This is a genomic window from uncultured Tenacibaculum sp. (genome assembly GCF_947494125.1).
Taxonomy (GTDB): domain Bacteria; phylum Bacteroidota; class Bacteroidia; order Flavobacteriales; family Flavobacteriaceae; genus Polaribacter.
Window position 1 is genome coordinate 1 of the sequence record NZ_CANLTU010000005.1, and the last position, 57671, is coordinate 57671.

The window sequence follows — 57671 nt, forward strand, 5'->3', positions numbered from 1 at the left end:
TCATTCGTAATCGTTGGTACTCCACAGTTATCTGTTCCAGTTGGCGCAGTTCCTAAACTTACTCCACTTGCAGTACAAGTTCCTGCATCTACATTTACTGTAACTGCTGATGGACAAGCACTGATCGTTGGATTGATATTGTCTACAACTGTTACTGTTTGTGTACAAGTTGCTGTGTTTCCTGCTCCATCGGTTGATGTCCAAGTTACCGTAGTAGCTCCGATTGGGAACGTTGCTGGTGCATCATTCGTAATCGTTGGTACTCCACAGTTATCTGTTCCAGTTGGCGCAGTTCCTAAACTTACTCCACTTGCAGTACAAGTTCCTGCATCTACATTTACTGTAACTGCTGATGGACAAGCACTGATCGTTGGATTAGTCGTATCAACTTCTGTAACAGTTACAGTAGCTGTGTTATCTACTGTACATGGATTTGTAGCTGACTGCCTATACGTATAAACTAAGCCTACATTACTCCAAGTTCCTCCTCCAGCTGGGCTTCCTCCTAATGCTGCAAATAATTGAGCATTTGTTGGGGTATCCCCAGGACACACTTCTAAAGTTCCATTTGTACCTGCGCTTGGTGGTAAAGCCTGAACTGTTATTGCTATATTATCTTGTTCTAAACAACTATTATTTATAGTAGTTACTTCTACTCGATAACTATTTCCTGACAATCCTGTTGTTGCATTTGTTATTGTTAATGAGGCTGTACTTGTTCCACTATAAGGTGCTGAATTTGATAATGGTGTTGTACTCGCTCCTAAATACCAACTATAAATATAATCTGCAGCAGGAATAGCACTTGCTCCATTTCTTAATCCTACAGGTGCTGCTGTTAATGTAATATTACTTCCTTCACATACTGAAGCTGGGCTAGGTGTTATTGGTATACTAGAAATAACATCTCCAATTGTTACTGCTGTCGCAGTAGCTTGTGGACTTCCAGCATTTGTTGGAACTCCATTAGCATTAACACATCCTGAAGAAGCACAAAGTCTTCCTGAAGTTAAATCAGCAGCTACAAAACTCCCTGCTGCTTCTATAGCATCAAAACAACCATCTGCGTCTGAATCTACTTCAAAAGGGTTTGTTTCTCCATCTGAATCTGAATCTAAAACGGTATAATTTAAATTAGCACCAAATGTATCATTTGTTTCTATTGCATTAAATAATCCATTTGCTCCTCCTCCTGTACTAGCTCCATCGATTCTACCATCATTATTCGCATCTGAAACGCCTCCAATAGCTAACACTCCTGACTCAACTATGTCATATATTCCATCGTTATCTGAATCTAAATCTAACTCATTACTAATTCCATCTCCATCTGTATCACAAATATTACTTGCTAATAAACTTCCTTGCAATTCTTCTGGTCCTGGGCCAGTTTGATTTATAATTATGAAAGTATTATTTGCTAAAGGTGTCCAAGTAATCGTATTAAATGGTGTCCCATCTTGAGCTACCATTGTTTCTAACGTTGTCGATGTTGTAGTTCGAGAACCTAGTAATGTAATTACTCCTGATTCATCAATTGTTAATCTTAAACGCGGTAAACCATTAACGTTTGGATCCCATGGACTTGTTATAAATGCATTATCTGATTGAAAGCGAAAATAAACCTCTCCTCCACCTAGTGCTCCATTTTCAAATTCTAATATAGATGGATGTACTGGTGTTCCATTAACAGTCATTTGAAAAGAGTTATCTAACTCTGTTAAATCTAACCTAGCAAAACCTGTGTCTGTATGATTTACTGTTACTTGACGATCACCTCCTGCATTGGTAGAAGGTAATAGTGCCGTTGTTGCATTTGTACAATATTCTTCTGTATCTGTGATACCATCGTTATCATCATCTAAATCACATTCATTATTAATTCCATCACCATCAGGATCATTAGCAGTAGGAGTTCCTACTATTGCTCCAGCTGTACATGGGTCTACAACAACGGTAGCTTGACATAAATTTAATGTAAATGTATTTAATACACCTAAATCACCACCTGCAGTATCTCTAATATACAAAGACCAAGTTCCTGATGAATTCTTACCATCTAAAGTTGACAAATCCCCTTCTGGCTGATAAGATCCTGATAAATTCACATTTCCGCCTGGAGCAGCAGAAGCTGCTTCGTCATCAAAAGTAACATTTGAATAATTACTACCACTACCTCCTACACCTGTAAATAACTCTACAAATGTCCCGTCAGGATGCCGCAAAAACATATCAATATCTGAATTCCATGTGTGCGTTATATCAACTAATACATTAACATCTGTTAAAGTAAAACTATCAGCAATAGCTTGATTTACTATAGTATAAGTAAAATTTGCATCTGGAATATTTGTAGATGGGTTAACCGTATAATCAGTACAAGTTTGACCAAACGTACTTCCTGAGAATAAGAATAATAAAAACACAAAAAACAGGGAACTATTTTTTAGGGTGTCGGGGTAATTTTTCCTCATATTATTATATATATAATCTTAACCCAAATTTTATTTGGGCTTTTTTAATTTTCTTATAAAATGTTTGAGAATATAAAAATCCCCAATACTAACAATATCAATACATTAAAATATTAATATTCATAGTTTGGGGGGACAACTGTAAGTAGTGCAAAGATAATTATAAATACTACTTTTCAAATTTTTAGACACTTTTTTTTACAAAAAGTCACTGCATAGAAAAATTAAATAAGACCAACAAGTGTTATAAATAAAACAAATACCAAACTCTCATTTTAAAACTATTTAAACGGTTATTTTTTCTAAATATAGGGGTTTTTATGCAGAAACCAAAAAAAACTCTTAAAAAGCTCCATCTAACCTTTTATACTTTTTTTTATTTTCTCTATTGCAAAATCTACTTCTTCAATTGTTGTTAGCTTACTAAACGAAAATCTGATTGATGTATTTTCCGATTCTTTTTCTGACAAAAATGCACTTAGTACATGAGAACCTTTATTTGCTCCACTCTGACATGCGCTTCCTCCTGAAACAGCAACCCCTGCTAAATCTAAATTAAATAACAACATTTTTTCTTTCACAGGAAAGCGTACATTTAATATTGTATAACTACTTTTTTCTATATCTAATGACTCTCCATTAAACTCAACATTTACAAAATGTTCTTTTAATTTATTTATCAAATATTTTTTTACCTCTTCTATAGACTTTTTATCTTTTAGCATATTTTCACAAGAAATCTCCAATGCTTTTTCCATTCCTAAAATCGCATGTACATTTTCTGTACTAGATCTTACTCCTTTTTCTTGTTCTCCTCCATACAATATTGGCTGTAATGGAATTCCTTTTTTCACATACACAAAACCAACTCCTTTTGGTCCATGAAATTTATGTGCACTTGCTGCTATAAAATCTATGGGTGTATTTTTTAAATCTATTTTATAATGCCCTATTGCTTGCACTGTATCTGAATGAAAATATGCTTTATATTCCTTACACAAAGACACCACCTTATTTATTGGCAATAAATTACCTATTTCATTATTTACATACATTAAACTCACCAAAGTTTTCTCCTTTGACTCTTTCAACACTTCTTCTAAATCCCCTAAACACACATTTCCTTTCTTATCTACCTTCACATATTCTACTAGAATATTGTATGTTCTTTTCAAATAATCAATTGTACGTATAACTGCATGATGCTCTATTTTAGATGTTACAATTTTTGTTACACCAATATTTAGCACCGCATTATACAACACTAAATTATCTGCCTCCGTACCTCCTGCTGTAAAAAAAATTTCACTTGCCGAGACATTAAACTGTTTTGCTATATTCTTTCTCGCTGTCTCCACCCCTGCTTTCGCCTTTCTACCAAACTGATGTGTTGACGATGGATTCCCAAAATTATCTATCATTGATTGTCGCATTACTTCAACAACCTCTGGCAACATTGGTGTTGTTGCTGCATTATCTAAATAAACATTTTTCATTTTACAAAATTACATTTAATTTACATTCTGATATATATAAATCTCTGTTGCTCCTTGTCCATATTTTTGATAAGACGCCTCATAATACCTTACATTATAATTATTCAACAAATACTCCAATTCACTTTTTAAAACTCCTTCTCCTACTCCATGAATCAGCACTAATTTTGATATTCCTTTTGAAACACAATATTCAACTTTCTGTTTTGCTAACTGAATTTGCTTATACAAAATATCATACTTATCCATTCCTCTTACAGACTTCACTATTTTCTCTATATGTAAATCAACCTCCATAACTACTTCGTTTTTATCCTTTATAAAAATTGATTTTTTCTGTTTATTTTTCTGACTAACTTTCTCCCTTAATAATGGATTGTTTATATCTATATATTTGCTCAGTTCGTTTTGCTCCACATTAATCTTCACCAATTCCGACGCTAAAAAAGCATACTCCATCCCCTCTATATCTTTAATAATAAATTGCTCTTCCTCCTTCTTTATTATTACCCCTCTAATATCGGCATCCAAAACCGCTACTTTATTACCTATTTCTAAACACATTCTTAACCTTTACTTAATTCTCTTAAAGAGATTTACAGTGTATTTTTGCACATAATTATACTTTACAAAAGAACTGTAAATAAATGATAAAGACTAAAAATATTAGTACAAAAACTTTTTTTGAAGAGGCGAGAAAAGAGACTATTATTAGTAATGAACGCATAAACTTATTAAACAACATTGTTCATACTATTATTGAAGAATACAAGGATAGAGAAAAAATTAACTTGAACTTCATTTGTACTCATAACTCAAGAAGAAGTCAACTAGCACAAGTTTGGAGTTTTTATGCTACAGAATATTTTAACTTAAATAACATTTTTACCTATTCTGGCGGAACTAAAACCACCGCCTTTCATAGAAATACCGTAAAGTGCTTACAAAAAACTGGTTTCGACTTTAATATCATTGATTTTTCTCACCAAAACCCTCGTTATTTAATCTCTTTTAAAGGAACTAAAAAATCTATTTTAGGCTTTTCAAAATCTTATGATAACCCAAGTAACAGTTTTCCATATATAGCTATTACCACTTGTGATAGCGCCGACGAAAAATGCCCTTTTATTCCTGATGCTATTGCCCGTTACCACTTACCTTTCTCTGATCCTAAAATTTCTGACAACACTAATTTAGCGGATGAAGCTTATTTAAATTCTAGCCAACAAATTGCTGGAGAAATATTCTACATCTTTGAAATGATTAAAAATCAGCTATAATTTAAACTTCTGTATTTTTATCGTAAGGTATACTTTTTAATACATGATTTATTACATTAACTCGTGCTATTGTTTTTCTATTAGCCCGAATTACTTTCCATGGCGATATTTTCGTATTAGTCTTTGAAAACATTGCTCTTTTATACTCTGTATAATCATCCCACAATTCCTGAGCTTTTTTATCTACTGGCGTCATTTTCCATTGCTTCAATGGGTTATTCTTTATATCCTTAAAGCGCTTTGCTTGTTCTTTTTTATTAATTGACATATATATTTTCACCAACCTAATACCCGATTCCAAAATCATTCTTTCAAAATCATTTACTTGATTCATAAAAACCCGATATTCCTCTTGTGTACAAAAACCATTTACTGGTTCTACCACTGCTCTATTATACCAACTTCTATCAAAAAAAACTATTTCTCCTGCCTTTGGAAATTGCTCTACATAACGCTGAAAATACCATTGAGTTTTTTCATCTTCATTAGGTTTTGGTAACGCAACTATTCGCATATGCCTAGGATTAATTCGCTCTGTAATCCTACGTATTGCACCTCCTTTTCCTGCTGCATCCCTTCCTTCAAAAATAACAATAATACGTTCATTATTATTAATCCCCCACGTTTGCAATCGGATTAATTCTACTTGTAATTTTTTTAATTTACGTTCATAATCTACATAACGTAATGCACGCTCTAAATTAAAAGGCTTAGACAAAACTGCCTTTAAACCTCTATTTGTATTTAATTTATTTACATCTTTTTGCGTTAATTTTTCCATATTTAATCTAAATGATTTGCTGAGCGATAATAACGCATTACTATATTAGGATCTGGATTTGATACTGTTTTTACCCCCTCTACTTCTTCATAATTAAATTGAGATAACACATGTCGCATACACTCAACTCTTGCTTTCTTTTTATTATTAGTTTTCACTACTATCCAAGGACTATATGTTGTATGTGTTTTACTAAACATTTCGTTCTTATAAAATGTGTATTTATCCCACAGTTCTTGCCCTTTTTTATCTACCGGACTAAACTTCCATCGCTTTAAAGGATTATCATTTCTAGCATCAAACCTTCGCAACTGTTCATCTTTAGATATTGACAACCAGAATTTTATAATTGTTACACCATCTTCATATAACATATGCTCAAATTCCGGAACCTGCACTAAAAATGTTTTATACTGCTCTTTTGTACAGAACCCCATAACCGGCTCAACAACTGCTCTATTATACCAACTACGATCAAAAAAAACAATCTCTCCTGGGTTTGGCAACTCTTTAATATATCGTTGAAAATACCATTGTCCTTTCTCTACTTCTGTAGGCTTATTTAATGCCACCAAACGCATTGACCTAGGATTTAAATGTTCCATAAAACGCCGAATACTACCTCCTTTTCCCGCAGCATCTCTTCCTTCAAAAATAACAGCCACTCGCTTATTATTTTTTGCTACCCATTGTTGCAATTTCACTAATTCAACCTGAAGTTTCTTTAATTCTTTCTCATATTCTAATTTAATTTCTACTTTCTCAATTGAAATTTTTTTCTTCTTAATTATAGTCAACAATTCTTCATTTGTTGAGATGTTTTCAAAATCAGTAATTGTAAGTTTTGGCTTTTCTTTCATTAAAAAACATGTTATAATTAGCAATAATTTAACCCCTATTTTGCTAAAATAAAACGATATTCGCAGTTATGAAAAATTTTATCTTCTTTTTATCAATCTTATTTTCTTTGAATTTTTATTCCCAACGAAAATATTCTAAAGAATTTAGCTTTTTAAACGACAACGATCTTTTTATTTCTACTCATCAAGATAGATATTATACTAATGGAATACTTTTAACTTACAGATATCTTAGTAATGATGAAAACAAAAACTTAGAAAAGAAAATATATGATATTCAATTAGGTCATCATATGTATACTCCTTTTAAAGCTACTGTTAACTCTCATGGGGATCATGATCGTCCTTTTGCGGGTTATTTATTTGGTAACTTTGGAATTAATCGTTTTTATAAAAACGAATCTATTATAAAAACTTCTCTACAAATTGGAGTTTTAGGTCCTTCCGCTTTTAGCAAGGAACTTCAAGATTTTATTCATGACATCTATGGATACAAAAAAGCTATTGGATGGAAATATCAAATTACTGATGCTTTTGCTTTAAACCTCTCTGGAAAATATATAAAACATCTAATAAGAAATAGCTCTAACAATTTAGATATTAACTGGGTAAATAAAGTTAGAATTGGGACTATTTACACTGATTTTTCAACTGGTTTTTTATTTCGTATCGGTCTTAAACCTCTTCAAAAAAACACAAACTCTATTGCTTTTAACGCCAACTTAAACAATAATAAGACTAACTTTAATAATGAAATCGAGTCTTTTTTATACATAAAACCAATACTTAGCTATATTGCTTATGATGCTACTATTCAAGGCAGCTTTTTAAACAACAGTAGTCCAATTACTTTTGAACTAGAACCTTTTAAATTTTCTTCTGAAATAGGAATTCGTTTTACAGCCAATCGTTTTAACTTTGGCTATGCAATTCATTATCACACAAAAAAATTAAAAAGTCTTAGAGTTCCAAACTCTAATTTTTATGGTTCAATACAATTAAATTATCAATTTAATTAATCATTTTTAACAATTAAAAAAATACTTTTTAAAATCATCAAATTAAGATATATTTGTAAATCTAATAAATAGAAACTATACTAAATGAAATTTATCGTATCTAGCTCTCAATTATTAAAACAACTACAAGTTTTAGGAGGAGTTATAAATAGCAATAACACATTACCTATTTTAGACAACTTCCTTTTTGAACTAACTGAAAATGAACTTAAAGTATCTTCATCAGATCTTGAAACGACAATGACTTCTGTTGTTGAAGTTGAAAGTACTGATTCTGGTGCTATTGCAATTAATGCTCGTTTATTACTAGATACTTTAAAAACGTTTCCTGAACAGCCTCTTACTTTTAAGGCTGAAAGTGATAGTACTATTGAAATTATTTCTGAACAAGGTAAATATGACATGGCTTACTTTAGTGGTGAAGAATTTCCTAAAGCTGTTGAATTACCTTCTCCTAGCAGTACTGAAATACCTTCACATATTTTAGCCACAGCTATTTCAAAAACAATATTTGCAGCTGGTAACGATGATTTAAGACCTGTAATGAGCGGTGTCTTTTTTCAATTTAACTCTAAAGAGTTAACTTTTGTTGCTACTGATGCACATAAATTAGTAAAATATACTCGTACTGATGTTACTGCAGATAAATCTGCTGAATTCATCATGCCAAAAAAACCTTTAAATTTATTAAAAGGAATTTTAGGAGGATCTGACAATAATGTTGTTATTGAATACAATGAAACTAATGCTAAATTCACTTTTGAAAATGCTGTTTTAGTTTGTCGATTAATAGATGGTAAATACCCTAATTATGAAGCTGTAATACCTAAAGAAAACCCAAACAAACTTACTGTTGATAGAGCTTCTTTTTTAAACTCTGTTCGTCGTGTTTCTATTTTCTCTAGTAAAACAACACATCAAATTCGATTAAAAATGGCAGGAACTGAATTAAATATTTCTGCTGAAGATTTAGACTACTCTAATAAAGCTGACGAACGTTTGAATTGCGATTACCAAGGAGATGACATGCAAATTGGATTTAACTCTCGTTTTTTAAGCGAAATGTTAAATAATTTAAATTCTAACGACGTTTTAATTGAAATGAGTTTACCAAATAGGGCTGGTATTTTAACTCCTATTGACGGTACAGAAGAGGGAGAATTAGTTACCATGCTAGTGATGCCTGTAATGCTTAACGGATAATAAAATTATATACATATATTAAAGCTACAAATTGACTTTTGTAGCTTTTTCTTTTTTACCCCCACAAAGTCAAGCAATTACATTTGTTAACATCTTTCCCTTTTAAAAATGATAAATAATTGTAAATTTACCTCTTTCAAACTTTTTAAATTATAATGGGTAGAATAATAGCAATTGCAAATCAAAAAGGTGGAGTAGGTAAAACTACTACCACAGTAAACTTAGCAGCATCATTAGGTGTTTTAGAAAATAAAGTATTATTAATTGATGCAGATCCCCAAGCAAATGCTACTTCTGGCTTAGGCTTAGATGTTGAAAGTATTGAACTAGGTACTTATCAAGTTTTAGAACATACCACATCTGTAAAAGATACTATTTTAAAAACTGATTCTCCTAATGTGGATTTAATTCCTGCTCATATTGACTTAGTGGCTATTGAAATAGAATTAGTTGATAAGCAAGAGAGAGAATACATGCTTAAAAAAGCTTTACAAGAGATTAAGGATGACTATGATTATATTTTAATAGACTGTGCTCCTTCATTAGGTTTAATTACTTTAAACTCTTTAGTTGCTTCAGATTCTGTAATTATCCCTATTCAATGTGAATATTTTGCTTTAGAAGGATTAGGTAAATTATTAAACACTATAAAAAGTGTTCAAAAAATACACAACCCTGATTTAGATATTGAAGGTTTATTATTAACGATGTTTGATTCTCGCTTAAGACTATCTAATCAAGTAGTTGAAGAAGTAAAAAAACACTTTAGCTCTATGGTTTTTGAAACAATAGTGCATCGAAATATTCGTTTAAGTGAAGCACCTAGTTATGGTGAAAGTATAATTTCATACGATGCTACGAGTAAAGGTGCTGTAAATTACTTAAATTTGGCGAACGAAATTATAAATAAAAACGCATAATTATTGTAAATGGCAAAAGCAACAAAAAAACAGGCTTTAGGTAGAGGTTTATCAGCCTTATTAAAAGAAACTGCAGAAGTAAATTCAGCAGAAGATAAAAATGCAGATAAACTTGTAGGTACTATTGTTGAATTAGATATTAATTCGATAGATGTAAATCCATATCAACCTAGGACTTATTTTGATGAAGAAGCTTTACAAGAATTAGCCAATTCAATTAAAGAACTAGGTGTTATACAACCCATTACTGTTCGTAAATTATCTGGCAATCAGTTTCAACTAGTTTCTGGAGAACGTCGTTTTAGAGCTTCTAAATTAATAGGTAATAAAACAGTTCCTGCATATATTCGTTTAGCTAACGATCAAGAAATGCTAGAAATGGCATTAGTTGAAAATATTCAACGTAAAAACCTTGATCCTATAGAAGTTGCTCTTTCTTATCAACGTTTAATTGATGAAATTAAATTAACCCAAGAACAATTAAGTACTCGTGTAGGTAAAAAACGATCTACTGTTACCAATTATTTACGTTTATTAAAACTGGATCCTATTATCCAAACAGGAATGCGTGATGGTTTTATATCTATGGGACATGGTCGTGCGCTTATAAATGTTGACAGTAATTCTGATCAGTTAAATATTTATGAGAAAATAGTTCGTGAAAAATTATCTGTTCGCCAAACTGAAGAATTAGTTAAAAACTTAAAAGCTGGCACAGTTGCGAAAGCGTCTAAAAAGAAAGCTTTACCTAATTTTGTTGCGGATAGTGTAAAAGATATTAGCGACTATTTTGGTCATAAAATTGACGTTAGCGTTAACAATCGTGGAAAAGGAAAGATTTCTATTCCTTTTCATTCTGAAGAAGATTTTAATCGTATTAAAAACCTTTTAAAGTAATTGAATATTCGACTTATCATATTCGTTTTTTTTAGTCTTTCTTTTAGTCAGATTTCATTTGCTCAAAAAGATTCTACATTAATTAGGGCCAAACAATTACAATTAGGAAGTGACAAATACAATCCTCTTTCTCCATCTAAAGCTGCTTTTTATTCAGCTATTTTCCCTGGAGGAGGACAAATTTATAATAAAAAATACTGGAAAGCTCCTATTGTTTGGGCTGCCATAGGTAGTAGTATTTACTTTTACATTGATAACAGCAATGGGTATGATCGATTTAGAACGGCTTTTAAATTGCGATCTCAAGGCTTACCTGATGAATTCAATGGTTTAAACGGAAACCCAAACATTTCAACTGCTGGATTAGAAAATGCACAAAAAACATTAAGTAAAAATCGAGATTTATCTCTTTTAACTGGTGTCTTATTATACGTATTACAAATTGTAGAAGCTAGTGTTAATGCACATTTACTACAATTTGATACTGATGATAGCTTATCTATAAATCCGATGATTAAATCTGACCCAATGCTTATTGAAGCCCCAAAGGTTGGTTTAACTTTAAAATATTCTTTTTAAAATGAAAATTGCCTTACTTGGTTATGGTAGAATGGGTAAAGAGATTGAAAAAATTGCTTTACAAAGAGGTCATAAAATTATAATTAAAACTTCTGGTAAAGAAGATTATAATATTTCTGATGCCGACGTAGCCATTGATTTTAGTATACCTTCTTCTGCTTATAGTAATATAAGTAATTGTATTAACAACAATGTTCCTGTTATTTCAGGTACAACCGGGTGGTTAGATAAATACAACTCTATTATTGAGTTATGTAATGAAAAAAAAGGAGCTTTTATTTATGCTTCTAATTTTAGTTTAGGTGTTAATGTTTTTTTTGAATTAAACAAACAACTTTCTAAAATGATGAATGCATTAAATCAATATAATGTTTCTATTGAAGAAATTCATCATACAAAAAAATTAGATGCTCCTAGTGGAACTGCGATTACTTTAGCCGATGGAATTATTGAAAACTCTAACAAAACTGCTTGGGTACTAGATGAAAAAACTTCAGAAAACAACATTGCTATTTCTGCTATAAGGACTCCTGAAGTTCCTGGAACTCATACAGTAACATATAATTCTGAAATTGATACCATTGACATTAAACATACCGCACATAATAGACAAGGATTTGCCTTAGGTGCTGTTGTAGCTGCTGAATGGTTAGTTAATAAAACTGGAGTTTACACCATGAGAGATGTGTTAAACTTAGGTTAATTACGTAACAAACACAGAAAAAAGACACAAATATTATTGAATTTTACTCCTATTTAAAGGATACCAAAATATATACATTATGACATTTACTGAATGGTTTATATTCTTCTTAATACTTCAAGTAATTCACTTTTTAGGAACTTGGAAGCTGTATGTAAGAGCTGGAAGAAAAGCATGGCAAGCTGCTATACCTGTTTATAATGCAGTTATTTTAATGCAGATAATAAATCGCCCAAAATGGTGGGTAATTCTATTATTCTTCCCTATTGTAAATTTATTAATGTTTCCTATAATTTGGGTAGAAACCTGTAGAAGTTTTGGTTTTAATGATAGAAAAGACACCATTTTAGCTATCGTAACTTTAGGTTTGTATATTTACTATATTAATTATGCTACTGAAGCGAAATACATCGAGAATAGAAGTTTAGAACCTAGATCTGCTCTAGGTGAATGGGTAAGCTCTATTGCTTTTGCAATTATTGCTGCGACCTTAGTTCATACCTATTTTATGCAGCCATATACTATTCCAACCTCTTCTTTAGAAAAAACGTTACTGGTTGGAGATTATTTATTTGTTAGTAAGTTTCATTATGGAGCCCGTGTACCAAATACTGTTGTTGCTGCACCTATGGCCCATGATACAATTCCAGTTCTAGGTAAAAAATCTTTTTTATCTGACGATAAAAATAAAGATGGATTTTTAAACAAACTTTCATTACCATACATGCGTTTACCTGGTTTTCAGAAAATTAAACGTAATGACATTGTTGTATTTAGCTGGCCTGCTGATACATTAGCTTTAATGTGGGGAGATAGATCTGGAAAGGCAACGTATAAACCTATAGATAAACGAACCAATTATGTTAAAAGAGCTACTGGTATTGCAGGAGATACTTTAGAAGTTAGAGATGGTTATGTATTTATTAATGGCAAAAAAACTATATTACCAGAAAGAGCTAAACCTCAATGGTATTTTAAAGTAGACACAAATGGCGAAGAGTTACCTTTAAGTCTTATAAAAGAATACAATAAAAATGGAGAGGGTAAAATGTCTAATGATCGTGCATTTTATTACTTCAACTTAACTGATAAAGAAGCTGCTTCTCTATCTAAAAACCCACTAATAAAAAAGGTTACTAAAGACATGCACCCAAAGGGTTTCTACAACAAATCTGTTTTCCCCCACAGTCCAAAATATGCTTGGTCCTCTGATAACTTTGGACCTATTTACATCCCTAAAGAAGGAGCTACCGTTGATTTAAATGAAAATACAATTCCTTTCTACGAGCAAATTATTAGAAGATATGAAAATAATGATTTAACTATTTTTGGTAATGATATTTACATTAATGGCAAAAAGGCAAAAACATATACTTTTAAGCAAGATTATTATTGGATGATGGGAGACAATCGTCAAAACTCATTAGACGCTAGAAACTGGGGGTATGTACCTATAGATCATGTTGTAGGTAAACCTGTAATGATTTGGTTAAGCTGGGATCCTAGTATTTCTATTTTAGATTTTGGAGCTAAAATAAAATCAATCCGCTGGGACAGAATGTTTACAACAGTTGGTGGTAATGGTAAGCCTACCTCTTATTTATGGTTGGTTATTCTTTTAATTGCTGGCTATACAGGGTATAGTTTTAGAAAAGGCAAAAAGAAAGCTTAATGTCACTATTTATACCAACATATTTTGCTCCTATTTCACAATATGCAGCAATTTATCAATCGAATTCGGTTATTTTTGAAATTGAAGACAATTATCAAAAACAAACTTACCGTAATCGTTGTTATATATATGGAGCTAACGGTAAATTAGCATTAAATATTCCTGTAAAACATAAAACTAAAGAAGGTAGAAAAAAAACGAAAGATACTATAGTTGAAAATGATTTTCCTTGGCAACAACAGCATTTTAAATCATTACAATCTGCCTATAGAACTTCTCCTTTTTTCGAGTTTTTTGAAGATGATTTATCTAAAATATTTAACACTAAATACACTTTTTTACAAGATGTAAACATTGATAGTCATTTATTTGTTACTGATGCTTTACAAATGAATACTTCATTTTCAAAAACAGAGAATTATGAAATAACGCCTAATGTTATTGATCATAGAAATCTAGCTCTGGCTAAAAAAGGTATTGAAATAGAATTGGATTCATATGTACAGATGTTTGATGATAAATATGGCTTTATACCTAACTTATCTATCTTAGATTTACTTTTTATGGAGGGGCCTAATGCTATTAGTTTTTTAGAAAAAATTAATGTAAATTTGAGATAACTCAAACTAATACATTCTTTTATGTCTTTTTTCAGAAGCTTTGTTTTTAACTTTTATGATAAAGTTTCAGAGAGTTCTTTTGATAAGTTTAATCAATTAATGTTTGCAAAAAAGTTTTCTAAAGACCATAAACTTGTCAACTTAAATCAAACTCCTACTAATTTTTATATTTTAAAATCTGGTGTTGTTAGGTCTTTTTTAATAGACGAAAAAGGGAAAGAATACACTAAAACCATATTTGTCCCTATAACAACCACTGGAAATTTAGGTGCTTTAATTACTAACAAACCTTCAGATTTAATTTATCAATGCCTTACAGATTGTGAAGTTTTAGAATGTAATTATAAATCTTTTTATAATTTATCTTTAAAACACCACGATCTTTCAATATTTCATTATAAAGTATTAGAACACATATATATTAGAGAGGAAGGAAAAATTCTAGAACTTTCTATGCTTGATGCTTCTCAGAGGTATGAAAATTTAAAAAAAAGACTTCCAAATATTGATAATTTAATTAATCAATATCATATTGCTTCTTATCTTAATATCACTCCTGTTCAGTTAAGTAGAATTAAAAAGAATAGTTATAAATAAGATTTTATTAACATATGTTAATGTACAACTCTAAAACACCACATATATTTGTAGTGTAATTAACAAGTTACAATTTTGAAAAAAAATTCCCCTAATTAAGTTTTTTTTCAGCAATCAGACTTATCCCCTTATATAAGTCTGATTTTTTGCGTCTATCCTTTTTATATCTCATAATTTTCATTAAATTTATCTTCTCTCGATAGAGATAACTTGTTAATTTATATATTTATGAAAAGTGATATTGAGCATTTTCTCTATCAGTTTGCCGATTTACCCAGTAATATTATTTCTATTTTTGAAAATCTGGTTTCGTATTCCGAACTTAATCCATTAGATTTTTTAATAAAAACTAATGAATATCCTACTGACTTTTTTATTATTAAAACTGGCATTGTTAGATCTTTTCTTCAAACAGAAAACGGTAAAGAAGCTACCAGAGCTCTTTTTACTCCCGGACAAGCAACTGGTGGTGCATCTGCTATGATGAAAAATTGTCCTTCTGAATTAAATTACCAAGCTTTAACCAAAGTAACTGGCTATAAAGGTAGTTTTTTTAAACTCAAAGAGCTAACCTTAAGGCACCATGAATTAAGCATTTTTTATATTAAAATTTTGGAAGATGCATATTTAAAAGCAGAAAACATTATTCTAGATATCTCTATGCATACAGCTAAAGAAAGGTATTTAATTTTAAGAAAACGAATTCCAGATATTGATAATTTAATTGCTCAAAAACATATTGCCTCTTACCTTAATATATCTCCCGTACAATTAAGTCGAATAAAAAAAACATTATAAACTGCAATTTATAAACATATGTTAATCAACATATTAAAAACACCTATTATCTTTGCACATGAAATAACCCCTTATTTCATTTCCCTTAATAAAGACTTATTCCCTTGTGAATACAGTCTTTTTTTATTTTATATATCTTTTTACTAAATTATTTATTTGCTCTGATATATTTAACTTAACAACAATAACAATATAAAGCCCTATTATTAAAAGACTCTTTAAAATAATATTGATTATAGGATCTATTGGAAAATTTAAAATAGAAAATTCTGGAACTGAAAAATTCCAAAAATAAAACATAACAAACATCACTATAATTATTAATAACATTTGCAACGTTTTATTTGTGTAAGGAAACATATTTAGCTTCTTATTTACAAACCATAACTTAAAAACATTAAAAGTTAAAATAGTTATTAATGTTGCCAATGCTAAACCTTCTGTACCCATTCCTATATATCTATAAAAATAGATATTTAAATAATACACCAAAAAAGCCATACCTATACCTATTGGCATTGTTATTCTATAAAATTTAGAATTTGTAATAATGGCTCCATTACTTCCTAAAGACATTAAGAATAATTTTGCTATTGAGATTAATAACACTACTAATATCCCTCCTTCTGCATAATTTTTATTAGGCATAATTCTAAACAATTCTTCTACATTACAATTTACCAACACAAAAAATAACCCGCCAATTAACAATAAGTTTATTGAACTTTTTTGGTATAAACTTTTTGTCTCATTATCATTGTTTTCATTTATAGACTTAGATGTTAATGGCTGCAAAATTTGCCCCATAGCTCTACTTGGTGCTTCAATAAAAGTCCCTATAAATAAAGCAACACCGTAATATGCTGCTGTAGCAAAACCATCTTTCCCTGGTATCATTACTTTATCAATATCCAACACAATTGCTCCCGCACTTCCTGCTAAAACTATATAAAAAGTATATCGTAAAACCTCTTTAAAGTTATAAGGGAAGGATAACGTTATTTTTGGCATATATAATTTAAAAGCATATACCATCATTAATAAAGTTCTTAATATATATGCTAAAGCCATATAATACAAAAACTCTTGCTTTGTTATTACTTCAAAATTTACAGCAAATAACAAAATCATTATAGCAACTCTATTGTATAACTCTTTTAACAGATTTCCAAAAACTGATTGCATTTGTACTTTTGCCCAAGAATAAAAAACTTCAAAATAAGCACAAGCTACAGCTATAATATATATATAAATAGTATAACTTTCTATAATCAAGTTGCCTTCAACATTACTTCTTGAGATAAAATCCATAATTTGATTATGAAAAAAATCCCAACAAAAACCTATAGGAAATGCTACTAATAACGGAAGAAAAAGAATAGAACTTAAGAAACTATCTTTTTCTTTTTTAGTCTTGTATCCTGAAAAAAACTTAATAATAGTAAAATGTACTCCTAATGCTACTATTGGCAACAATAAGTTAGATGCTGCAAATACATACATCGCTAAGCCATAATATTCGTCTTTTAAAAATCTTGAATATAAAACTATAGTGTTTATCCCTCCTATTAAAAAACCTAAATAGATAATAAGAGTGTTCTTAAATGATTGTCTAAATACAATTCCCAATTTATTCTTGAATTAGTTTTTTTATTGACTGATATATTTTTTCTCCAACATCGTTTCCATATAAATTTTCTTGAAAATCTTTTTTTTCTTTTAAAAACTCATTGAATGATTTTATCATTTTATTATAATTGGTTCCGGTTATCTTTGCATAACCACTACTAACCAATTCTATCCATTCTGTCTCTTTTCTAGCTATTATACAGTATTTTTTATTGAAAAATGCTTCTTTTTGAAGCCCTCCACTATCCGTAATTACTAAACTACAGTTTTTTAACAATTCTAACATATCAAAATAACCTACAGGTTCTATAAGAGTTATATTAGGCTTTAAACCGTAAAGATCTAATTTCTTTTTAGTTCTTGGATGCAAAGGTAATACTACTTGTTTTGATTTGTTTATTTCTTCCAAAGCCGAGAATACTTCTTTTAATTTCTCTTTATCATCTGTATTTTCTTGACGATGAATTGTTGCTAAAACAAACTCATTTCTCTGTAATTTTAAATCGCTAATAATAGTCGATTTTCCTTCTGAGAATTTACCATAAAACTCTACTGCATCTTTCATGATATCTCCATGTTGTTCTATTTCAATTGGTAAATTATCAAATCCTTCTTTCTTTAAATTTAGAATAGCGGTATTTGTAGGACAACTTAACAAATTTGAAATTCTATCTGTAATTATTCTATTTACTTCTTCAGGCATTTGCATATTAAAAGAACGTAATCCTGCTTCAACATGAACAACTTGGATATTCATTTTTTTCGCTGCTAAAGCTCCAGCAACAGTAGAATTGGTATCTCCATATACTATTACTACTTCTGGCTGCTCGACCTCTAATACCTCTTCTATTTTCTCTAGCATCTGCCCAGTCATAGCTCCATGACTTAATCCGTTAATATTTAAATTATATTTAGGCTTAGGAATTTGCATTTCATTGAAAAAAACGGCGCTCATATTAGTGTCAAAATGTTGACCTGTATGCACTATTATTTCTTCAAAATCATTGTGCTTCTTTATTACTCTACTTAACACTGCCCCTTTTACAAACTGAGGTCGTGCTCCTAATATGGTTACTATTTTTTTCAAGAGCTTACTACTTCTTTTAGTATTTCAGATAATTGCTTGGTTAATTCCTTTCGATGATATTGCTCTATTTCTTTTGATGATACTTCTAGGTTACCGTCTTTGTATTTGTTATACATATTTTTAATTACCCTTTTCATTTTATTTTTATCATCAAAATTAATGATAAAGCCAGCGTTTGTTTTCTCTAAAATTTCCGCTAAATCCCCATCTTCTGGACCAATTGCTAAGATAGGACGTTTTGCTTGCAAATATTCGAAAATTTTTCCTGTTATAATTCCTTTAGCACTTGGCACTTTATTTATTGCTAATAATAATACTTGAGAATTCCTTTGGTGTTTTTTCACTTCATTATGGGCTACATAATCTATTCTTGTAATATTTTTGAAGTCTTTCTTTTTTAATTCTTCTATTACTTCATTGGCTAATTTCCCTATTAACTTTATCTCTAAATTGTTTCGAAACCCTTTAATTTCTTCTGACAATTCAGATAATGCTTCCCATAAAATTTTAGGATTTCTATCTGAATTCATCAACCCGATATGAGTTATTGAGAGTTTCTTATCTAAATTAACTTCTTTTATTCCATCAAACTCTGTATCATATCCGTTTGTCACTACATGAATATTTTTTGAATAGTCTTCGTAGTTTTTTTTCATTGTTTTACCTATTACCAAACTAGCGTCTGCTTTTTTTAAAACCTCTTTCTCCAGTTTAAAATGCCTTCTTTTCGATGTTTTTGTTAATGGTAATTGATGAAAGTAATCGATATCTGTCCATGGATCTCTAAAATCTGCTACCCATTTTATATTTAGTTCTTTCTTTAACTGCAATCCTATTAAATGTAAGCTATGAGGTGGCCCCGTAGTTATAATTACATCTATATGATTTTCTTTTAAATAACTTTTTATTTTTTTAACTGAAGGTTTTACCCAATATTTCCTTGCATCTGGAATAAAATAATTGGCTCTTATATATTGCATTATCTTTCCGAAAAAAGTAGGGTTTGGATTTAGAAAACCTGCACTTGTTTTAGTACTTTTTTTCTTTAGACGTGATAACACATCATTAGGTTCCCATATATTTTTCTTTAGAACTTCTATATCATTTGGCACATCTTTTTCTAAAGATCTATCTATAATCGGGTAATTTGCATTATCTACTGTATACACTAGTGGTTCTATATCAAAATCTCGTAAATACTTTACAAACTTCAACCAACGTTGTACTCCAGAACCTCCAGACGGCACCCAATAATATGTTATAATTAGTACTTTCAAATTATAAAGTATTATACAGGTTTATTAACTCTTTAGATGTTTTATCCCAAGTAAATTCATTTCTAACAAAATTCTCTCCATTTTCCCCTAGCTTATTTCTTAACATTTCATTTTTATAAAGCTCAAGAACTTTACTTTCAAAATCTTCTACATTCTTTTCTGAATGTACTAAACCTGCATTTATTTTTTCTACTAAGTTCTTCTGAGCGGTAGCATTACTTACCAACAAAGGCTTACCTAAACTCATATATTGAAATAATTTATTTGCATAAGTAGTATCATGATGAATGTTTCTATGCAAAGGAGATAAACAAATATCACTATCTTTAATGTAATTTAAAAATGTCGATTCTTTCTGCCAACCTTCAAACTTCACATATTTATCTACTTTTAAACTTGTTACTTCTTCTTTTAAATTGCTCGGTATTTTACCTACTATTACTAGCTTTACATTTTTAATATTCTCTACTAATTTAGGGATACTTCTAATTACAGTTTTTAATCCTCTTCTTTCACCAGTATCTCCAATATATAATAGAATAAAATCTTTTTTAGTATTTCTCTCTATAACTAAACCTTTATTATCGTTATAAAAAGATGCTCTAACTGTATTTGGTACTACTCCAATAGCATCTGATTTTATTTTTGTTCTTTCTATTATTTCTTTTTTAGCATCTTCTGTTACAACAATAATTTTATCAGCTTTTTTAATAAATGCTTCTTCTTTTTGCTTCCACTTTTTTGGTAAAATAATAATATTGGACGGAAACTTTTTTAAGTGAGGATAAAACTTCATAATTTCAGGTCTATTTTCATGTAGATCTAAAATAACGGGTAATCTTGTTTTTTTGTTTTCTTTAAAAACTGCTTCTGCAATTACCATATCGTGAATATGAATTGCTTCAATTTTAAATTCCTTCAAAAAGCTACTTATCTTTTTTTGCATTAAGATAGTATAAAAAGGCACTGTATAAACTAATGCTGATAATTTATATTCTAGTTTATTACTTTTATATCTCTTTACTTTTATTTGGTTAATTTCTTCTTCTTTCTCTTCTTTAGTATATGTTAGACAAAATAAAAAAACCTCATGCCCTTTCTTTATTAATTCAATTGCTTCATTTTCCACTCTTGGATCTGGAGGAAATATTTTATCTAAAATCATTCCTATTCTCACAGCTCTTCCTTTTTTTCTGCATAAACAGCATAATAACGAGGTGTAAATTTTCTTAAAATTGGTCGGAACCCTATTTTATTAATTGGACTTGTCCATTTTTTTGTGTCTATAATTTTCCAATTTGATTTTTCTAATAACCAATCATATTGCCAATCCTCAAACTCATGATAGTGTCTATCCCACATATCAGTAGTACTTCTATATGCACTTGCAAACCATAATTTTAAAGGTACTGTTGTTATTATTTTTTGAGCTTCTATTTCTCGTAATACATTAAAAGGAGCTAATAAATGTTCAAAAATTTCAAAAGCCGTTACAACATCTACTTTATATTCTTTTACTATCTCAGGTAATAAATCCAAATCTTCTCCATTTGTATTATACACCGTATAACCATGTTCTTCCATTATTTCTGAAAAAGGGTTACGTACACCTAAATCTAAAATAATTGCAGGTGAAGGAACATGTTTTTTTAAAAATTCTAAGGTATGGTTATATCTTTTCTCTGGTAGTTTAGAGTACATAAATAATAATTTATAACAAATGTATTATTATTTTGCTTTTTAGAATAGTAATCTTATTGAATAATAGATTTTAAACCAACTTATTTCTACAAAAGAAAAAAAGCGGAGGTTTACCTCCGCTTTTTTTCTTTTTCACAACAACTTTCTCATAGCAACTCCCACCTATTCTTACGTATCTATTTAGTATTATAAATAGAAACGTGAACAAACATATCATTCTTTTCTAAGTCTAAAAAATGTTATAACACACCTTTTATAAAAAGCATTATCTTTGAGTTTATTTTATGTGCTTTTCATAAAAAGTATTATTAGATCGTATACTAAGAATGACTAAAAATATTTTCTTTTTCATCTTCGTTTTTCTTTTTTTTTCTAAAAAAGTAACCTCTCAAACTAAACGCCTAGATTCTATTAATTTAGAAAAAATTAACTTTTTCAAAAACACAAATACCGATAGCCTATTTTTTTATTGTAATAAATTAGAAAAGTCAAATAATATTTGTAAAAAGCTAGAGGCACAAACTGGTAGATCATATGGCTACTATAGAGAAAAAAAATATGTAGAAGCTGAAAAAATTGCTGCAAAAGTTATTTATAAAGTAGATTCAATAAATAAACTTTTAAATAAGACTTGTCTTTTAAATAGAAAAATAACTGCTTTGAATAGATTATTTTGGATTAAGAAAAATCAAGAAAAATATGAAGAAGCATATACCATCCTTATTAAACAAGAAAACCTGACAATTAACCACCCTGTAAAAGATCAATTAAATTATAGAAATAAATTAGGTTTAAAACTTAGCAAAGCTGTTATAAAAAACAAGCTAGGCATGCATCATGAAGCTAAAGTTCTTTTATTAAATTCAATTTCTGAAATTAAAAACCCTTTTCTTAAAAATCTTCAAAAAGATAATTTTTTTATTCAATGGCAAGCCAATTTATACAACAGCCTTGGTAACACTTACATTTCATTAAATAATAAAGCTCTCAATACAAATAGTATATTATTAGATTCAGCTGCATACTATTATAATAAAGCTTATAAAGCTTCAAAATTATTAACACCAATACATAAAGATTCTGAGATATTCTACAACTTTAGGAAAACTGATGTTTTAATGGCTAAAAAGCAATATAAAGAAGCTATTAAATTAATCAATAATTATAAAAACATTTGTAACGGGTACAACTATAAACATCGTGAGTTTTTTCAAAAATCTATTTGTTTTCATAACCTTAATGTTTCAGACTCTGCTATATTTTATGCTTCTAAAATAATAAAAGATAAAAAGTACTGTAAAACCAGTAGGCTGATTACTATGTATGATATTCTATCAAACCAGTACAATAAAATTCAGAAAATTGATAGTGCATATAAATATTCTAAGTTAAATCTTAAGCAGTATAATTTAGCTAGAGAAAACAAGGATAAAGCCTTCAATTTATTTTACAATAATAGCTTTAATAAAGCCAAACAATTAAATATAGAATTAAAGAAGACTGAAGCCAACAAACAACTTAAATTAATTATTTATTTTTTTATTTTGCTCTTAACAATTACTGCTCTAATTTTCTTTTTATTTAGAAAAGAAAAAAGGAAAAAAGAAAAATTAATAACTAAAATCAACAATCAAAAACCTTTTGAAACAGAAAAAAAAGAATATAATATTGATGAAGTTCTTGAGTGTAAAATTTTAGATAAAATAAAAGATATCAATACAAATTTAGAGTTTCTAAGTTCTAATTTTTCAGTATCTACTATTTCTGAGAGTTTAAATACTAACTCAACTTACGTTTCTTTTATTTTCAACAAACATCATCAAGAATCATTTAAGCAATATTTCACTAGGCTTAAGATAGATTATATTATTGAAAAACTTAAAAACGATAAAAAATACAGAAAGTATTCTATACAAGGTTTAGCTCAGGAAGTAGGATACACAAATGCTTCAGCTTTTTCAAGAGCTTTTAAAAAACAAACAGGAATCACTCCATCTTCCTTTTTAAAAACTCTTGAATAATAAAATAATATTTATTTCTTTTTTTGCTTAAAAGCAAACCATCCTATAGGAATAAACAATAATAGTGCGTAAGAAAATAATGTTATTACATTTCCTATCTCTATTACTGTTGGCTCATATTTAAAAGTTATTTCATGCTTTCCTTTTGGAATTTCCATACCTCTAAGTACATAATCCACTCTATAATAAGGTACTTTTTCCTCATCTAAATAAGCATTCCAACCGTCTTCATAAAAAATTTCTGAAAACACCGCAAATCTATTTCCTGTTGTATTTGTTTCGTAAATTAATTCTGTTACATTATTTTTAACTAAATTTATTGAAGAAATAGAGTCCTTCGTAAATTTTAAAGATGGTAATTTTCCTTTTAAGCCTTTTGTATTTAAAATAGCTTCTTCTTTAGTATTTAAACTATCTAAAGCTTTTATTTCTTTATTTGCTGTATCAACAATTTTTATTTCTTCTACAAACCAAGCATTTCCATTTGCTTCAGGATTCTCTTGAAACTTATCTTCTCCTACAATAAGGTATTTAGCATTTAACATGTTTAACACTTCCATGTTATTTTTTGCTATTTGATAATCAAATAATTCTTGATACCTTTTCATTTTAGCCGCATGATACCCTCCTATTGAGTTATGAAAGTATGAAGTTCTACCGTCTTGCATTGGGTTTACACTAAAATTAGCTACACGATAATAATCTTTATCTTTCAAAATCTCTTTATCAGCTTGCGTTGGTGAAAATGGTTTCAATACTCTTCTTGCTGATGTAAAATCTTCTTTATTTACATAATTAATATCTACCGATACTAAATCAAAAACGATAAGCCCTCCCAAAACAATTAAGACTGGAAGTTGTTGTAATTTTCCTTTTAGATAAAACAATAATAATCCTCCAGAAACTAAAACTAAAAGAAACGATCGAATACTATCATTAAATAACATAGCTTTTCTATCTGAAATTAAAGCATCTACTAATTCTGGTAACTGCTGATACTGACTATCTCTTAATCCTTCAAAAGCAAATAGACTTGATCCGAATAATGCAAATACTAATGTGATCCCTCCAATTATATAAAAAGCTTTTTTTATTGCTGCTCCTTTCTCTTCTGATGAAATTTTAGTTGAAAAGAAGTCTCTTAAAGCTATAACACCTAATAATGGAATACATAACTCCGCTATTACCTGAATAGATGAAACTGCTCTAAACTTATTATAAAGAGGTACATAATCAATAAAGAAATTGGTTATCATCGGGAAATTTTTCCCCCAGCTTAAAACAATTGAAAATATAGTCGCTGAAACTAACCAATATTTCAATCTTCCTTTTACTAAGAAAACTCCTAAAAAGAATAAAAAGAATAAAATAGCTCCAATATAGGCTGGAGCCTCAACAATAGGCTGTTTTCCCCAATAAGTTAATACTTGACTTGAATAATCTTTTGCTACACTTTTCCCTGCATTTTGTTCTAAAACTTGATAAAAATTTGAATCCTCACCTAACTTTTCAATAGTACCTCCTCCCATAAAACGAGGGATCAATAAATTAAACGTCTCACCTATTCCATAACTATATTCAGTAATATACGCTTTATCTAATCCTGTAGATTTTTCTTTAGGAGTACCATCAACATTTATAGTCAACTCAGATTTTCCTCTTGTACTAAAATCTCCATACTGTTTCATTGCCAATAGTCTAGTAGAATTTACACCTAAACCAATAAACATTGCCGCCAGTAATACCATTGCTTGTTTTGCAAAAACAGTCAATGCTTTTGCTTTAAAAGCTTCAATAAATTCAACAATGGCTAATATTAATAAACAAAAACCTAGATAATAAGTCATTTGAGGATGATTTGTATATACTTCTAAAGCCATAGCTAAAGCAGTAATTACAAAACCTACTAAATATCTCTTTTGAAAAATATATAATACTCCAGCTATTACCAATGGCATATAACCAATAGCATGTGCCTTTGCATTATGTCCTGCTCCAAAAATAATTATCAAGTATGTAGAAAACCCAAAGGACAAACTACCTAGTATAGCTAACTTCCAATTAACTTTTAGCGCATTTAACAATAAGAAAAAACCTAAAAAATATAAAAACAAATAATCAGCAGGCCTAGGTAAAAAACGAATAGCTTTATCAATATATCTAACAAAGTCATTTGGATAATATGCACTAACTTGATAAGCTGGCATTCCACTAAATGCGTTACCTAGCCAATAAGGCTCTTCATTATTTTCAGCTCTGTAATCTTTAACCTGTTTGGACATGCCAATAAACTGAGTAATATCACTCTGTTTAATTTGTTTCCCACTTAAAACCGGATTAAAATATAACAACGATATAATAGCAAAAGCAGCAATTGCAATTGCATAAGTCAATACTTTTTTAAATTTCATAGTTAATCTATTTCTTCAAAATCAACATATTCCCCAACAGAATTATTGCTTTGATTACTATTTTGAGGTTTTTTGTCTATAATAGTCTTTCCTTCTTCAACATCTCTCTTTTGTTGTTGACTTTGATATTGCTGTTCTGCTTTCTTCTGTACCTTATCTACAGCTTTTTTAATTAAATAAGGAGCAAATAGTTTTACCACAAACTTTACAGCATAATATGCTACAAGGATTATTAATAAAGTTCTTAAAAAATTCATAGGTCCTGCTTCATTTATATGTGTCATCTTTTCTTTTAAATAAAAAAATCTATCAAAAATAACAATTTGAAGCAAAAGGAAGCGTTAAGAGTTTACAAAACTTATATTATACGGTAATTCGTATTTTTACGTATGTTTGTATAATTTCTATAATTTGGATTTATAACATGATTAAGAAACTTTTTTTGTTTTTTGCTTTTTGCTCAACTTTTATTGTAAATGCACAATATACGACTGTTATAAACTCTAACCGACCTGGTTATTCAGAGAGTCCATACAGTGTTGGTTCTGGCGTATATCAATTTGAAACAAGTTTATTTTTTAGAAATATAAATGCTACTCCTACTTTTAGTAATCCACAAGCCTTGGGTTTAGATTTATTATTTAGAACTAGTTTTTTTTCTGAAAAATTAGAATTTAATCTTAACACAACACTACAAAGAGATAAAATTGCATTTAAAAATGTTTTTGAATCTTCATATAATCAAACAGGTTTAAGTAATTTAACTTTGGGAGCTAAATATTTAGTCTATACTCCTAAATACGATGACAAAAAGAAAGAAATTAGAAGTTGGAAAGCCAGACATTCTTTTGATTGGAAAAGATGGATTCCACATGTAGGTGTATATGCAGGTTTAAACTTTGGTAGTGTATTAACAGATTTTCATGAAAGAGGAGGAATTAGTCCAAAAGTTGGAGTTTTACTTCAAAATGAATTTTCAGACAAACTGCGTGTAATCAGTAATCTGTATTACGATTATATTGGTAGCGATTTCTCTGAGTTCTCTTATATTATTACCGGAACTTATAATTTTAATGATTATTGGTCTGGTTTTGCAGAATTACAAGGAACTTTTGAAAAGTATGAAAAGAAAAGTAATCTTGGTTTTGGTGCAGCTTATTTATATAGTGAGAATCTACAACTGAATGCTACCGCTAGAGTATTACGACAACAAGATGAAGTAGGTTTTTATACTGGTATTGGTGTTTCTTATAGAATAAATAGACATCAGGATGAATTTGTTGAGATGGATGAATTTGGAAACAAAATTGTAGATCAAGAAGAAACTAAATACGATGAAAACAAGGGTTTCTTTGGACGTTTATTTAGTAAAGTTAAAAAGCTATTTAAAGGAAAAGATAAACAAACAATAGTTATAGATGATGGTGAGAAAAAAGAAGAAATAACTATTGAAAAGCCAAAAAGACAACGTCAAAAATCTTTAGTTGATATTATAGCTAAAGAAGATAAAAAACTAAAAAAGAAAACAACAAAAGCGGAAAAGAAAGCTGCAAAAAAAGCTAAAAAGAAAGCCGAAAAAGACGCTAAGAATAAAGTAAAAGAACGTTTAAAACTTGAAAAAAATATAAAAAAGGAAAAAGAAAAAGAAGCAAAACGTAAGGAAAAAGAACGCTTAAAATTAGAAAAAGAGATTAAAAAATTAGAAGACGATTTAAAAAAGGAAGAAGAAAAAGAAAAGAAGAAGGACAAATAAAAATGATACATTTGCTGTATGATTGAAATTAAAGAAATAAATACCAAAAAGGAAATGAAACAATTTGTTAAATTTCCTTTTTCTCTTTATAAAGACAATAAATACTGGGTTCCTCCAATTATTAAAGATGAATTAGCAAATTTTGACAAAGATAAAAATCCAGTTTTTGAACATGCTAATGCACGTTTTTTTATAGCTTTAAAAAATGATGAAATAGTAGGACGAATTGCTGCTATTATTAATACATATGAAGTTGAAAAACAGCATATAAAAAAAATGCGCTTTGGTTGGTTTGATGTTATTGATGATGTTAATGTAACTAAGTCTTTAATTGAAAAAGTTAAAGAAATAGGTTACCAAAATAATTTAGAATATATAGAAGGTCCAGTTGGCTTTAATAATTTAGATAAAACGGGAGTGCTTATTGAAGGTTTCGATCATATAGGTACAATGATTACATGGTATAATCACCCATATTATGCAAAACATTTAGAACAATTAGGTTTAAAAAAAGAAAAAGAATATTTAGAGAATAAATTTCTTTTCAAAAATGTTGATGCTGTAAAATATGGAAAAGCAAGTAATCTAATTCAAAAAAGATATGGGTTAAGGCCATTAGATTTCACTTCAACTAAAAAAATTATGCCATATGTTGATGAGATGTTCGATTTATTTGGCAAAACATATTCTAAACTATCAACCTATGTTCCTATTTCTGATGCGCAAATAAAACATTTTAAAGAAAAATATATAAGTTTTATTAATCCAGAATATATAAAATTTGTAGTAGACAAAAACGAAAAACTAGTTGCTTTTGCCATTGTAATGCCATCTTTTTCTAATGCATTGCAAAAAGCAAAAGGAAAACTTTTTCCTTTCGGTCTTTTTCATTTGTTAAATGCTAGACGAAATTCAAAAGATGTAACTTTTTATTTAATTGGTGTCGATCCCGAATACCAAAACAAAGGAGTAATTGCCATAATTTTCAAACAATATGCAGATACTTTTGCTAAAAGAAATATCGAAAATTGTATAAGGACTCCAGAATTAGAAGATAACACGGCAATTCATCAGATATGGAAAGGATTTAATCCATCTATACACAAAAGAAGAAGAACTTATAAGCTTGATTTATAATGCAACTATTTTTTAACCCAAATATTACAACCGAAACCAAACAAATTACTTTTGAAAAAGAAGAAAGTAGGCATATTGTTCGTGTTCTAAGAAAAAAAGAAGGAGATATTTTACATATCACCAATGGTAATGGCTTCCTTTTTTTTGCAGAAATATTAATTCCGAATGATAAAAAATGTCTAGCTACAATTGTAAAAAAGGAAGAAAAAGATAACAACAGGGATTATTACTTACACGTAGCTATAGCCCCTACTAAAAATAATGATCGATTAGAATGGTTTTTAGAAAAAGCTACTGAGATTGGTATTGATGAAATCACTCCAATAATTTGTGACAATTCAGAACGAAAAGTAGTAAAAACTGAAAGATTATCTAAAATAATTCAATCAGCAATGAAACAGTCTTTACAATTTACACTTCCAAAACTTAATGCCCCTATAAAATTTTCAGATTTCATAAAACAAGATTTCCTTGAACAAACCTTCATTGCTCATTGTGAGGAAAATACAGAGAAATTATTTTTAAAAAACATAGTAAAGCCAGCTTCAAAGTATACTCTTTTAATTGGACCTGAAGGAGACTTTTCTACTACAGAAATTAACAGCTGTTTAAATAAAAATATTATTCCTATTTCACTAGGAAAAAACAGGTTACGTACAGAAACTGCTGGTTTAAATGTGGTACAGAATATAGCTTTTATTCATCAATAGTTCATTTTTCGTATATTTAGGATTTAAATAAATATACTACTATTGAATACTGCTGATTTTTTCAACTTTTTTCTACTTATTAGTGCATTACATGGTTTTGCCTTTAGCATTATTCTTTTTTGTTCAAAAAACGGAAGAGAAAAAAGTATGCTATATCTAAATTTACTAATATTAGCAATCTCTTTAAACAACTTTCAATCTTGGATTTTAGAAAAAAACTTGTTTCAACATAAATTTGCTTTAGACTACATACAAATACCTTGGCATTTTTTAGCGATGCCATTTCTTTACATGTTTTTAATTAACTATTTAAATTTAGCTGAAAAATCATATAAATTTTTAAAAATTATAATCCCATTATTTATAGTTATAATAATAACACAAGTTAGTTTTGTATATAATCATAGTAACTCTCCATCCCAAAATAATGTAGATTTTATTTACGAACGATACACTTCTTTTGAAGAAATATTTAGTTTACTAGTATCACTAAGTATTTTTATTTATTCTTTTTACATCTTGTATAAAAAAGAAAAACTATTTCCTAAAATATTATCTTTTGACAACCTTAAATGGATACATACATTTTTTAAACTAACAACAGTTGGTTATACTTTATGGATACTTGCCCTAATTATAAAAGTTAAAATGAATTTCTCTGGATTCATTTTTTCATATTATCCTCTTAGAATTTACACCACTGTATTAATTTATTGGTTAGGTTATCAAGGATTAAGGCAAATACGAATTTTAAAAGAGCGTAAGCAAATTAGAGAATCTTTATCTATTCATATAAATGGCAACATTGATGTTAATACAATTAACTTAAATAATATTGAAGATGATACCTCTTCTGAAAAACATAAAGAACAGTTTTTAAAAATAGATGATTTTATAAAAAAGAGTAAAAAATATTTATTATCAAAATACACCTTACAAAACCTTTCTAAAGACACTGAATTAGGCTCAAGTACTCTTTCTTTAATAATTAATAACATAGCAGGAAAATCTTTTACAGATTACCTTAATGAAATGAGAGTAGACCAAGCCAAAGCACTTTTATTAGACTTAGATTATTCTAATTATACAATTACATCTATTGGATTAGAATCAGGTTTTAACTCAAAATCGACTTTTTATACTGTTTTTAAAAAACATACTGGATATACACCTGTTGAATTTAAAAATATTACGGTCGCCATTAACTAATCCGCAACTTTTTATAAAAAAGGGGTTCGGAAACATCCAATTCGGACGTTTTCGAACCCCTTTCTCATTAATACAAACTAAATTTGTACTTAAGAAATTTGAAGTCTAAAGTTGAAAATTTTGAAGGGGTTTTCCGTTTTAAATTAAAATTTCAAAAAATATTTGCTGAGATATATTCTCAGTAATGAAAAAGAAAAGGATTATCCTAAAAACACCAATATGACTATTGGTGTTTTTTATTGCTTTTCTAATACTTAAAAAAAAATAAACCACTAATAATAAGATAGTTACTTTTTATAAAAAAAGGGTTCTAAAACATCCAACTTGGATGTTTTAGAACCCTACTAATTTAATAGATATATATATTTGACACTTGAAGTTATAAATCTATTAAAAATAATAAGGGGATTTTTAATTTAAAATAACTTCATTAAGGGGAAAAAGAAAACACCAATAGTCTTATTGGTGTTTTTTATTGTTCTTTTATTATATTGCTCTTCATTATATAAACTATTGAATGAAAAAGATTATAACTCTTCTATTTTTAATAAACTGTTCAGTTATTTTTTCACAACAAGTGGCAATTTTAAAGTATCAAGGTGGTGGAGATTGGTATGCAAACCCTACTGCATTACCTAATCTAATTGAATTTTCTAATTTATATACACATACATCTATTAATAAGAACATACAAACTGTAACGCTGGAAGACGAAACTGTAAACAACTACCCTATTATATTTTTAACTGGACATGGTAATGTTTTTTTCTCTAGTGAAGATTCTAAAAACCTCAAAAACTATTTAATTTCTGGTGGTTTTTTACATATTTCTGATAATTATGGTTTAAATAAATATATAAGGAAAGAACTAAAAAAAGTTTTTCCTTCATTAAAGCTTCAAGAAATTCCAAAGAACCATCCTATATACCACCAAACATTTTCTTTTCCTAAAGGATTGCCTAAAATTCATGAACATGATAAAAAACCAGCTCAAGGTTTTGGTCTTTTTTACAAAGGTCGTTTAATTGTATTTTATGATTATGAAAGTGATTTAAGTGATGGCTGGGAAGATGCTTCTGTGCACAATAATCCTAAACAAACAAGAGAAAGAGCTTTAAAAATGGGATCTAATATCATAGAATATGCCTTTAAAAACTAATGATTTACAAATAGACAGTATTAAAATAAACTTTGATACTGACGCTTTATGGATGCTTAATATAGCTTTGGCAATTATAATGTTTGGAATTGCTTTAGATATAAAAATAATAGATTTTAAAAGGCTACTAAAGAATCCTAAAATTGTTTTAGTTGGCTTACTCTCTCAATTTATTTTACTACCCTTTTTAACTTTTATTGCTATTTATATTATAAAACCATATCCAAGTTTTGCTTTAGGAATGATATTGATTGCCGCATGCCCAGGTGGGAATGTATCTAACTTTTTTAGTAAAATGGCAAAAGGAAACACAGCTTTATCTGTTAGTTTAACTGCTTTTGCTACTTTATTGTGTTTAATTATGACGCCTCTTAATTTACAGCTATGGGGAAGTTTATACGAACCTACCAATACTATTTTAAAAAGTGTTTCATTAAATCCATTTGAATTATTTAAACTTGTATTATTAATACTTGGTATTCCAATTATTTTAGGAATGTTAGTAAATCATTTCCATTCGGAAATGGCTAAAAAAATTAACAAAATACTTCGACCTTTTTCTGTTATTTTTTTCCTCTTACTAATTATCATAGCTCTTTATGATAATGCTGATATTTTTAAAAACTATATTCATTTAGTACTATTTTTAGTAATTTTTCATAATGTATTTGCGTTTATTATTGGGTATGTTACTGCAAAATCATTTAAACTTAATAATAAAGACACTAAAACTATTTCAATGGAAACAGGTATTCAAAATAGTGGATTGGGCTTACTTTTAGTATTTAGTTTTTTTGAAGGCTTAGGAGGTATAGCGCTATTGGCTGCTTTTTGGGGTGTATGGGATATTTTTTCAGGAATGGCTTTAGCAACATATTGGGGACGAAAAAACAATAATTAATGAGGTTTATAATTTACTATTTTTTTAAAGTTTTTGTTAAAACTGGTTTGTTCTTTTACTCAAAAAAGATAAAGGTTTCTGGAAAAAATAATATTCCAAAAGAAGGTGCTGTTTTATTTACGTCCAACCATCCTAATGGCTTAATTGATCCTTTAATTATAGCTACTCATATAAAAAGAAAAACACATTTTTTAGTACAAGCTGGTGTATTTAAAAATAAATCTGTGGCTAACTTTTTTGATTTATTAGGAATGATGCCTATTTATCGAATTAGAGATGGAATTAAACAACTTTCTAAAAATGAAGAAATTTTTAATAAATGCCAAAAATTATTAAAAAATAATAAAACCTTACTTATTTTCCCAGAAGGAAGTCATGATAGAAAAAGAACTATTAGACCACTAAGTAAAGGGTTTACTAGAATAATTTTTGGAACTCTAAATAATTACCCTGATACCAAAATCTTTATAGTTCCAGTTGGAATTACATATCAAAACTCTTCAAAATATCCTTCTAAAGTAGCTGTAAATTTTGGAGAACCTATTTTATCTAATGATTTTTATAACAAGGATAACCTTAATAATTCTATAAAAATTTTAAAAGAAAAAATTAGTACACAATTAGAAAATTTAATTGTTCATATTAGAGACGATGAATATTATGCTTCAACTCTAGAAAAACTTAATAAAGCTCAAGTTGATTTTACTGAAGTTAAAAAGGTGAATAACATCCTTAAAATTCAAGAGTTCCCTAATAAAAAACAATTTTCTAAAAACCACAAAAACCCTTTATTCTACTTAGTAATTCTTAACAGTTTACTTCCTTATCTTTTATGGAAAAAGCTGAGTAAAAAAGTTAATGAAATTGAGTTTATTGATACGTTTCGTTTTGGTATTAATATGATCTTATTTCCTCTTTTTTATATATTTCAAACTTCGATTATTTATTTACTATTTAATAAAAAAATCGCTTTAAGCTATTTTATCTTTTCTTTTTTATTGGTTTTACTTTTCACAAAAACATCAGTTAATAAGACAGAGTCTTCTATTTAAGTACAATATTACCTATTCAATTCCTTTATAAATATTTTTATAAAAGATATTAATATCCGTTATAAAAATAATACTATCTTTGTCAAAAACTATTTCATATGTTTTCTAAATCTTGTGAATATGCAATGAGAGCTGTAATTTATATTGCCAAACAAACTTTGCTAGGTAATAAAACTGGTGTTAAAGAAATTGCACAAGCAACCAATTCACCAGAAGCTTTTACTGCTAAAATTTTGCAAAAACTGACAAAGAATAATATTATAACCTCAATAAAAGGTCCATATGGGGGGTTTTTAATAGAAGAAAATAAAGCTCAAACCACTAAGCTTAGTGAAATTGTAAAAATTATTGATGGTAATGAAATATACACTGGTTGTGGCTTAGGTTTAAGAGAATGCAATTCAAAAAACCCGTGTCCAATACATCATAAGTTTATTGATATTAGAAAAAATTTAAAAATAATGTTAGAAACAACCACTGTATATGATTTAATCAAATCTGAAACTGGTGAAGATAGAATCTTACAATTGAAAAGATAGAAACACTCAAATACAAAACCAAAGAGGAGCATTCTCCTCTTCTTTTTTAAAACTATAAAGGACAAAAATATCCTCTATGAAAATTTACAATACTAGAAAATTTACGACAATACAAATTGCTTGTATTTTTATATGGATAGGTTTTATAGCTTCTATTAGCTTTATGGAAGCTTGGTTAAAATTTAAAGCCAATGGAGTTACAACTCAAATTGGTTTATCTATTGGTCGATTAATTTTTAAAGCTTTAAACACAGTAGAATTAAGTTTAGCCATTATAATTCTGGTAACGCTATTACTTAATAAAAATAGTAATTTATTAAAAAAACTATTACTCCCTTTCGTTATACTGGTTATACAAACTTTTTACTTACTGCCTGTCTTAGACGAAAGAGCTATAAAAATTATAGCAAATATTTCTGTAGAAAAAAGCTACAACCACATACTCTATGTTTTATTAGAGCTACTTAAAATAATCACACTCTTATTAACTGGAATACAAATAATACATAAAAATGAATATAAATGCTAACACATTAATTTCAGACATTGTGTCTGAAAACTACAAGATAGCAGAAATCTTTAAATTCTATAATATTGATTTTTGTTGCAATGGAAACCGAAGCTTAAAAGAGGTCTCAGAAAAAAAACAATTAGACCTTACTAAACTAATTCTTAACATCAACAAAACACATATAAATAATTCTTTAGGTGAAGATTACCAAGATTGGGAATTAGATTTTTTAAGTGACTATATTTATCAAAAACATCATACATATATAGAAAAAAGAAGTCCTGAAATACTTGCTTACCTTAATAAAATTTGTTCAGTTCATGGTAAAAAGCATCCTGAACTTATTGAAATAGCCCATCTTTTTAAAGGAGCTGTTGAAGATTTAACAATTCATATGAAAAAAGAGGAACTGATTCTCTTTCCATATATAAAAAAACTGGCTAAAGCTCATAGGTCAGAAGAAGAGTTAAATACTCCTTCTTTCAATACAATAAGCAATCCTATAAATATTATGCATGATGATCATGATAACGAAGGTGAGCGATTTCGAAAAATTTCTAAACTAACAAATAATTATACACTACCTGAAGATGCATGTAATACCTACAAAATAACTTTTTCATTATTAAAAGACTTTGAAGAAGATTTACACAAACATATTCACCTCGAAAACAACATCCTTTTTAAAAGAGCAATAGCTCTTGAAAACAAATTAAACAATAAGAACTAATGAAAAAAATTTGGACAATATTTATACTTGTAGTTGCATCTTCTTTTGCTGCTCTTATATGGGTAGGTACAGAAATTTACCAAACACAACCTCCCATTCCTGAAAAAGTAATTGTAAAAAATACAAACACGATCGTATATACTAAATCAGATATACAAATAGGCCAAAATGTATGGGAATCAATTGGAGGAATGGAAGTTGGTTCTATTTGGGGTCATGGTAGTTATGTAGCTCCAGATTGGAGTGCAGATTGGATACATAGAGAAGCTGAATTTTTATTAGATTTTTGGGCTAAAAAAGATTTTGATTCAACTTATAAAAATCTTGACGTAGAAAAGCAAGGTGCTTTAAAAGCTCGATTGGTTAAAGAGATAAAAACAAACACTTATGACAAAAGCACAGAAACTTTTTACATTTCTCAAGATCGATTAGCTGCCATTAAAAATAATATTTCTCACTACACTTCTATCTTTTCTGAAGGGTATGAAAAATATGCCATTCAAAAAGGCGCTTTAACTGATACAGAAAAACTTGAACAACTTAATGCTTTTTTATTTTGGACTTCATGGGCTGCAAGTACTAATAGGCCTAACAAAGACTATACCTATACTTCAAATTGGCCACATGAACCTTTAATTGATAATACTATTACTGCCGATTCACAAATTTGGTCTGGTTTTTCGGTTATTCTTCTTTTATTGTTCATTGGTATTCTTGCGTACTATTATATTAGAAATCACGAGAAAGGTGAAGCTGTTAAAAGCCCTGATAAGGATCCACTTATTAATATGCCTTTATTTAAATCGCAAAAAGCTGTTTTAAAATACTTCTTTGTAGTTTCTCTTTTAATTGCTTTACAAGTAGTTCTTGGAATAATTACTGTACATTATACCGTAGAAGGTCAAGCCTTTTTTGGTTTTGAATTATCACAGTTTCTTCCATACTCAATTACAAGAACTTGGCATACACAATTGGCTGTTTTTTGGATTGCTATTACTTGGTTAGCAACTGGACTTTTTTTAGCCCCTATGATAAGTGGAAAAGAAATGAAATATCAAGTTTTTGGAATTAACTTCTTATTTATTGCTGCTCTGATTATTGTTCTAGGCTCTATGCTTGGTGAATGGCTTGGAGTACATCAGTTTTTAGAATTATCAACTAACTTTTTCTTTGGACATCAAGGTTATGAGTACATGGATTTAGGTAGATTTTGGCAACTATTTTTAGCAGTTGGCTTAATTTTATGGATGTTTATGGTAGGAAGACATATTCTTTATGGTATTAAGAAGAAGAATGATGACAAACATTTACTAACCATTCTACTTATTGCTGTTATTGCCATAGGCATGTTTTTCTTTTCTGGTTTAATGTATGGTGAAAACAGTAGTTTACCTGTTATTAATTATTGGAGATGGTGGCTCGTACATTTATGGGTAGAAGGTTTCTTTGAGGTTTTTGCCACTGTTACTATTGCTTACTTATTTTCACGAATGAAAATAATTTCAGTAAAAACAGCTGGTAAAACTTCAATTGCCTCTGCTACTATATTTTTAGCTGGTGGTATTATTGGTACATTACATCATTTATATTATTCTGGAACCCCAGTACAAGCTATTGCCTTAGGTGCAACATTTAGTGCCTTAGAAGTAGTACCTCTAACATTAATGGGATTTGAAATTAGAGAAAATTGGAATTTATTAAAAGAGAACGATTGGATTCAAAGATATAAATGGCCAATCTTTTTCTTTATTGCTGTCGCTTTTTGGAACATGGTTGGAGCTGGAGTATTTGGATTTTTAATTAACCCTCCTATTGCATTATATTATATTCAAGGATTAAATACAACTTCTGTACATGCACATACAGCATTATTTGGTGTATATGGAATGCTTGGAATGGGCTTTATTATTACTTGTTTACGTTTATACTCTAAACGTTTATGGAATGAAAAACTTATTAAAAATGCATTTTGGTTACTAAATATAGGCTTAGTTTTAATGGTCGTATTGAGCTTACTTCCTTTAGGAATTATACAAGCCTACACTTCTATTACTAAAGGATATTCTTATGCTAGAGATGCTGAACTTTTATACTCTCCCACTGTGCAAACTATTAAATGGATGCGTGTTATCGGTGATATAGTTTTCTCTGTAGGAATTGGCTATTTCTGCTGGTTTGTAATTAAAGAGACAGTATACTTAATTAAAAAAACAAATTAACCTCTTAACTTTAAGGAGAACTTAAAAAAAGCTGTTTGTTTAAAAACAAGCAGCTTTTTAAATTTATTTATTTTTCTGAATTTCGTGTTAAAAAATTCTTCCATAATAATTCAAATCTACCAAAACTCCTTCGGTAGTTCTATAATCACATTTAAGCGTTCCTTCTTGCTCAAATCCACAACGTAATGCTAAGCTTATACTTCTTTTATTTTCTGCGGAAATTCGACAAAACAACTTTTTAAATTGATGCTCATTTACTAAGTTTTCTAAAATATATTTAAAACTTCCTGTTATAATCCCTTTTCCTTCGTAACTCACATCAATAAAAGCTCCTAATTCGGCTTTAGGGACATCCCAATCTATATTTTTAAAATCTATAAATCCTATTGCTTTATTAATTGTTTCATCAATTATTAAATAAGGAAAATAAACTTTTTCTTTTACTCTTTCATCTACTCTTTTACAATACTCAATAGAATCTTCTATTGTTTTTGTATACTTTACTGTACCTGCAAAAAAATCTTCTAGCCTATTTTTATTCTTATTTATAAGTTCAAAAAATAAAGAGCTCTCTTTTGTCGTTAATAATTTTATTTTGTAACCTTCCATTATCTTACTAATTTAACTTTTGTAAAATAACAATATCTTAAAAACATACACATTGATTCAAATCAATGTTTTCTTTGCTCTCGATAATGTTTCTGGAGTCATTCTTAAATAAGATGCGATGTATTTATTAGGAATCTCTTGAAATAATTCTGGCTTTCTTTTTAAAACTTTTTGGTACCTTTTTATAGGTGAAGATATTAATAAGTCTTTTTCTCTTTCTGCCTGATGAACAATTATTTCTTCCAAAACTTTATACCACAACTTCTGGTATTCTTCATGATAAGAAATAAACTTCAAGAATTCTTTTTTAGACACATAGCTTACCTCCGTTTTTTTTAAGGCTTCTATTTCTAATTCAGAATTTTTATTGGAAAAAAAAGAATCTAGTGCAGTTATTATAGATTCTTTATAGCCAAAATAAAGCGTGTGTTCTTCAAGCTCTTCTTTAAAGAAAACTCGTACACTACCTTTTTCTATAAAATAAATATTAGTATTTACACTATTTGCTTTTTTTAAGAATTCCTCTCGTTTTAATATTCTTTTTCGAGTAACAATTCCTTCCTTTTTTATATAAGCTCGTAACATTTTATAAGCTTCCATTTTTAATGGATTATTGCATTCTGAATGTCTTCTTGAATTTTAGTTCTCATATTACTTTTAACCAATCCAGAGTTTCGCATTGTTGGATATACTCTATTAGATAAAAACACATATAATATTCCAGATTCTGGATCGGCCCAAGTATAGGTTCCAGTAAACCCACTATGTCCAAAACTTTTTTCTGAAACACAACCGCAAGTTGGTTTTTCTTCTGGTCGTATTTGAGGTTTATCAAAACCTAGACCTCTACGTACCTTCTTATCGGCATAATATCTTTTATTAAATTTATCAAGCGTTTCTGGCTCTAAATATTTCTTACCTCCATACTCTCCTTTTTGCAAATACATTTGCATAATCTTGGCTACATCATTTGCATTTGCAAATAAACCTGCATGACCTCCTACTCCGCCTAACATAGCTGCTCCCATATCGTGAACATAACCATGTACTAACTGGTTTCTATAATATGAATCTTTCTCTGTAGGAACTATTTCTGATTTGCTAAATTTTCTAAGTGGTAAATAAGTCATTCTATTAGCTCCTAAAGATTGATAAAACTCCTCATCAACCAATTTATTCAAAGGTCTTTTATATTTTTTTTCAAGAATTTCTTTAAAAATATAATACCCTAAATCGCTATACTTATATCCAACTCTTTCTCTTTGATCTACCTCAACTATATGCTTATATATAGTATCTCTATAATCTCTACTTAAGTATAAATTCTTAGCTACTTTTATGTTATATTTTTTTGATCTTTTTTTCCTGTAATACTTAAATGAATTCTTCCCTGTTTTTTCATCTTTTGTATTCATATAAAAAGGAATCCAAGATTTCAAACGGCTATAATGCGATAAGATTTCTTTTAACATTAAAGTATCCTTATTCGACTTATTATACCTAGGTAATACATCTCCTAAACTTGAATACAAACTTATTTTCCTATCTTCTTCTGCTTTCATTATCATAGGCAAAGAAGCTAAAATTTTTGTTAATGATGCAAGATCATAAATATCAGTTTTTTTTACTTTTCTTCTTTTTAAACCTGTATGATATCCAAAGCTTTTATTATAAAAAACCTTACCGTTTCTCGCTATTAACACCTGCCCTCCTGGCGCCATTTTTTTTTGTAAAATAGTATCAATTCTTTTATCTATTATTGATAATTTTTCTGATGACACTCCTGCTTCTTCTGGAATAGTATACTCAAAAACACTTAACCTTTTTACTAAAGCCCCTTCTCCTTCTTTAAAATCATTATTGATTGAAACTGGTAATTTTCCTTTTAAATCAAAAGCTCCAAAAAGTGCTTGTGCCGAAAGCTCTTGAGCCAACTTACTATTTTGATACGATATTACAACCCCTTCTATATTTGTAAATGATTTTACCTTTAACAAACTATACGGGCTCGCAAATACATCTAAAATTACTGTTTTTGTTCTCGCTATTTCTTGCAACCAAACTAATTCTTTGTTAGAAAACTTGTAACTCTTCCAAGGGTGTTTATTTGATTTATGAAAACCTATTATTACTAAGTTATACTTTCTTAATTTTTGTTTCAAAACACTTAAATGCTTGTCAGAAACTATATCTATTTTTGTATAGTTCTTAAGCATTTTAGAAAAATACTTCCCTTTAGCGTCTCCTAATGAAACATAGGCTATCTTTTTATCTTTTAAGTTTTGAATTGGTAATACTTCTTGCTCGTTTTTTACAACTGTTATCGAATTCTTTATTAACTTTCTATGTAAAACTTCATCCGCTATAGAGTTTAATTCTTTATTTATATTTTCTGTTGAAATTGGCTGATACTTGTTTAACCCTACTAAATATTTCGCTTTTAGTATTTTTCTTACAGAAAAATTTAATCGTTCTTCTGTTAAATTACCTTTTTCAATAGCTTCTTTTAATAACTTTACTGATCCTGGTACGTCTTGTGGTATTAATAATAAATCGTTTCCTGCAAGTATTGCTGCTAAATCAATCTCTGCTGGTGTTGAATAATTAGCAGCTCCTTTCATATTCAATCCATCAGTAATAACCAATCCTTGAAATCCTAATTTATTTTGCAATAAATTGGTTACTACATTTTTTGATAATGATGTTGGTAACTTGGCATTTGGTTCTAATGATGGAATACTTAAATGTGCTGTCATTACACTAGCTACTCCAGCTTTAAATATTTTACGAAAAGGATATAATTCTATTGAGTCTATTCGTTGTTCATTAAAATTAATCGTTGGTAATGTATGATGTGAATCTGTTGCTGTATCTCCATGACCAGGAAAATGTTTTGCATTCGCTAAAACTCCTACACTTTGCATTCCTTTTGTAAATGCTATTGCTTTTTCAGCTACATTTTCTTTACTTTCTCCAAAAGAGCGATTTCCTATTATTGGATTGTTTGGATTTGTGTTAACATCTACCACAGGCGCAAAATTCATGTGAATTCCTACTCGCTTACAGTGTTCTCCTATCCTTTTTCCTGTTTCCTCTAATAGTTCTTGGTTTTTTATTGCTCCTAAAGTCATGTTCCAAGGAAAACGATAGGTGTTTTTAAGACGCATATCTAATCCCCATTCCCCATCAAAACCAATCATTAATGGAACCTTAGATATTTCTTGATATTTATTATTTAAAGCTACTTGTTTTTCTGGCGTTCCCTGCATAAAAATTAAATTACCTACATGATATTTCTGTATCATATTTGTAATAAACTTCTCATGCTTTTTGTCTTTATTAGAATAAGCTTGTACCATAAACAATTGCCCAATTTTTTCATCTACAGACATTGATTTCATAATACTATCTACCCAAATATTTTGGGCTGCTACATCTTTTGCTAATAACGGATCTATTTGTTGTGCATTTATTAGCTGAACAAAAACAAACGTTAAAAAAACTAGTCCTTTTCTCATCATATATATCTTCTCTTTCTAAATGGAAATCAATTGTTATACCAAAAATCGTTTGTGCCAGCTTTTATCTGCTGTTACTTCCCATTTAGTTTCAAAATCTTCTTTTGTGCTTACCATATTATTAAAAACTACAGTTTCAGAAGTTATTTTTTGTTCTTTAACAAATTGTTGAAACTCTGGTAACTTAACAACATTTATATTATCTCCGCTCTTAAAAGTCACATTCATTTTATTCATTAAATCAACTTTCAATTCTTTTTCCAATTCTTGCACAAAACGTACTGAAGCATCTATAGAACATCCTGAAACATTATTAAAACCTTCATCCACAGCAAATACTAAAAATTGATTATATTTTATTGTAAAAGATCCTTTTAAATCATCTCCATGACGTGTCCAGTTATCAATAAAAAGTATTGCTTTTGCACAAATATATTCTATCTCTTCTACTGTAAATTCTCTATCTGCTTGATAAATCCAAACTCTTGAGTTGTCTGGTAAATTATTGTATTCTGTAAACATTTTTATTACTTTTTATAATCTCTAAATTAAAAAACTATTAAATTTAAATCTCTTAAACAGATGTTAAAGATTACCTTAAATTAAATTTTTGTTGTAATGCCTGTAATTTCTCTTCATCTGTCATCTTCTTTTTAGGCTTAGCCATACGCTCTTTTACCTCTCTTAAAACCTTTTTAGTATATAATGGAAAATCTGCATTCTGTATCCAAGCATTGTATCCTGGGTTTTCTTTAAATACCTCTTCTACCGTTCGTCCTTTATATTTACCAAAAGAAAAAATTTCCTGTTCTTTATCGTTCATTAAAACGAACCCTGCAAAATCGGCTCTTTTCCCATGTGTTGAATATTCACTTAATGCATCTACTGTATTTTCAATATCATCGTACTTATCTAATTGTGCTAATAAAATTTCATAAGTAGCATTTGTATCTGCTTCTGCTCCGTGCGCACCTACTAATTCTTTTCCACAGTAAAATTGGTACCCTGCGCTTAGTGTTCTTTGCTCTTTCTTATGAAAAATTACCTGCACATCTATTGCTTTACGATTCTTCATGTCAAAATCAATTCCAGCACGCATTAATTCTTCTGCTAAAAGAGGTATATCAAATCGATTAGAATTAAAACCTGCTAAGTCGCAACCATCAATCATTTCATTTATACTTGCTGCTAATTCTTTAAAAGTAGGTTCATTTGCCACCTTTTCATTTGTAATTCCATGAATTTCTGATGACTCCTCTGGTATTTCTACTTCTGGGTTTACCAACCACGTTTTACTTTCTTTATTTCCGTTTGGAAACACTTTTAATATTGATATTTCAACAACCCTATCTTTTGCTATATTGATTCCTGTTGTTTCTAAATCGAAAAATATAATTGGTTTTGTTAAATTTAATTCCATCTATTTTTTGGAGGATTATTCGTTATTTAATTGAGCTTTAAACTCGTCTATTTTATCTAAATCTTTTTGAGCTAAAGCAGGTTCTTTAAAACCATATTTCTTTAACTCTTCACTAATTGTTTTTGCTACAATATACCTTGCTGTCGGCTTATCATCGGCAGGAACTACGTACCAAGGTGCATAAAATGTTGATGTTCTTTTCAATAAATCCTCATAACACTCTTGATATTTACCCCATAACTTACGTTCTTTTAAATCTCCTGATGAGAATTTCCAGTTTTTTTCCGGAATATTTAAACGACGTAATAATCTGTTTTTTTGCTCTTCTTTTGATACATTTAAAAAGAATTTTAAAATAATTGTTCCATTCTCTGAAATATGCTTTTCAAATTGATTAATACGATCCATTCTAGAATGGTAAAAATCATCATTTAAATCATCTATACTTTTTACTGTTGGAATATTTTCTCCAAAAACATATTCTGGATGTACTCTTGTTACTAATACATTTTCATAATGGGTTCTATTAAAAACTCCTATTTTACCTTTAGCTGGTAATGCAATATAATGACGCCATAAAAAATCATGTTTTAATTCTAACTCTGTTGGCACTTTAAAACTATGCACCATTACTCCACGCGCATTTACATCTTTAAATACCTCTCGTATTAAACTATCTTTTCCAGATGTATCCATTCCTTGCAAGCAAATTAACATACTATATTTACCTTCTGCATACATCGTATCTTGTAATCCGCTTATTTCTTTTCTTATTTTTTTAAGTTTTTTTTTCGCGTTCTCTTCTACTTCTTTCGTTTCAAAATCACTTAATATTACTTCTTCAGAAAACTTATACATATCTGTATTCATACACAATGCTAATTTATACGATAAAAGTACAAAAAATATCCCCTTTTATCATTGATTTTTTCTTGGTTATTATCATTTTTTACAATGATTTACTTGACTTAATTTTATTAAAATTTGTGAGCTTTATCACATTATAAAATAAACAAACATGAATAAAACTGTAATTATACAAGGTAGCTCAAAAAGTAATGGTAACACAAATACAATTATTAATTATTTAAATAAAAATAATGATTTTGATATAATAGATTTAAAAACTAAAAATATTGGCTCTTTTGAATATGACTTTAGCAACGCTAATGATGATTTTATTCCTTTAATGGAAACTGTTATTGAAAAATACGATACTATTATATTTGCTACTCCTGTGTATTGGTATTCTATGAGTAGTACTTTAAAGACTTTTTTCGATAGGTTATCTGATCTTTTACATTATAAAAAAGAATTAGGAAGAAAATTACGTGGTAAAAACATGGCTATGATTAGCAACTCTGGTACTAACGATTTAAAAAATGGTTTTACCATGCCTTTTATTGAAAGTGCTAATTATTTAAGTATGAATTATCTTGGAGACACCCATGGTTGGTTTACCGAAAATGGTGAAGAAATTGATTCTAATGCTAAAGAAAATATTGACGTATTTAGGAAATTATTCTAAAGAAAAAGCCTCTCATTATTTATGAAAGGCTTTTTTTTATTCTACCGGAATACAGAGATCAACTGTCCATTTTTTTTCAGGATGCTCGGAACCATTATTATAATATATTTCAAAAGGATCTTGATCTGCTTTTTTATAACCATGCTCACTCATCCAAACAAAACTACTCTCCCACGCAGTTTGAAATTCCGCTGCTGTAAGCTCTAATCTAGACACAACACATTTTACTACTGGTAACGTTTTTAAATTCACTTCACCTTCTGTTGTTACATTTTGATTCAAAACCATACATGCACTCTGCCTTATTTGATCTGGAGATGTAATTTTAGGACTATCATGATAAATTGTTACCATCCTTAAATCTGGTTGACTCATTAATCCTTTTGGACCTGCCCATTTCATTAACTGATCATATGCATTCCCTATTAAATCCATATTCCCTTTATGACTCACATATGCTAACTGCATTTTTGGCATAACTTTCACTTCTGTTTGTGCATTCATTTTTAACCAATTTAAATTTTCATTTATGTTACAAATGTATTGCTCAAACCTAGTTTCTATTTGTCCATTCTTGCTTTCAATTTTACAAATCTTGCTATATTTTTCTGAACTTTCTTTCTTAAATTCCGCAGGACTCATCCCGTAAAAATTTTTAAATGCTCGAGAAAATGATGACAAGCTAGAGAAACCTACTTTTTCAGAAATTTCCGTTATTGTTTTTTCTTTTTGCTTCAATAGAAAAAATGCTGCTTTTTCAATTCTTTTTCTAACTATAAAATCATTTAGAGTTTCATTTGTTACAATTTTAAATAATCGATGAAAGTGATATGGAGAAAAATGAGCTTCTTGTGCCACCCTTTCTAGCAATAGCTTTTTTTCTAAATTCGACTCTACATAATCTATAGCCTTTCCTATCCTAATTATTATCTTGTTTGAAAATTTCAAAACACTCTTCATTTATCTTATAATTTTAATCTAGACCTCATCAACTGTTTTCTTTTGAAGTATGTAAAAAACAAAACCACTAATAAAATATAAAACTACATCAATAACATCTGCAGTATATCTAGAGTGAACTTTAGGCAAAATAAACTCATACAATACTGCATACATAACACATATATAGAAAATTATCCAAATTGGAATTATATAATTTTTATCGTTTTTACTCCACTTCAATACAAACAAACTAATTGTCAAAACAATTGGCATTATTAAAAAATCATTAACGTAAAACTGTACAAACTTTGGCATTTGAAGATTATATCTGCTTGCAAAATAAATTATCGTTCCTACAATTAATGAAAACACAAAATAAATATGAAGTCCCTTTTTCACCTTACCCAGCTGCTACCATTGCTATAAACCAAGCTAACATAGCGCCTATCGCACTCACTACTAAAAATGCCGAGTATAAAACCCAACCTACTATTTTATATAAAAAAAATGGATGCTTTTTTAAACGCTCTGCTAAATTTGGATTTTCTATCTCCAACTTTGCTTCTTCAATTCGTTTTTTCTTCTCTTCTTCCTCCTTAATTTCTTTTTTCTTCCTAAATGAAATTAATTCTCCGCAATTTTTACAGTAATCAGAATTTTCAGTAAAAACCCCACAATTACCACACTTTATATTTTTTGATACTTTATACATTTTCTTTTACAAATGAATATTTGTTTTGCTTTTTATATGGGCGTATAATCAGACGTGTTTCTCTATCAAAACGAATGTAATTATAAATCCAATTCATAAATACTATTACCTTATTCCTAAATCCTATTAAAGAGAAAAGATGCACAAACATCCAAACAAACCAAGCAAATACTCCTTGAAATCTCCATTTTGGCAGATCTACTACAGCTTTATTACGCCCTATAGTTGCCATAGACCCTTTATCGTTATACTTAAAAGGTTTGAGTTTTTTTCCTTTTCGTTTTGCTAAAATATTCTTCCCTAACAACTTTCCTTGCTGAATTGCTGGCTGCGCCATCATTGGGTGTCCTTTCCCATATTTTTCTGTTTGCATACACGCTACATCACCTACTGCATACACATTTTCATATCCTACTACCCTATTATATTCATCAACTTTAAATCGATTAGCTCTTTCAATTAAGCAATCTTGCTCTAAACCATCAATAGCATCCCCTTTAACTCCTGCAGCCCAAATAACAGTTTCAGCTTTAAAATTATCATGCCCATTCGTTGTTACTATTTTACCATCATAATCTAAAACTCGTAAATCTTTCCAAACATCTACACCTAATTTGATTAAAAAATCCTCTGACTTTTTCGATGCTTTATCACTCATTCCCTTTAATAGCTCACCAGAACTTTGAATAAGGTTTATTTTCATTTGCCGAATATCTAAATCTGGATAATCTTTAGGTAAAATGCCTTTCTTCATTTCCGCTAACGCACCAGCTAATTCGACACCGGTTGGTCCACCTCCAACAATTACAAAATTCATTAAAGCTCTTCTTTTTTCTAAATCTGTTTCCAACAGGGCTTCTTCAAAATTCTCTAATACCAAGCTACGGATATTTAATGCTTGTGGAACTGATTTCATTTCCATAGCATACTTTTCAATATTGGTATTTCCAAAAAAATTAGTGGTAGATCCTGTAGCTATAATTAGCTCATCATATTCTAAACTACCTATAGTGGTTTCAATCGCATTTAAACTTGCATCTACATTGGTAACTTCTGCCAATCGGAAATAAAAATTTTCAACATCATTAAATCGCTTTCGCAAAGGAAAAGCAATACTATCAGGTTCTAAACCTCCCGTTGCTACTTGATATAATAATGGTTGAAATGTATGGTAGTTATGTTTATCTATTAAAACTACTTGAAGTTCTTGATCTTCTAATCTTCTAGCTGCTGCTAATCCTGCAAATCCTCCTCCTATAATTACTACTCGAGGAAAACTGGTTTGTGGTATGTTCATTTAGATTTATTAAAGTTAAAATCTAAACACAAATTTACTGATTTTTAATCAAATTCTTTTTTCATTTCTTGCTTTAATAGTTGCAAAGGTTTATTTGAGTTTATTAAATTTAATATTAACTTTTTCCGCAATACGCTAATTTCAGCATTAAAATATTTTGCCCACTTGTACTCCTTAAATAATGTTTGAATTTGTTTTAAACGTTTATTAGCTAATTCGGATGTCATTAAAAAAACTTCATCTTCTGGTTTAATTTTAATTCTTTGAATTTTTACTTGTTTGCTTTCAAAGTTTACCATTAAGTAAAACACCTTATCAACATCATTTAAAGGATAAAAATCCTCCCAATTTGCATAACCTACATTATAATTTTGATTTTTATAATTCTCAATTCCTTTTATTTTCCATCTACAATTTGCAACTCTCCCCCAATGATTTGAATAACGATAAACTCCTTCAGATGTATAATAATATAAACTCCCTGATTTACTTTGATAGTGTGTTGACTTACCTTTAAAAAAGTCTATATTCTGTTTTTTAAACTCGCAATAGGTATGTTTAAAAAAATTGTGCTTTTGATATACTTTCAACTATAATCTATTTTTAAGTTTTGTAAATTCTTGTTCTAAAAACATTAATTTCTCTTCTAACACATCATTAAACTCAGGCAACCTCTTAAAAAAAGCATAACGAATACGCCATAATTCTTTTACATCTGACAAAGCATAACTCTTATCTTCTATATTTTTATGATCCGCCCTCAAAACAACTTCTCTATCCGTTATATACAACCTTCTTAAAATAAGTTCATCTTTTACCAAAACCAAAACCAACACTCCATTCGTTAATTTACCTATTATATTTTTAGGCACAAATTCTCCAACAACAACATCTTTAGGAAATAATCCTTTATCATGATTTGTCATTTCTAAATTCGTGACAGTATACCCTCTAAATTTTTTTTCAGGATTTATTGGCAATTTCAAAACCGTTAAATCATTTACAAAAGCCTTTTTATTATAATACTTCACATAATCACTTATCTTTTTCTCTGTAATACATGGTACAGACGCAAACACTTCCTTATCCACCGAGTCAGCTTCTAATGTAATATCGTCTTTAAACTGTAATAATTTATTTACAGTCAACTCAGAAGTCAATAAATCATCTACCTTAATACTAAAATGATTAGCAATTCTTATTAACGTTTCTATTTTTGGCTCACTCCTCTCCTCCTCGTAAGCCCCTAAAGTAGCACGTTTCAGGTCAAAAACCTCAGCAAAAACCTGCTGACTCAACCCCTTAACCCCTCTTATTTTTTTTATATTTTTTCCAAAAAACGACATATTTTGCTAATTTTATTTGCAATTTAAATTATTTTTTATATCTTTACACTAACAATATTAGCTAATACTTTTGATATTTGCTATTTTTTTTAGTCAAAATCAAAGAAAAAAAAGAAAAACTAACTTAATTTTAACAATTATGATACTATTTACTATTTGCATCACCACACTTGTTTTCAAATCTTTTTTGTAATATTACATCGCTAAAAAAGAAAAGAAAACTAATTAAAAACTACTAATCTCATTGCTAATGAACAATTACTATTTAAAAACTAAGAATTTTTTACAAGAACTTAATGTTAACATCATTAAGGAAGACGAAACTGACGGGATTTTTGTTATTGAAAAAGAAAGCTTTGGTATAAAAAACCTAATTATTGGAGTTGCATACCCTATCATTATTATCGAGCAATTTATCTTTAAAGTTAACCAACCTAACGAAGAGATATTCAAAAATCTTTTGAAAAAGAATAGAGACATGGTTCACGGCGCCTTTGTTTTAGACGACAGCTATGAGCGCGTAATTTTTAGAGACACATTACAATTAGAAAACTTAGACTTAAACGAATTAGAAGCGAGTTTAAACTCTTTAAGCTTATTATTAAGCGAGTATTCTGAACAAATTATTACATATTCAAAATATTAAAAAATATCATTATGAACATTTTTAGAAGATTATTTAACATAGGAAAAGCTGAAGCTCATTCTGCTATTGATAAAATGGAAGATCCTATTAAATTGACGGAACAAGGAATAAGAGACATGAAACAAGACTTAGACAAAAGTCTTGAAGCATTGGCTCAAGTAAAAGCAATGGCTATTAGAGCTAACAACGACAAAGAGCAATACAGTTCTAAAGCAGAAGATTATCAAAACAAAGCCATGCTTATTTTGAAAAAAGCTCAAAATGGTGATTTAGACATCAACGAAGCTGATCGTTTAGCTAAAGAAGCTTTAATTAAAAAAGAAGAAGCTACTAATCACATTACTAGAGCTACTGAAGAAGCTGAACGATTTAACAAATCTGTAGCTCAATTAGAAAAGAATGTTTCTGAAATAAAATCTAACATTAGCAAGTGGGACAATGAGCTTAAAACTTTAAAAGCTAGAGTTAAAGTAAGCAATGCTACCAAAAACCTCAACAAGCAAATGGCAGAGATAGACAGCTCAAGTACCGTTTCTATGTTAGAACGCATGAAAGAAAAGGTACAGCAAGAGGAAGCTTTAGCAGAAGCTTATGGAGATATTGCTAACGAATCTAAAAGTATTGATGATGAACTAGATGCTATTGTTGATACGACAGAAGCTAGCGCTATGAGCGATTTAGAAAAACTTAAAAAACAATTAGGAATGGATAAGAGTGACGACACTAACAATTCTTAAAACTAAATAAATGTAAAAAAAATTAAATGGAAGAGCTATTAAACAATGCGTTTTCACCTGTTAATGCGACATTAAGTATCTTACTAATCATTCTTTCTTTGTATTGGGTTTTAACAATACTTACAGGAATAGATTTAGATTTTTTTGATGTAGATTTTGACGTAGATTCAGATGTAGATATTGATGCTGATATTGATAGCAAAATAGATGTAGACATACCAGACAACACTGCTACAGAAGGTTCTGAAGGTTTTTTCATAAAATTCTTAAAATATTTCGGATTTGATGAACTTCCTTTCATGTTCTTAATTTCAATAATTATTGTTGTTATGTGGTTTACATCTATAAACCTAAACCATTATTTAAACTTTCCAACTATAATTGGATTCATTTTACTAATCCCAATATTTTTCTTGAGTCTTTTTGTTGCTAAATTCTTAACAAAACCTCTTGTGAGAATTTACAGAATGATTAACCACAAAGGAGAAAAAGTTATCGATTTTTTAGGTAGAGAAGGTAAAATTACAGCTACAGTAAGTGGTGATAAAATTGGTCAACTTGAAATTATAGTAAAAGGAGACCCCATAAAGATTTATGTGAAATCTAATTCAGGTGAAGCTATAAAAACTGGAGAAAATGCAGTTGTTATTGACGAATCAAAAGATCTCAAATATTATATTATTAAAAAACTAGAAACAATCAATTAAAAAACTAAACTTATGTTAGAAAATTCTTCAATAGTAATCATAGCCTTTATAGCTATTGTTTCACTTGGATTATTATTTTGGATTATATCCATGTATAAAAAAATAGTTCAAGGAAAAGTACTAGTTAGAACAGGGTTTGGAGGAACCAAAGTTTTCTTTAACGCTGGTATGGTAATACCTGTACTTCATAAACAAGAAATTATGGACATATCTGTTAAAAAACTTGAAGTTGAACGTATTGGAGGTGATGGATTAATATGTAAAGACAATATGAGAGCCGATATCAAAGTGGCTTTCTTTGTAAGAGTTAACAAATCTGTTGCAGACATTATTAATGTAGCACAAACTATTGGATGTGAAAGAGCATCAGCAAAAGAAACTTTAGATAATTTATTTGAAGCTAAATTTTCAGAAGCTTTAAAAACTGTAGGTAAGCAATTTCAATTTATAGAATTATATGAAGCTCGTCGAGAGTTTAGAGAAGCTATCATGGATATTATTGGCACCGATTTAAATGGATATGCCTTAGATGATTGTGCTATTGATTATCTAGAACAAACTCCTGTTTCTTTCTTAAAAGCTGATAATATTTTAGATGCTGAAGGGATTAAAAAAATTACTGAATTAACTGCTGCGCAAAACATTAAGTCTAACTTAATTATGCGTGATGAGCAAAAAGTAATTCGCAAACAAGACGTTGAAGCACGTGAAGCTATTCTAGAATTAGACAAACAATTAGCAGAAAAAGAAGAACAGCAAAAAAGAGAAATTGCTAATATAAAATCTCGTGAAGAGGCTGAAATTTTAAAAGTTGCAGAAGAAGAACGTTTAAAATCAGAATCAGCTCGTATAATTACAGAAGAAAAAGTACAAGTTGCTGAGGAAAACATGCAGCGTCAAATTATTGTTGCTGCCAAGAACAAACAACGTACTGATGTCGTAGAAACAGAACGTGTTGAAAAAGACCGAATGTTAGAAGCAACAGAACGTGAAAGAATTGTTACACTTGCTCAAATAGAGAAAGAAAAAGTAGTTGAAGTTGAAAAGAAAAATATTCAAGATGTAATTCGCGATCGCGTAATGCTAGAGAAAGGCGTTGTAGAAGAACAAGAGAGTATGAAAGACATTCAAGCTTTTAAAACTGCTGATCGTGATAAACAAGTAAAAATTACAGTTGCTGAAGGAGAAGCGGAAGAATCTTTAATTAAAACAATTAAAGCTGCCGAAGCACAAAAAGAAGCTGCAAAACAAAAAGCAGAAGAAATTAATATTGAAGCGCAAGCTCAGAAAGAAGCAAGTATTAAAGAAGCAGATGCTCGTAAAACATTAGCAGAAGCTACAGCTAAAGAAGAAGCTACTATTGGAATGTCTGAAGCACAAGTAATGCATGCAAAAGCGGATGCACATGAACGCCAAGGAGTTGTAGAAGCTTTAATTATAGAGAAAAAAGCAAAAGCCGAAGCAGCAGGTATTGAAGCGAAAGCATCAGCAATTAAAGAAGAAGGTTTAGCTGAAGCAGAAGTAATTAAAGAAAAAGCTCTAGCAGATGCAGCTGGTATTGAAGAAAAAGCTGAAGCAATGAAAAAACTAGACGGAGTTGGAAAAGAACACGAAGAGTTCAAATTACGTTTAGATAAAGAATTACAAGTTGACTTAGCAGAAATCACAATTCAAAAAGATATTGCAGATGCACAAGCTCAAGTAATTGGAGATGCCTTAAGAGCTGCTAATATTGATATTGTTGGTGGAGAAACAATGTTCTTCGATCAAATTATTGGACAAATAACAAAATCTAAAGGAATTGACAGATTAGTTAAACATAGTGACAACATTCAAGATGTAAAAGACGCTATTTTAGGAAGTGATGACGTTAAAGGGAATTTATTAGAAAAAGTTAAAGGATTTGCTACTAAATATGGAATTTCATCTGAAGACATTAAGAACTTAACCATTGCTAATTTATTAATGGATTTAAGAGCTAAATCTGATGATTCTGACGAGAAGACATTATTTGGCAATTTATTTAACCTAGCTAAAGGACTTGGTTTATCTGATAAAAAACTAGGATAACCCACAAAATAAAAGAGTCTATAATTTAATATTATAGGCTCTTTATTTCTATTCTCTTCTCATTCCTGAAACAATTTATTTCGTATTTCAATAAAATAGTTGTTTCAAGTTTCAATTAATTCTGACTTATTAAAACGCATGGAAAACCAAAATACAAACCAACAACTAGATGGCGGTACTTATGAAATAATTCAAAATAGATTACTGAAACAAAAAACAGATCTACAAGAAAGACTTCATAAATTAAACGATGCTAGAAAACACGTTTTTGGAACTGTAGAAACAAAACTAATTGCTAATGATCGCATCAATACAGAAAACAACTGTATAGCACGAGATATTGTTTCCTTAGGTAATATTGCAATATTTGGTTATAATGTACACTTTGGTCTTCGTACCGAAATTAAATTATCCGATGTTTTCAGTATATATGAATTTAAAGATAATCACTTTCAGCCACTATCTTTAGATCTTTTAAAGAATGTTGTTTTCTTAACTGATTTCACGAATCTTTACAAATATTACAGAAATACCATTTTCTCTAAGTTTGCTGTTATTGGTAATTACCTTCATATGGTATTTCAATTAAGCGAAAGTAATACAGATATTAAAACGTTTAAATGGTTAATTAACGACACTACTTTAGACTATATAGACAACAGAAGTGAGCACGAATATAAGTTTCCTATACAGCACGAATTTAAGTGGCAAGATGTAACAAGAGATATGCATCGATATGGAACTTATTCTCATATTTCTATTTTAGATAAAATTTTTGTTGAGACTATTGATGGTGATTTAACTATAAAAATAGAAAATAATACTGACGATGGTAGAGGAATCTTATCTGAACCAGTAACCCACACCGATCAAACATTAGATGATGGTCAATTTCGCTTTGGTGATTTAGGAAACCTTATTGCCCTAGAAGTAAAACCATTCCAGGAAGAATCTCGTTATTTTGTTTATAATCACAAACTACAAGAGGTAAAAAAAATAAGCAGCATAAAAGACACTGCTGTACTATTACCAGATGATCAAGGTATCATATTTCCCAATGGATACTATTTACAAACTGGTGAATATAAATTATTTGAAAATGATGCTAAAAACGTTAAGTTTCAACAAAAGATAAGTTCACCCAATGGTGAAGATTTCTTATATATTTTCTATGCTACTATAAGAGGCTTATACATTATAATGTCATACAACATTATTGAGCAAGAAGTTAAAACACCAATAATATGTAATGGTTTTACGGTATTAGAAAACGGAGAATTATGTTATTTCCGTACAGAAAACGAACAGACTAAACATCATGTAGTACAAATATGGCAAACACCATATTTACAAGGAGAAACGCTTCCCTCGCAGCACCAAGATACTTTATTATACAAAATTGGAAATAAAGACATTGTAAAAGCAATGGCTGAGTGTCATGAGCTAATTACATTACTTAATAAAGAAGACAATTACGATGGCTTATATGATGACATATCAAAGCTATCAAACGATATAAACGATACCTATTATTGGTTACCAGAAAACGAAACACATCACTTAAACCTTCCACTTAAGGAAATAAATGAAGCAGCTAATGCAGCAATTGATGAATTTGAAAAAGTAGTCCAATTAAAAAAGCAAGCTGAAAAAGAAACGAATACTATTAAAGAAAAATCTGGAATATTATTCGGTAAAATAAAAAGTACTTCTTTCAAATCTATTGATGATTTTGTACAACTACTAACACTGCTAAGAACCTTACGAGGAGAAACTATAAGTTTATATGATGTTCGATACATTCATAAAGAAACTATAGAAGAAATAGAAACGGAAATTACTGAGCAAAATGCATTAATTTCAAAACGTTGTGTTTCATTTTTATTAGATGACAGAGCTTTACAACCTTATCATAAACGTGTTTCTGAAAAACAACAAGAGCTTACAAAGGTTTCAAAAGTAATAGAAGCAAAAAACTTAGAAAAAGAAGTTAATCAAATTACAGCAGATTTAGAATTATTAATTGAAATTGTTTCTAATTTAGAAATTGAAGACACTTCACAGTCTACTAAAATAATAGACAACATTTCATTGATTTTCTCTACATTAAATCAATTAAAAGCTGGGTTAAAAAATGCGATTAAATCATTAGGTAGTAATGAAGCTAAAGCTGATTTTATTGCGCAACTAAAATTAATTGATCAAAGTATCATTAATTATATAGACATTGCAAATACTCCTGAAAAATGCGATGAGTATGTAACTAAAACAGCAATTCAATTAGAAGAGTTAGAAGGTAAATTTGCCGACTTTGAAGAATTCATTTCTCAAATAATTGAAAAAAGAGAAGAGATCTATAGTGCATTTGAAGCTAGAAAAAACAACCTAGTTGAAAAGCGAAATAAAAAAACAGTTGCACTAAAAACAGCTTCTGAACGTATATTAAAAGGCGTAAATAAAAAAGCGCAAAGCTTTAAAACTATTGAAGATATTAATGGTTATTTCGCTGCTGATTTAATGATTAATAAAGTTAGAGATATTATTAATCAGTTAAAAGAATTAGAAGATATAGGTAAAGCTGAAAATATCGAAACTTCCTTAAAGGTTGCTAAAGAAGACGCTCTTAGAAAGCTAAAAGACAAGCAAGAGCTTTATGAAGATGGTGAAAATATTATTCGATTTGGAAAACACAAATTTGGAGTTAACAAACAAGTTTTAGACCTAACAATTGTTTATAAAGACAGTAAGCTTTTTTATCATTTAACTGGCACCGAATTTTACGAAGAGGTTATAAACGAAACGCTTTTAACATCTACAAAATATTGGAATCAAGAATTAGTTTCAGAAAATAAAAAAGTATACAGATCAAGTTATTTAGCCTATAAAATATTTAAAAATTTACCACTACAAAAACTTGCGAGCGCTTCAGAATCTCAACTTTTAAAAATAATTCAAGAAGAAAGCAGTAATTTATATGCAGAGGGTTATGTAAAAGGAGTACACGATATAGACGCTAGTAAAATATTACATGTTTTAATACATAAACATCAAAATCTAGGTCTTTTAACTTACAATGCTAATGTTCGTGCATTTGCTCAATATTTTTGGTATAGTTTAACTGAAGAAGAACAAACTAAATATAATACCGCTATAAAAACATCTGGAGAAGTATTAAATTACTTTCCTAACAGTAAAGAGTACGGGTTTATTATAGAAGACTTAACTGCTCAAATAATGTTGTTTTCAAAAGAAACTGATTTATTCGAAACAGAACTAAGTAATCAGATCGCAGCTTATTTATTTAACGAGTTTAAACACAATAATCAATTTCAAATTAGTAATGAAGCACTGAAAACAAAAACAGCGTTTCTAAAAAAACTAAAAGAAGAAAAAGCTGATATTAAATTTAAATCAGGACACGAACAACTAACTAATTTTCAAGATAAAATACACCTTATAAAACAATGGGTAAGTTCTTTTATTTCATCAGAAAATAAAGAAGAGTTAGATAATGATTACACAAATGAAGTTGTTTGTACTTTACTTTTTGAACACGAATCTATTCCATTAGAAAAAAGCACATCTCCAAATACTGTTATAGCAAATTTAAATGGAGAACACACCACAATTACTAATGGTAATTTCAACTTTAATTACCATCAGTTTATAAATAACTTAGAAACTTTTACAAATACTGATGTTCCTAATTTCAATGCTTATAAAGAGGCTAAACATTTAGTTACAGAAGAACTAAAAGATGAATTAAAACTTGAAGAATTTAAACCTAAAGTGCTTTCTTCTTTTGTAAGAAATAAACTAATCGATCAAGTTTACTTTCCTATAATAGGTGACAATTTAGCAAAACAATTAGGTACTGTTGGAGAAAATAAAAGAACCGATAGAATGGGTATGTTATTACTTATCTCTCCTCCTGGGTATGGTAAAACTACTTTAATGGAGTATATCTCAAACAGGTTAGGTTTAATTTTTATGAAAATTAACGGTCCCGCAATAGGACACGAAGTTACTTCTGTCGATCCATCTTCAGCTAATAATTCTGCCTCTAGAGAAGAATTAAAAAAATTGAATTTAGCTTTAGAAATGGGAGACAATGTTATGCTCTACTTAGATGATATTCAACACTGTAATCCAGAGTTTTTACAAAAATTCATCTCTTTATCTGACGGAACTAGA

53 protein-coding genes (1 of these 53 running past the window's edge) are annotated in these 57671 nt (G+C 29.1%); 29 read left to right on the plus strand and 24 right to left on the minus strand.

Annotated features, from left to right (window positions below):
- From Q0881_RS09750 to Q0881_RS09760, 3 genes are all read right to left on the minus strand, one after another.
- A partial coding sequence (locus tag Q0881_RS09750) for a proprotein convertase P-domain-containing protein (RefSeq protein ID WP_299159525.1) occupies positions 1–2474 on the minus strand: 2474 nt, incomplete at its 3' end.
- A 356-nt stretch (positions 2475–2830) separates the two neighbouring features.
- Positions 2831–3970 (minus strand): cysteine desulfurase family protein, encoded by a 1140-nt coding sequence (locus Q0881_RS09755; protein ID WP_299159526.1) that lies wholly within the window; start codon positions 3968–3970, stop codon positions 2831–2833.
- A 15-nt stretch (positions 3971–3985) separates the two neighbouring features.
- Positions 3986–4534 carry a Smr/MutS family protein gene (locus Q0881_RS09760; protein WP_299159527.1) on the minus strand — a complete coding sequence of 183 codons (549 nt, stop codon included), beginning with the start codon at positions 4532–4534 and terminating at the stop codon, positions 3986–3988.
- Positions 4535–4617: 83 nt separating this feature from the next.
- Between Q0881_RS09760 and Q0881_RS09765 the strand changes: the two genes are divergently transcribed.
- Positions 4618–5250, plus strand: coding sequence for a hypothetical protein (locus Q0881_RS09765; protein WP_299159529.1), 633 nt, complete (start codon positions 4618–4620; stop codon positions 5248–5250).
- Position 5251: 1 nt separating this feature from the next.
- Here Q0881_RS09765 and ppk2 (Q0881_RS09770) read toward each other — a convergent pair whose 3' ends face one another.
- Positions 5252–6031 carry a polyphosphate kinase 2 gene (gene ppk2 / locus Q0881_RS09770; RefSeq protein ID WP_299159530.1) on the minus strand — a complete coding sequence of 260 codons (780 nt, stop codon included), beginning with the start codon at positions 6029–6031 and terminating at the stop codon, positions 5252–5254.
- Positions 6032–6033: 2 nt separating this feature from the next.
- Positions 6034–6891, minus strand: a complete 858-nt coding sequence (gene ppk2, locus Q0881_RS09775) for a polyphosphate kinase 2 (protein WP_299159531.1) — start codon at positions 6889–6891, stop codon at positions 6034–6036.
- A 68-nt stretch (positions 6892–6959) separates the two neighbouring features.
- Between ppk2 (Q0881_RS09775) and Q0881_RS09780 the strand changes: the two genes are divergently transcribed.
- From Q0881_RS09780 to Q0881_RS09825, 10 genes are all read left to right on the plus strand, one after another.
- Complete coding sequence (locus tag Q0881_RS09780; protein WP_299159533.1) at positions 6960–7910, plus strand: lipid A deacylase LpxR family protein; 951 nt, start codon at positions 6960–6962, stop codon at positions 7908–7910.
- An 84-nt stretch (positions 7911–7994) separates the two neighbouring features.
- A complete protein-coding gene (gene dnaN, locus Q0881_RS09785) occupies positions 7995–9113 on the plus strand; it encodes a DNA polymerase III subunit beta (RefSeq protein ID WP_299159535.1) in 1119 nt (372 codons plus the stop codon).
- 155 nt (positions 9114–9268) lie between these two features.
- Positions 9269–10033: an AAA family ATPase gene (locus Q0881_RS09790; protein WP_299159537.1), complete on the plus strand. Its 765-nt coding sequence runs from the start codon at positions 9269–9271 to the stop codon at positions 10031–10033.
- Between the two features lie 9 nt (positions 10034–10042).
- Positions 10043–10930, plus strand: a complete 888-nt coding sequence (locus Q0881_RS09795; RefSeq protein ID WP_299159540.1) for a ParB/RepB/Spo0J family partition protein — start codon at positions 10043–10045, stop codon at positions 10928–10930.
- Positions 10931–11509 (plus strand): DUF5683 domain-containing protein, encoded by a 579-nt coding sequence (locus tag Q0881_RS09800; RefSeq protein ID WP_299159543.1) that lies wholly within the window; start codon positions 10931–10933, stop codon positions 11507–11509.
- A 1-nt stretch (position 11510) separates the two neighbouring features.
- Positions 11511–12212, plus strand: coding sequence for a 4-hydroxy-tetrahydrodipicolinate reductase (gene dapB, locus Q0881_RS09805; RefSeq protein ID WP_299159546.1), 702 nt, complete (start codon positions 11511–11513; stop codon positions 12210–12212).
- 79 nt (positions 12213–12291) lie between these two features.
- Positions 12292–13884: a signal peptidase I gene (gene lepB / locus Q0881_RS09810; RefSeq protein ID WP_299159549.1), complete on the plus strand. Its 1593-nt coding sequence runs from the start codon at positions 12292–12294 to the stop codon at positions 13882–13884.
- Positions 13884–14504: a WbqC family protein gene (locus Q0881_RS09815; RefSeq protein ID WP_299159552.1), complete on the plus strand. Its 621-nt coding sequence runs from the start codon at positions 13884–13886 to the stop codon at positions 14502–14504. The genes lepB and Q0881_RS09815 overlap by 1 nt, the downstream gene beginning before the upstream one ends.
- A 21-nt stretch (positions 14505–14525) precedes the next feature.
- Positions 14526–15101, plus strand: coding sequence for a Crp/Fnr family transcriptional regulator (locus Q0881_RS09820; RefSeq protein ID WP_299159555.1), 576 nt, complete (start codon positions 14526–14528; stop codon positions 15099–15101).
- Between the two features lie 228 nt (positions 15102–15329).
- Positions 15330–15899 (plus strand): Crp/Fnr family transcriptional regulator, encoded by a 570-nt coding sequence (locus Q0881_RS09825; RefSeq protein WP_299159556.1) that lies wholly within the window; start codon positions 15330–15332, stop codon positions 15897–15899.
- Between the two features lie 123 nt (positions 15900–16022).
- Here Q0881_RS09825 and Q0881_RS09830 read toward each other — a convergent pair whose 3' ends face one another.
- From Q0881_RS09830 to Q0881_RS09850, 5 genes are read right to left on the minus strand one after another with little or no spacing between them, the layout of a single operon-like run.
- A complete protein-coding gene (locus tag Q0881_RS09830; RefSeq protein WP_299159558.1) occupies positions 16023–17528 on the minus strand; it encodes an oligosaccharide flippase family protein in 1506 nt (501 codons plus the stop codon).
- Between the two features lies 1 nt (position 17529).
- Positions 17530–18615 (minus strand): UDP-N-acetylglucosamine 2-epimerase (non-hydrolyzing), encoded by a 1086-nt coding sequence (wecB, locus tag Q0881_RS09835; protein WP_299159560.1) that lies wholly within the window; start codon positions 18613–18615, stop codon positions 17530–17532.
- A complete protein-coding gene (locus Q0881_RS09840; RefSeq protein ID WP_299159562.1) occupies positions 18612–19892 on the minus strand; it encodes a glycosyltransferase family 4 protein in 1281 nt (426 codons plus the stop codon). Before Q0881_RS09840 ends, wecB begins: the two co-directional genes overlap by 4 nt.
- Before the next feature lies 1 nt (position 19893).
- Positions 19894–21069 carry a glycosyltransferase family 4 protein gene (locus Q0881_RS09845; protein WP_299159565.1) on the minus strand — a complete coding sequence of 392 codons (1176 nt, stop codon included), beginning with the start codon at positions 21067–21069 and terminating at the stop codon, positions 19894–19896.
- Positions 21066–21593: a methyltransferase gene (locus Q0881_RS09850; RefSeq protein WP_299159568.1), complete on the minus strand. Its 528-nt coding sequence runs from the start codon at positions 21591–21593 to the stop codon at positions 21066–21068. The genes Q0881_RS09845 and Q0881_RS09850 overlap by 4 nt, the downstream gene beginning before the upstream one ends.
- A gap of 326 nt (positions 21594–21919) precedes the next feature.
- Here Q0881_RS09850 and Q0881_RS09855 point away from each other — a divergent pair, with 326 nt between their 5' ends.
- The gene (locus Q0881_RS09855; RefSeq protein WP_299159577.1) at positions 21920–23614 is read left to right on the plus strand and encodes a helix-turn-helix domain-containing protein; all 1695 of its coding nucleotides are present in this window, start codon (positions 21920–21922) and stop codon (positions 23612–23614) included.
- A gap of 11 nt (positions 23615–23625) precedes the next feature.
- Here the strand turns inward: Q0881_RS09855 and Q0881_RS09860 are convergent, their stop codons facing one another.
- Together Q0881_RS09860 and Q0881_RS09865 are read right to left on the minus strand one after the other, a co-directional pair.
- Positions 23626–26025, minus strand: coding sequence for a YfhO family protein (locus Q0881_RS09860; RefSeq protein ID WP_299159580.1), 2400 nt, complete (start codon positions 26023–26025; stop codon positions 23626–23628).
- Between the two features lie 2 nt (positions 26026–26027).
- Positions 26028–26309: a DUF4834 family protein gene (locus Q0881_RS09865; protein ID WP_299159583.1), complete on the minus strand. Its 282-nt coding sequence runs from the start codon at positions 26307–26309 to the stop codon at positions 26028–26030.
- 140 nt (positions 26310–26449) lie between these two features.
- On the opposite strand from Q0881_RS09865, the gene Q0881_RS09870 reads away from it, so the two are divergent.
- The 11 genes from Q0881_RS09870 (at position 26450) to Q0881_RS09920 (ending at position 37945) form a co-directional block, all read left to right on the plus strand.
- Complete coding sequence (locus Q0881_RS09870) at positions 26450–27778, plus strand: transporter (protein ID WP_299159586.1); 1329 nt, start codon at positions 26450–26452, stop codon at positions 27776–27778.
- Between the two features lie 18 nt (positions 27779–27796).
- Positions 27797–28915 carry a GTP cyclohydrolase gene (locus Q0881_RS09875; RefSeq protein WP_299159588.1) on the plus strand — a complete coding sequence of 373 codons (1119 nt, stop codon included), beginning with the start codon at positions 27797–27799 and terminating at the stop codon, positions 28913–28915.
- Positions 28915–29625, plus strand: a complete 711-nt coding sequence (locus tag Q0881_RS09880; protein WP_299159591.1) for a 16S rRNA (uracil(1498)-N(3))-methyltransferase — start codon at positions 28915–28917, stop codon at positions 29623–29625. Before Q0881_RS09875 ends, Q0881_RS09880 begins: the two co-directional genes overlap by 1 nt.
- A gap of 147 nt (positions 29626–29772) precedes the next feature.
- Entirely contained in the window at positions 29773–30834 is a 1062-nt protein-coding gene (locus Q0881_RS09885) for a helix-turn-helix domain-containing protein (RefSeq protein WP_299159593.1), read from the plus strand.
- Between the two features lie 517 nt (positions 30835–31351).
- Positions 31352–31993, plus strand: a complete 642-nt coding sequence (locus Q0881_RS09890; protein WP_299159595.1) for a DUF4159 domain-containing protein — start codon at positions 31352–31354, stop codon at positions 31991–31993.
- Positions 31977–32894, plus strand: a complete 918-nt coding sequence (locus Q0881_RS09895) for a bile acid:sodium symporter family protein (RefSeq protein ID WP_299159598.1) — start codon at positions 31977–31979, stop codon at positions 32892–32894. The genes Q0881_RS09890 and Q0881_RS09895 overlap by 17 nt, the downstream gene beginning before the upstream one ends.
- Positions 32894–33946 (plus strand): lysophospholipid acyltransferase family protein, encoded by a 1053-nt coding sequence (locus Q0881_RS09900; RefSeq protein ID WP_299159600.1) that lies wholly within the window; start codon positions 32894–32896, stop codon positions 33944–33946. The genes Q0881_RS09895 and Q0881_RS09900 overlap by 1 nt, the downstream gene beginning before the upstream one ends.
- 98 nt (positions 33947–34044) lie before the next feature.
- Positions 34045–34485, plus strand: coding sequence for an Rrf2 family transcriptional regulator (locus tag Q0881_RS09905; protein WP_299159601.1), 441 nt, complete (start codon positions 34045–34047; stop codon positions 34483–34485).
- A 76-nt stretch (positions 34486–34561) separates the two neighbouring features.
- Positions 34562–35014, plus strand: coding sequence for a hypothetical protein (locus Q0881_RS09910; RefSeq protein ID WP_299159603.1), 453 nt, complete (start codon positions 34562–34564; stop codon positions 35012–35014).
- Complete coding sequence (gene ric, locus Q0881_RS09915; protein WP_299159605.1) at positions 34998–35726, plus strand: iron-sulfur cluster repair di-iron protein; 729 nt, start codon at positions 34998–35000, stop codon at positions 35724–35726. Before Q0881_RS09910 ends, ric begins: the two co-directional genes overlap by 17 nt.
- Positions 35726–37945 (plus strand): nitric-oxide reductase large subunit, encoded by a 2220-nt coding sequence (locus Q0881_RS09920; protein ID WP_299159607.1) that lies wholly within the window; start codon positions 35726–35728, stop codon positions 37943–37945. The genes ric and Q0881_RS09920 overlap by 1 nt, the downstream gene beginning before the upstream one ends.
- 87 nt (positions 37946–38032) lie before the next feature.
- Here the strand turns inward: Q0881_RS09920 and Q0881_RS09925 are convergent, their stop codons facing one another.
- The 6 genes from Q0881_RS09925 to Q0881_RS09950 all read right to left on the minus strand — a co-directional run bounded on the left by Q0881_RS09925 (position 38033) and on the right by Q0881_RS09950 (position 44362).
- Positions 38033–38554: a GNAT family protein gene (locus tag Q0881_RS09925; protein ID WP_299159610.1), complete on the minus strand. Its 522-nt coding sequence runs from the start codon at positions 38552–38554 to the stop codon at positions 38033–38035.
- A gap of 57 nt (positions 38555–38611) precedes the next feature.
- Positions 38612–39154, minus strand: coding sequence for a Crp/Fnr family transcriptional regulator (locus Q0881_RS09930; protein ID WP_299159613.1), 543 nt, complete (start codon positions 39152–39154; stop codon positions 38612–38614).
- 2 nt (positions 39155–39156) lie between these two features.
- Positions 39157–42072: a glycoside hydrolase family 3 N-terminal domain-containing protein gene (locus Q0881_RS09935; protein WP_299159615.1), complete on the minus strand. Its 2916-nt coding sequence runs from the start codon at positions 42070–42072 to the stop codon at positions 39157–39159.
- A gap of 36 nt (positions 42073–42108) precedes the next feature.
- Positions 42109–42594 carry an ABC transporter ATPase gene (locus Q0881_RS09940; protein WP_299159618.1) on the minus strand — a complete coding sequence of 162 codons (486 nt, stop codon included), beginning with the start codon at positions 42592–42594 and terminating at the stop codon, positions 42109–42111.
- A 70-nt stretch (positions 42595–42664) separates the two neighbouring features.
- Complete coding sequence (locus Q0881_RS09945) at positions 42665–43492, minus strand: 3'-5' exonuclease (protein WP_299159620.1); 828 nt, start codon at positions 43490–43492, stop codon at positions 42665–42667.
- 15 nt (positions 43493–43507) lie between these two features.
- A complete protein-coding gene (locus Q0881_RS09950) occupies positions 43508–44362 on the minus strand; it encodes a PPK2 family polyphosphate kinase (RefSeq protein ID WP_299159622.1) in 855 nt (284 codons plus the stop codon).
- 148 nt (positions 44363–44510) lie between these two features.
- Here Q0881_RS09950 and Q0881_RS09955 point away from each other — a divergent pair, with 148 nt between their 5' ends.
- Positions 44511–45020 (plus strand): NAD(P)H-dependent oxidoreductase, encoded by a 510-nt coding sequence (locus tag Q0881_RS09955; protein ID WP_299159624.1) that lies wholly within the window; start codon positions 44511–44513, stop codon positions 45018–45020.
- A gap of 36 nt (positions 45021–45056) precedes the next feature.
- Here the strand turns inward: Q0881_RS09955 and Q0881_RS09960 are convergent, their stop codons facing one another.
- Genes Q0881_RS09960 through Q0881_RS09985 form a run of 6 tightly spaced genes read right to left on the minus strand, consistent with a single transcriptional unit; the run spans position 45057 to position 49317 of the window.
- On the minus strand, positions 45057–45968 hold the full coding sequence (locus tag Q0881_RS09960; RefSeq protein WP_299159626.1) for an AraC family transcriptional regulator: 912 nt from the start codon (positions 45966–45968) through the stop codon (positions 45057–45059).
- A gap of 30 nt (positions 45969–45998) precedes the next feature.
- Complete coding sequence (locus Q0881_RS09965; protein ID WP_299159629.1) at positions 45999–46361, minus strand: hypothetical protein; 363 nt, start codon at positions 46359–46361, stop codon at positions 45999–46001.
- A gap of 1 nt (position 46362) precedes the next feature.
- Positions 46363–46674: a hypothetical protein gene (locus tag Q0881_RS09970; RefSeq protein ID WP_299159631.1), complete on the minus strand. Its 312-nt coding sequence runs from the start codon at positions 46672–46674 to the stop codon at positions 46363–46365.
- Complete coding sequence (locus Q0881_RS09975) at positions 46667–47971, minus strand: NAD(P)/FAD-dependent oxidoreductase (protein ID WP_299159633.1); 1305 nt, start codon at positions 47969–47971, stop codon at positions 46667–46669. The genes Q0881_RS09970 and Q0881_RS09975 overlap by 8 nt, the downstream gene beginning before the upstream one ends.
- Positions 47972–48015: 44 nt before the next feature.
- Positions 48016–48561 carry a hypothetical protein gene (locus Q0881_RS09980; protein ID WP_299159635.1) on the minus strand — a complete coding sequence of 182 codons (546 nt, stop codon included), beginning with the start codon at positions 48559–48561 and terminating at the stop codon, positions 48016–48018.
- Entirely contained in the window at positions 48562–49317 is a 756-nt protein-coding gene (locus tag Q0881_RS09985) for a helix-turn-helix transcriptional regulator (protein WP_299159639.1), read from the minus strand. It abuts the gene before it with no gap.
- A gap of 250 nt (positions 49318–49567) precedes the next feature.
- Here Q0881_RS09985 and Q0881_RS09990 point away from each other — a divergent pair, with 250 nt between their 5' ends.
- From Q0881_RS09990 to Q0881_RS10010, 5 genes are all read left to right on the plus strand, one after another.
- On the plus strand, positions 49568–49963 hold the full coding sequence (locus tag Q0881_RS09990; protein ID WP_299159641.1) for a molecular chaperone Tir: 396 nt from the start codon (positions 49568–49570) through the stop codon (positions 49961–49963).
- 11 nt (positions 49964–49974) lie between these two features.
- A complete protein-coding gene (locus Q0881_RS09995) occupies positions 49975–50700 on the plus strand; it encodes a PspA/IM30 family protein (protein ID WP_299159643.1) in 726 nt (241 codons plus the stop codon).
- Between the two features lie 26 nt (positions 50701–50726).
- A complete protein-coding gene (locus Q0881_RS10000; RefSeq protein ID WP_299159645.1) occupies positions 50727–51407 on the plus strand; it encodes an OB-fold-containig protein in 681 nt (226 codons plus the stop codon).
- Positions 51408–51419: 12 nt separating this feature from the next.
- Complete coding sequence (locus Q0881_RS10005) at positions 51420–53477, plus strand: flotillin family protein (protein WP_299159647.1); 2058 nt, start codon at positions 51420–51422, stop codon at positions 53475–53477.
- A gap of 138 nt (positions 53478–53615) precedes the next feature.
- Positions 53616–57671: the 5' portion of a DNA repair ATPase gene (locus Q0881_RS10010; protein ID WP_299159650.1), read on the plus strand. 807 nt of this gene lie beyond the right edge of the window; 4056 of the gene's 4863 nt are visible here — the first part of the coding sequence; the start codon lies at positions 53616–53618; its stop codon lies off the right edge, out of view.

Bases quoted from the DNA above. Each gene is read 5' to 3' on its own strand.
- Q0881_RS09755 (WP_299159526.1), bottom strand. From the start codon at position 3,970: ATGAAAAATGTTTATTTAGATAATGCAGCAACAACACCAATGTTGCCA.
- Q0881_RS09760 (WP_299159527.1), bottom strand. From the start codon at position 4,534: ATGTGTTTAGAAATAGGTAATAAAGTAGCGGTTTTGGATGCCGATATT.
- Q0881_RS09765 (WP_299159529.1), top strand. From the start codon at position 4,618: ATGATAAAGACTAAAAATATTAGTACAAAAACTTTTTTTGAAGAGGCG.
- ppk2 (WP_299159530.1), bottom strand. From the start codon at position 6,031: ATGGAAAAATTAACGCAAAAAGATGTAAATAAATTAAATACAAATAGA.
- ppk2 (WP_299159531.1), bottom strand. From the start codon at position 6,891: ATGAAAGAAAAGCCAAAACTTACAATTACTGATTTTGAAAACATCTCA.
- Q0881_RS09780 (WP_299159533.1), top strand. From the start codon at position 6,960: ATGAAAAATTTTATCTTCTTTTTATCAATCTTATTTTCTTTGAATTTT.
- dnaN (WP_299159535.1), top strand. From the start codon at position 7,995: ATGAAATTTATCGTATCTAGCTCTCAATTATTAAAACAACTACAAGTT.
- Q0881_RS09790 (WP_299159537.1), top strand. From the start codon at position 9,269: ATGGGTAGAATAATAGCAATTGCAAATCAAAAAGGTGGAGTAGGTAAA.
- Q0881_RS09795 (WP_299159540.1), top strand. From the start codon at position 10,043: ATGGCAAAAGCAACAAAAAAACAGGCTTTAGGTAGAGGTTTATCAGCC.
- dapB (WP_299159546.1), top strand. From the start codon at position 11,511: ATGAAAATTGCCTTACTTGGTTATGGTAGAATGGGTAAAGAGATTGAA.
- lepB (WP_299159549.1), top strand. From the start codon at position 12,292: ATGACATTTACTGAATGGTTTATATTCTTCTTAATACTTCAAGTAATT.
- Q0881_RS09815 (WP_299159552.1), top strand. From the start codon at position 13,884: ATGTCACTATTTATACCAACATATTTTGCTCCTATTTCACAATATGCA.
- Q0881_RS09820 (WP_299159555.1), top strand. From the start codon at position 14,526: ATGTCTTTTTTCAGAAGCTTTGTTTTTAACTTTTATGATAAAGTTTCA.
- Q0881_RS09825 (WP_299159556.1), top strand. From the start codon at position 15,330: ATGAAAAGTGATATTGAGCATTTTCTCTATCAGTTTGCCGATTTACCC.
- Q0881_RS09850 (WP_299159568.1), bottom strand. From the start codon at position 21,593: ATGTACTCTAAACTACCAGAGAAAAGATATAACCATACCTTAGAATTT.
- Q0881_RS09855 (WP_299159577.1), top strand. From the start codon at position 21,920: ATGACTAAAAATATTTTCTTTTTCATCTTCGTTTTTCTTTTTTTTTCT.
- Q0881_RS09860 (WP_299159580.1), bottom strand. From the start codon at position 26,025: ATGAAATTTAAAAAAGTATTGACTTATGCAATTGCAATTGCTGCTTTT.
- Q0881_RS09865 (WP_299159583.1), bottom strand. From the start codon at position 26,309: ATGACACATATAAATGAAGCAGGACCTATGAATTTTTTAAGAACTTTA.
- Q0881_RS09870 (WP_299159586.1), top strand. From the start codon at position 26,450: ATGATTAAGAAACTTTTTTTGTTTTTTGCTTTTTGCTCAACTTTTATT.
- Q0881_RS09875 (WP_299159588.1), top strand. From the start codon at position 27,797: ATGATTGAAATTAAAGAAATAAATACCAAAAAGGAAATGAAACAATTT.
- Q0881_RS09880 (WP_299159591.1), top strand. From the start codon at position 28,915: ATGCAACTATTTTTTAACCCAAATATTACAACCGAAACCAAACAAATT.
- Q0881_RS09885 (WP_299159593.1), top strand. From the start codon at position 29,773: ATGCTATATCTAAATTTACTAATATTAGCAATCTCTTTAAACAACTTT.
- Q0881_RS09890 (WP_299159595.1), top strand. From the start codon at position 31,352: ATGAAAAAGATTATAACTCTTCTATTTTTAATAAACTGTTCAGTTATT.
- Q0881_RS09895 (WP_299159598.1), top strand. From the start codon at position 31,977: ATGCCTTTAAAAACTAATGATTTACAAATAGACAGTATTAAAATAAAC.
- Q0881_RS09900 (WP_299159600.1), top strand. From the start codon at position 32,894: ATGAGGTTTATAATTTACTATTTTTTTAAAGTTTTTGTTAAAACTGGT.
- Q0881_RS09905 (WP_299159601.1), top strand. From the start codon at position 34,045: ATGTTTTCTAAATCTTGTGAATATGCAATGAGAGCTGTAATTTATATT.
- Q0881_RS09910 (WP_299159603.1), top strand. From the start codon at position 34,562: ATGAAAATTTACAATACTAGAAAATTTACGACAATACAAATTGCTTGT.
- ric (WP_299159605.1), top strand. From the start codon at position 34,998: ATGAATATAAATGCTAACACATTAATTTCAGACATTGTGTCTGAAAAC.
- Q0881_RS09920 (WP_299159607.1), top strand. From the start codon at position 35,726: ATGAAAAAAATTTGGACAATATTTATACTTGTAGTTGCATCTTCTTTT.
- Q0881_RS09925 (WP_299159610.1), bottom strand. From the start codon at position 38,554: ATGGAAGGTTACAAAATAAAATTATTAACGACAAAAGAGAGCTCTTTA.
- Q0881_RS09930 (WP_299159613.1), bottom strand. From the start codon at position 39,154: ATGGAAGCTTATAAAATGTTACGAGCTTATATAAAAAAGGAAGGAATT.
- Q0881_RS09935 (WP_299159615.1), bottom strand. From the start codon at position 42,072: ATGAGAAAAGGACTAGTTTTTTTAACGTTTGTTTTTGTTCAGCTAATA.
- Q0881_RS09940 (WP_299159618.1), bottom strand. From the start codon at position 42,594: ATGTTTACAGAATACAATAATTTACCAGACAACTCAAGAGTTTGGATT.
- Q0881_RS09945 (WP_299159620.1), bottom strand. From the start codon at position 43,492: ATGGAATTAAATTTAACAAAACCAATTATATTTTTCGATTTAGAAACA.
- Q0881_RS09950 (WP_299159622.1), bottom strand. From the start codon at position 44,362: ATGAATACAGATATGTATAAGTTTTCTGAAGAAGTAATATTAAGTGAT.
- Q0881_RS09955 (WP_299159624.1), top strand. From the start codon at position 44,511: ATGAATAAAACTGTAATTATACAAGGTAGCTCAAAAAGTAATGGTAAC.
- Q0881_RS09970 (WP_299159631.1), bottom strand. From the start codon at position 46,674: ATGTATAAAGTATCAAAAAATATAAAGTGTGGTAATTGTGGGGTTTTT.
- Q0881_RS09975 (WP_299159633.1), bottom strand. From the start codon at position 47,971: ATGAACATACCACAAACCAGTTTTCCTCGAGTAGTAATTATAGGAGGA.
- Q0881_RS09985 (WP_299159639.1), bottom strand. From the start codon at position 49,317: ATGTCGTTTTTTGGAAAAAATATAAAAAAAATAAGAGGGGTTAAGGGG.
- Q0881_RS09990 (WP_299159641.1), top strand. From the start codon at position 49,568: ATGAACAATTACTATTTAAAAACTAAGAATTTTTTACAAGAACTTAAT.
- Q0881_RS09995 (WP_299159643.1), top strand. From the start codon at position 49,975: ATGAACATTTTTAGAAGATTATTTAACATAGGAAAAGCTGAAGCTCAT.
- Q0881_RS10000 (WP_299159645.1), top strand. From the start codon at position 50,727: ATGGAAGAGCTATTAAACAATGCGTTTTCACCTGTTAATGCGACATTA.
- Q0881_RS10005 (WP_299159647.1), top strand. From the start codon at position 51,420: ATGTTAGAAAATTCTTCAATAGTAATCATAGCCTTTATAGCTATTGTT.